The sequence below is a fragment of the Streptomyces sp. NPDC034111 genome (assembly GCF_055575375.1).
Window position 1 is genome coordinate 1 of the sequence record NZ_JBVIST010000027.1, and the last position, 55,246, is coordinate 55,246.

A 55,246-nucleotide genomic window follows, 5' to 3' on the forward strand; every position below is an offset into this window, starting at 1 on the left:
TGGCTCCGTAAGAAAGGCATCCGTCACCGCAGCGCCCGCAAGGGCATCGAGTCCTCCACCCGGCTGGGCCGCCACCGCTGGGTCGTCGAAAGGACGGTCTCCTGGCTCGCCGGATGCCGCCGCCTGCACCGCCGCTATGAACGCAAGGCCGAACACTTCCTCGCCTTCGTCGGCATAGCAGCGACCCTCATCGGCTACCGCCGCCTCACCAAGTGAAACGACGTCTTAGTCCCGCCGTGCAGGCCCGAGGGTAGGTGGCCTTTGGTCGTCCCCGGAGGGGCCGACGTCGCCGTTCTTCCACTTGGGGTCGTAGGCGCAAGGCACGCTGGCGCCGCCCCTGAAGTACTTCCGGTCCGCATACCAGGTGAAGGACATCCGCTCGGCCCCGTCGTCCCGCTGGACGAACAGGTCCCAGTCCTTACCCTTCGCGCCCTCACGGTAGGACGTGACCTCCCAGCCGTTGTCCTTGAGGTGTTGGTGCAGTCGGCGGAGGCCGGAGACGGCCTGGCTCGCGGGCACGTGGTTCAGCGCCCAGCTGTGGCTCATCCGGTAGGCGCCGTCGACGGTCTTGTCCTCCAGCCCCAGCAGGCCCCCGTCGTAGCAGAAGCTGGAGCTGAACGTGTTCTCCGTGCTGACGCCGAGGTCCTCGACTCCTGGTTCTACGGTGCGCCGGAACCCCACGAGGTCGTACGCCTCCTGGGAACGCTGGAAGGCGCGGCGCGCCATGTCCTCGGGCGCGACGCGGGGAAGGTCCGTCGACCCCCATGAGCCCCATGCGAGCTGGACGACCAGAACGAGTACGACGACGAGCGCGGCGCAGCCGCATCCGCGTGCTCCAGGGAAGGAAGAGGGGGACCTGGACTCGGTCGGGGCGGGGGTGGGGGTCGGTACGGTCTGCTCGGGCATACGGGGACGGTATGTCGGTGGGGAGCACGGGGGATGGGCGCGGTTACCCGGCAAGGAGTAGGTTCGCGTACTCAAGTGATCTGCGCTATTGATCTGCGCTCGTATGCTCGGCGATGACGACGTCCGAACCAAACAGGGCCCTGCGGAGTGTCTTATGGAAAACCTTGAAGAACCGCCCATGACCCTCTCGGTTCCGGACGAACTTATGGCGGGGTACCTCGACTTCTACCGCAGCACGGTGCTGCGCAAGCTCGACGGTCTGTCCGACGAGGAGTTGCGCCGCAGCAGAGTTCCCTCGGGCTGGGCACCGCTGGAACTGCTCAAGCATCTGGCCCATGTCGAGAGGCGTTGGCTCCAGTGGGGATTCTCCGGCGAAACCGTGAGCGAGCCATGGGGTGACCTGGAATGCCGCGGCGGCAGGTGGCGGGTCGGCCCGGAGGAGACGTTCGAAGACATCAGGGCCTTCTTCGCGGAACAGTGCGACCGCTCCCGAGCGATCGTTGCCGGAGCACGATGGGAGGACCGCGCCGCGACGCTCGGTGGGAAAGTACTGCCGGAAGAGGAACGGCCCGCGCTGGGCTGGATCCTGTTCCATCTTCTCCAGGAGTACGCGCGGCACACCGGACACCTCGACATCGCACGCGAACTCGCCGACGGCAACGTTGGCGAATAGGCGAATAGGTGAGTAGGCGGATGGGCGGATAGACGCGTGAAGGCTCCCGCTCGCCGGACGCGACGGCGACAGTGCGGAAGGGGAGCCACCTGTTGAGGAACGGGTGACTGCTTCGGTCAATGTGACGCCGCAGTCGCGTGCGGGTGGGCGGGCCCGAAGTAGCGGTTGAAGGCGAACGTGACGGGGAGCGGCGGATGAGGCGTATGAAACGTACTGCCGCGCCAGTGGCCTGATGCTCTGGTGGGGGGAATGGCGCAAACAGGAAGATCACCGCACCCTCGTCGAACACTCGATCCCTATGCTGACGGCATGATCGATGTACCCCTTTCAGCGCTGGAAGTCGCGATGGTCCAAACGGGCACCGGAGCCGTGGAGACCCTGCGCGACACCGCGGCCTTCGCACAGGGAGTGGAACAGCTGGGCTACCACCGGGTCTGGTACGCCGAGCATCACCACTCGCCCGCGATCGGCGCGTTCCCACCAGTCGTGTTGATCGCGCACGCAGCCGCCTCGACCTCGGCCATCCGTCTCGGATCGGGCGGAGTACTGGCCCCCAACCACGCCCCCATCACGCTGGCGGAGCAGTTCGGAACGCTGGCCGCCCTGCACCCGGAGCGCGTCGACCTGGGCATCGGCCGCGGCCCCGGCACGTTCGACGAGGCCACCGCACGGGCGCTGCGCCGTGGAGCCGGACCGACGACGGATGCGGAGTACCACGGCGACGTCGCCGCGATCCTGTCCTTTCTGGTCGATGAAGTCGCACTCGGCACGCTGCCGGAGCCATGGCTGCTGGCCTCCAGCACCGCCGGTGCCGCTCTCGCCGCGAAACTCGGCCTGCCGATCGCCATCGCGCACCACATCCGGCCGGACAACACCCTTGCGGCGCTGGAACGTTACCGGGCGGAGTTCACCCCGTCCCGTTGGTGCGAGCGGCCTCGGGTGCTGGTGTGCGTGGAGGCGGTGTGTGCCGAGACGGAGGAAGAAGCCGCGTGGCGCGCCGGACCGATGAACGTCGTCAAAGCCGGACTCCTCAAAGGCCTGAGTGAGATCCCCTTCCCCACACCCGCGGACGCGGCCACCCACCCCTTCACGGCAGAGGAGCGCCAGGCGCTGGCCGGCTTCCGTGCACAGCAAGCCGTCGGGACACCGGAGACCGTCGTGCACCGGCTTGCACAACTGGTGGGTGAGACCGGAGCAGACGAACTGATGCTGACCACACCCGTCTACGACCTCCGCGACCGCATGCGGTCCTACGAACTCATCAAGAAGTACTGCGAGGCCACGGCGACACCGTAGAACCACGCTGGGGGGAGGCGACGCCCCGCAGGGCGCCTGTCACCGAGACGCGCCTGTCACCGAGCGGCGGCCGTCACCGTGGCGCGTACGGGAGCAGGGCCATCTCCCGTGCGTTCTTGATCGCGCGGGCGAGCTGCCGCTGCTGCTGGGCAGTGACACGGGTGACGCGGCGGCTGCGGATCTTGCCGCGGTCCGAGATGAACTTCCGCAGCAGATCGGTGTCCTTGTAGTCGATGTAGGTGATGCCTGCCGTGTCCAGCGGATTGGGGCGGGACTTGACGGGCTTGCGGGGGTCGGGGCGGCGCGCCATGGCGGTGTCCTTTCGCGGGGCGGTCGGTGTCGGGATGTCGTGCGCGGAGCGATGGCCGGGGAAGGGGGCAGGGACGGGAGCAGGAGGGCGGTCAGGGATAGGGGGCAGGGATCAGGAGACGGGTTCGAGCAGTGCGTCGAACGCGGCCGGAAGGCGTTTCCAGGCCTCGCGGCCGCCGGCGAACTCGGCTTCGGTCAGCAGGCAGGAGTCGAGCAGCCGCTCCAGGCCTTCACGGTCGAGCCCGGGTGCGGTGAAGACCAAGTGCTGGCAGCAATCGCCGTGTTCGGGGTGCCAGTCGAGGGCGGCGGCCGCTCGGCGCATGGCCGGCACCATGTCCCAGGCGGCGTCCGGGAGCGCGGCGAGCCACGGGCCGGCGTTCTCCACACACAGGGCGCCGCCCGCGGCGTCCCAGGACAGCAGGGTGTCAGGGCGGTCGGCGAGCCAGAAGCGGCCCCGGCTGCGGGCCGCGGCACACGCCAGATCTTCCAGCGCCTGGTAGAGCCGCTCCGGATGGAAGGGGCGGCGGCGGTGCCACACCAGGGTGGAGACCCCCGACTCCTCCGCTTCCTGCGGCAGTAGCGCGCAGGCCGGGTGCTGGGCGGCGGCGGCCGCCTCGGCATCGAATCCGGCGAAGGCGGCCTCGGCGAGTTGCCGGGAGTCGGCGGACACCCGCAGCGCGGTCGGATGCAGCTGGGCGAGGAGTGCCCGGTCCTCGTCGTCCGCCTCCGGACTGTCGACGAGCGCGAGCACGGGGGCGTACTCCAGCTGGCGGGCCCAGGTGTCCCCGACGGTCCGCTGATCGGTGGTGGCCGCTGCGAGGCCCGCCTCGGACAGATCATCGCCATTGGCGAGGTAGGGCAGTACGAGTGCGGGGTCGACCGCGGTCATGACGTTGGTGAGCGTCAGGGCTTCGCCGCCGTGCGAGGTGATGACCTCGGCCATCGCCTTGGGCTCGACGGAGTCCCAGAGTTCGACGACCGCCAGCCGGTTCAGGCCGCTGCCGGCCAGCCGCTGGAGTTCGGGCACCAGGTCCTCGCGCAGGGCGCAGCACGCGCAGTCATTGATGAGCGGAGCCTCGCCGGAGGACAGCTCGCCCGAGGCGTCGCGCACCGTGCGCCGTACGGTTCCCTCCGCTGCCGTGGACAGGTCGTGGTGCAGTGCGACACTGCCGCGCACGGAGTGCAGTATCCGCTGCACGACCTCCTCGCGGGCTTCGGAGTGGAGTCCGCCGACGATGACGACGGGGAGGACGACGGGGAGGCTGTGGTTCTCCTCCATCACGCTGTCCCGCGCCGGGCGTACCGCCGCTCGAAGTGCTCGACGCGGCCGGCCGTGTCGAGGACACGAGCCGTGCCCGTGTAGAAGGGGCGGCTCTGCGACGAGATCTCCACGTCGATGACGGGGTAGGTCTTGATCCCGGGTTTCATGACGGTGTTCCTGTCTGTGAGTTCGGGTCGTGCGTCAGCGTTGTTCAGTGTTCTTGCGCGTCCTTGCGCGTCCTTGCGCGTCCTTGAGCGTTCTTCTCGGAAGTCGACGTGCCGGCCGATGACCGGGGCGCGACCCGCTGCCCGTGCGCGGGGCCAGGCGGTCGGGGGCGTTCCCACGGTTCTTGTCGGTGGCGTTGGGCGTTACTATATGGGAATGGTTTCCATTATCGATAACCAGACCGAGGAGAGGTAGCCCCCACCATGTCCGCCCATTGCCAACTGACCGGCGCCAAGCCGGGCTTCGGTAAGACCATCTCCCACTCGCACCGTCGTACGTCCCGCCGGTTCGACCCGAATATCCAGCGCAAGCGCTACTGGCTGGCGAGCGAGGGGCGTCACATCCGGCTCACCCTCAGCACCAAGGCGATCAAGACGGTCGATGCCATCGGCGTCGAGGCCGCAGTGGCACGTATCCGCGCACGAGGGGTGAAGGTCTGATGGCGAAGCAGAGCAAGATCGCGAAGAATGAGCAGCGCAAGGTGATCGTCGAGCGGTACGCCGCCCGGCGTGCCGAGCTGAAGGAGATCATCCGGCGGCCTTCGTCGACCGAGGACGAACGGGCCGCCGCCCAGGCCGAGTTGCGGCGCCAGCCGCGCGACGCCAGTGCGACCCGGGTGCGGAACCGCGACAGTGTGGACGGCCGGCCCCGCGGACATCTGCGGAAGTTCGGCATGTCCCGGGTGCGCATGCGGGAGCAGGCGCACGCCGGGTTCCTTCCCGGGGTCACCAAGTCGTCCTGGTGATGGTTTGCCGTTGATGCGTCCCTGGGGCTCATGTGGCGTCGGCCGGATTGCGGGCGCGGCGTGAGCTGTGTGTGACCGAGATGACGCTGCGGCCCGGGGGAGCCCCCGGGCCGCAGCGCGCCATCGTCGAGGTGGGCTGAACCCGCGTGACCGCACCGGCCTTGCCGCGGACGGCCTGATCGTGCCGACGCTCGATCGCGTCGCGCCGAGTGGCGACCGCATTGCGCCGACGCTCGACCGCCCGGTCCCCGACGACACGGATCACGGCCGACGCGCACGGTCACCCGACGCCGGTGGCGGGTGCGAGGATGAGGGCCGTGATGGATGGGGTGCTGACGGCAGCTAGCCTGGGTGCGGTCGGTCGGTGGCTCCGGGTCGGTGCTGGCCCGTGGGCTCTCGGAGGGGGAAACGTGCAGGTCGGAGTAGCTGGGTGAGATTTCTGCACACCTCCGACTGGCATCTGGGGCGGTCCTTCCACCGTGTGAACATGCTCACCGCCCAGCGGGCCTTTCTCGATCATCTCGTCGAGACGGTGCGCGCCCGGGAGATCGACGCGGTGCTGGTCGCGGGCGATGTCTACGACCGGGCCGTGCCGCCGCTCGCCGCCGTCGAGCTCTTCGACGACGCCCTGCACCGGCTCGCCGAGCTGGGCGTCCCCACCGTCATGATCTCCGGCAACCATGACTCCGCCCGCCGCCTGGGCGTCGGTGCCGGACTGATGGAGCGGGCCGGTATCCATCTGCGGACCGACCCGGCCGGCTGCGGCACCCCCGTGGTGCTCACCGATGCGCACGGACCGGTGGCGCTCTACGGGCTGCCGTACCTGGAGCCCGCCATGGTGCGCGAGTCCCTCGGCGCGTCGCGTGCCGACCATGCGGCGGTGCTCGGGGCGGCGATGGACCGGGTACGGGCCGACCTGGCGGAGCGTCCGGCCGGGACGCGTTCGGTGGTGCTGGCGCATGCCTTTGTCACCGGCGGCGCGGTCAGTGACAGTGAGCGCGATATCACCGTCGGCGGGGTCGCCTCCGTCCCCGCGGAGGTGTTCGACGGGGTGGACTACGCCGCCCTCGGTCATCTGCACGGCTGCCAGACCCTCACCGAGCGGGTCCGCTACTCCGGATCGCCGCTCGCCTACTCCTTCTCCGAGGCCGCACACCGCAAGTCGTCGTGGGTCGTCGAGCTGGACGCGGGCGGCGCCGTGCGGGCCGAGCGGGTGGACTGCCCGGTGCCGCGTCCGCTGGCCCGTATCCGCGGGCCGCTGGAGCAGCTGCTGGACGATCCGTCGCTGGCCCGGCACGAGGACTCCTGGGTGGAGGCGACGCTCACCGACTCCGCCCGTCCGCACGAGCCGATGGCTCGGCTCGCGAAGCGCTATCCGCACATCCTCAGCCTGGTCTTCGACCCGGACGAGGGGCCCGCTCACTCACTGGCCTCGTACGCCCAGCGGCTGCGCGGGCGCAGCGACCAGGAGATCGCCGAGGACTTCGTGGAACACGTACGGGCCGGCCGCGCGGCCGATGAGCAGGAGCGGGCCGCACTGCGCTCGGCGCTCGACGAGGTACGCGTCCAGGACATGGCCGCCGAGGTGGCGCGATGAGGCTGCACCGGCTCACCCTCACCGCCTTCGGGCCGTTCGGCGCCACCCAGACCATCGACTTCGACCGGCTCACCCGCGACGGACTGTTCCTGCTGCACGGCCCGACCGGCGCGGGCAAGACCTCGGTCCTGGACGCGGTGTGCTTCGCGCTGTACGGCTCGGTGCCCGGGGCCCGGCAGAGCGGCCAGGCGCTGCGCAGCGATCTGGCGGACCCGCAGACCCTCACCGAGGTCGTACTCGAACTGACCGTGGGGGAGCGGCGGTTGGAGATCACCCGGCTGCCCGAGCAGCCGCGCCCGAAGAAGCGCGGCAGCGGGACGACGAAGGAGAAGGCACAGAGCCGACTGCGGGAGTTCGTGCCGGGCGAGGACGGTGCGGCGGGCCGGTGGAAGGCGCTGAGCCGGTCGCACCAGGAGATCGGCGAGGAGATCGCGACGCTGCTCGGTATGAGCAAGGACCAGTTCTGCCAGGTCGTGCTGCTGCCCCAGGGCGACTTCGCGCGCTTCCTGCGGGCCGATGCCGAGGCCCGCGCCCGGCTGCTGGGCCGGCTCTTCGACACCCGGCGGTTCGCCGCGCTCGAGGAGCAGTTGCACGCCCGCCGTAAGGCCGCCGCCGAGCAGGTCGCCGCGGGCGACGAACGGTTGCTGGCACTGGCGCACCGGATGGCGCAGGCGGCGGGGGAGAGCGCGGACTTCGACGGGCTCGCGGATCTCGCCGGCCCGTCGGCCGCGGCGGCGGGCCGGACGGGGCGGGCGGCGCAGGGTACGGCCGTGCGCGGTGGCGCGGCGGCCGGCGGGCGTGGTCGTACGGCGGCCGCGAGGACGGGGACGGTGACGGCGACCGTTCCGGGGCAGGCCGGGGCCGGGGACCGGCGGGGCCGGACGGCCGTGGCGGACCGTACTGCCGCTGCCGAGAGTGCGACCGCACCCGGGCCGGGCGATCCGGGGTTCGCCGAGGCGGTGCTGGCCCGGGCCGCCGTCGCCCGGGCGGGTGCACGGGAGCGGCTGGCGATCGCCCGGGCCGCGGTGCGCGCCGCCGAGGAGGCGGAGCAGACCGCCGCCGGGCGGCTTGCCGAGGCCCGCGAGCGGGACCGGCTTCAGCAGCGGTATGCGGATGCCCGCCGCCGGGCCGACCGGCTCGATGCGTACGCCGAGGAGCGGGCGCGCACCAAGGAGCGGCTGGCGCGGGCCCGCGCGGCCGCGGAGGTCGCGCCCGCGCTCGCCCTGCGGGACGCCGCATGGCGCGAACTGGACGCCGCGCAGCGCGCCGAGCGGGACCACCGCAGCCCGCTGCCGCCCGACCTCGCGGCCGCCGGTGCCGATCAACTCGGCGCGGCAGAGCGGAAGCTGAGGGAGGACCTGGGGTCGCTTGCCGCGGCCCGGCGGTCCGAGCGGCGGGCCGCCGACATCGGCCTGGAGCGCGCCGCCCTCGACCGCGAGGCGCGCGCCGACGAGCAGACACTGCTGGACGCCGCGGAGTGGCTCGCCGCCTGGGACGGCGTCCGCCGCGCCCACCAGCAGCGCATCGAGACCGCGCAGGAGGCCGCGATCCGGGCCGAGCAACTCGGGAGCCGGATCGGACCGGCCGAGGAACGGCTCGCGGCGGCCCGCCGACGCGACCGGCTGGACGGTGAAGTACGGTCCGCAGAAGGGGAGTTGCTGACCGCCAGGGAGCGGTCCACCGCCGCCCATGAGCACTGGCTCGACCTCAAGGAGCGGCGGCTGCGCGGGATCGCCGCCGAGCTCGCCGACGGGCTGCGCGACGGCCAGGCGTGCGCGGTGTGCGGGGCGACCGAGCACCCGGAGCCGGCCAGGGCCGGGGCCGGGCACGTGGACCGGGCGGCCGAGGAGACCGCGCTCGCTGCCTACCGCCGGGCCGAGGAGGCGCGACAGCGGGCGGAGGCCGACCGCCAGTCGGTCAAGGAGTCCCTGGCCGCCGCGACGGCCGCGGCCGGGGACACCCCGACCGCCGAACTCGCCGCGCACGTCGATGAGTTGCGTGTCGACCTCGCCCGCGACCATCGGCTCGGCGCCGACCTGCACGCCGCCCGCGAGGCGCTGGGGCGGGCCGAGCGGGAGTACGAACAGCGGCGCGCCGAGCAGCAGCAGGCCGAACGCCGGGCCGCCGCCCGTACCTCGCACCGCGAGGCGCTGGAGCGTGAACGGGACGCACTGGACGAGGAGCTGAACCGGGCCCGCGGCGACTGCGCCAGCGTGGCCGAGCGGGCCGGACGACTGGAGCGGCAGGTGGCGCTGCTCGCCTCGGCGGCCGAGGCGTCCCGTACCGCCGACTCCTGCGCCCAGCGGCTCAAGGAGGCCGACGCCCAGGCCTCCGACGCCGCCTACCGGGCCGGTTTCGACACCCCGCAGGCCGCCGCCGACGCGCAGCTGCGGGACGAGGAGTGGCGGGCGTTGCAGCAGCGGCTCGACGACTGGCAGCGCGAAGCGGCCGCGGTCGAGGCGGAGCTGGCCGACCCCGAGGCGTGCGCCGCGGCCGCGCTGCCGCCCGCCGATCCGGATGCCGCGTACGCCGCGCACCAGTCGGCCGCGGCGCGGCTGCGCACCGCCGCGACGGCACAGGACGCGGCCCGGGAACGCTGCGCCGCGCTCGACCGGCTCTCCGCCCGCGCCGAGGACGACGCCCGCCAACTGGCCCCGCTGCGCGCCGACCACGACCGCATCGCCCGGCTCGCCGCGCTGGCCGCCGGCACCTCCCCCGAGAACGAGCGCCGGATGCGCCTGGAGTCGTACGTCCTCGCCGCCCGGCTGGAACAGGTCGCGGCCGCCGCCAGCACCCGGCTCCAGCGGATGTCGGCCGGCCGCTACACGCTCGTGCACTCCGACGAACGGTCCGGCGGCGCCCGGCGCTCCGGCCTCGGTCTGCATGTCATCGACGCCTGGACCGGCCACGAACGGGACACCGCCAGCCTCTCCGGCGGGGAGACCTTCTTCGCTTCCCTCGCGCTCGCCCTCGGCCTCGCCGATGTCGTCACCGACGAGGCAGGCGGCACCCGGCTGGACACCCTCTTCATCGACGAGGGCTTCGGCAGCCTGGACGAACAGACCCTCGACGAGGTGCTGGACGTCCTGGACTCGCTGCGCGAACGCGACCGCAGCGTCGGGATCGTCAGCCATGTCGCCGACCTCAAGGCGCGGATCCCGTCCCAACTGGAGGTCGTCAAGGACCGGTCGGGCTCGACGGTGCGGCACCGCGTACCGAGCTGAGCGTGGCGGTACCCCGGGGCGGCGGGCCGCCGCGGGTCACCGGCCGACCGGGCGGCGGGGGAGCGGTGAGGAGTAGACGACGCTGGTCGTCACCGAGCCGAGCGCGCCGATCCGGCCGGACACCTCCTCCAGATGCTTCATCGACCGCGCCGCGACCTTGAGGACGAAGCAGTCGTCGCCGGTGACGTGGTGCGCCTCCAGGACCTCCGGAGTGCTCTCCAGCAGGTCGTGGAACGGCTTGTAGTTGCCGTTCGGATACCGCAGCCGTACGAAGGCCAGGACCGGCAGCCCGATCCGCTCGGGGTCGATCACCGCCGCGTAGCCCGAGATCACCCCGGCCTCCTCCAGCCGGCGGACGCGTTCGGTGACGGCGCTGGCGGACATGTTGACGGCGCGGGCCAGCTCGGCGTAGCCCGCGCGGCCGTTGTGCTGGAGGACGTCGAGGATGCGCCAGTCGGTGGCGTCAGGGGAATAACCGGTCATCTCCGCTGTCTAGCAGTGAAATCACCGGAGGATCAAGGGTTTTACCGGTGATCGTCACTTCTCGGCCCGGGTGGCAAACCGTAAATTATCGACCATGATCACACAGAAGGCGCAGCCCGCAGCCGTCCCCGGTTCCGTACCGGCCACCGGGCTCGCCGCGCCCGCCGACGCCGCCGCGTACTTCGCCGCCCGTCTCGCCTTCCACACCGACGTCGCCGATGTACACACCGCCCTCGCGGCCGGCGCGAAGGACTTCGTCCTCGTGGACTCCCGCAGCACGGCGGCCTGGGACCAGGGGCATGTCCCCGGCGCCGTACATCTGCCCACCGCCCGGATCCCCGAGGACGCCGCGGAGCTCCTGGACCCTGCGGTCCCGGTCGTCGTCCACTGCTGGGGCCCCGGCTGTGACGGCGCCACCCGCGCCGCCCTGGCACTGGCCCGGCTCGGCTACCGCGTCAAGGAGATGCTCGGCGGCATCGAGTACTGGATCCGGGAGGGGTACGAGGTCGAGACCTGGGAAGGCACCCAACGCCGCCCCGCCGACCCGCTGACGGCGCCCGTCGGCGCCGGGGACTGCGGCTGCTGAACCGCCCAGGGCCGGGGCGGCCGGGTCGAAAACCGGGTGACGACGGACCAGGGCCGAGGGGACGCTGGTGCGTCATGACCCACCACAGCAACCCGCCCACCGACGACCGCCCGCCCACCGTAAGCCCGCCGCCCGTTCCACCCGCCGCGGACGCCGACGCGCTGCGCCGCGATCCGCTGCCCCTGCTCGGCCGTACCGCGCTCGTCACCGGAGCCAGCCGGCGCAGTGGCATCGGCTACGCCGTCGCCCGGCGGCTCGCCGCGTACGGCGCGAGCGTCTATCTGCACCACCATGTGCCGCACGATGCCGGGCAGCCCTGGGGTGCCGACCCGGGCGGTCCGGAAGCGGTCGCCGCGGGGGTGCGCGAAGCCGCCGTCCCCACCGCGGTGGTGGCCCACGGGCCGGCCGATCTGGCCCGGCCCGACACCCCCGCCCGGCTCCTGGACACCGCAGCCGGCGCGCTCGGCGGCCGGCTGGACATCCTCGTCGCCAACCATGCGCTCAGCGGAAGCGACGGCACCCTTGACGCGATCGATACGGCGATGCTCGACGCCCACTGGGCGACCGACGCCCGCTCGGTGATCCTCCTCGTCCAGGCCTACGCCCGCCGGCGCGCCGAGGGACTGGACGGCGGGCGGATCGTGTTGCTGACCTCCGGCCAGGACCTGGGCGGCGGCATGCCGGACGAGATCGCCTACGGCCTCGCCAAGGGCGCGCTGGCCTCGGCGACCCGTAGCCTCGCCACCGCCCTCGCCGGCCTCGGGGTGACCGTCAACACCGTCAACCCGGGCCCCGTGGACACCGGTTACGCGGACGGCGAGCTGCACGAGCGGGTCGCCCGGTGCTTCCCCGGCGGACGGTGGGGAGCGCCGGACGACCCGGCCCGGCTGATCGCCTGGCTCGCCACCGACGAGGCGGCCTGGATCACCGGTGAGGTCATCAACTCCGAGGGCGGCTTCCGGCGTTGACCCCGATGACGGGCGGGGCGCCGGCGGTGCCGTCGATCTCGTAGGCGCGCAGGCCCTCGCGCTCCTCGACGAAACGGAAGCCGGCCCGTGCCAGCACCCGCTGCGAGGCGACATTCTCCGGCTCGGTGAGCGCGCACACCGTCCGTACCTCGGGGCGGGACGCCGCCCAGCCGGCCAGCAGCCGGGTCGCGTCGGTGGCCCATCCGGCGCCGCGGGCGGACGGCGAGAGGTCATAGCCGAGCTCCACGAAGCCGGTGTCGTCCGGCGGGCCGTGGAAACCGATGCTGCCCAGGGCCCGGCCGGTGGCCGCATCGGTCAGCACGAAGACGCCCCAGCCGGGTCGGTAGGTGCCGGCCGCGGCGGCGCGCACGGCGATCCCCGCGCCGCCCTTGGTCGTCTCGGGCGGCCCGCCGTCGATCCAGTCGTAGCCGGCGGCCTCACCGTCGGCGACCCGGGCGGCGGTGGCCGGCAGCAGGGCGCGCAGCACCACCCGGCCGGCGGTGAGCGTCAGCGGATAGCCTGCGCCCGCCGTGACCAGCGCCTCGAACAGCGGACGGTGGTCCCCGCCCGCGGGCAGCCCGCTGACCTGACCGTCACCGGCCTCCACCACCCGCCACACGCCGTCCCGGCGCAGCGCCAGATCCGTGGTGACGAAGCGCGCCCCCAACTCCCTTACGGCAGGCGCCACATGAGTGAGGTCGGGGCGGGGGCGCAGGCCCGGGGTGTCGGGGTGCGGGCCGGTCAGCACCGGCTCACCGTCCACCCACCACACCCGCGCCTCGCCCACCGTCCGGTCGAAGTCCTCGAAGGCGCGCAGCACCACCCCACCGGTCAGGAACTCCTCCTGGAGCGCGACGAAGCGGCCGACGACGGAGGCCAGCCGTCCGGTGTCGGAGGCGTCCGGGACATAGGCCGCCTCCTCCCATTCGTGCTTACGGGACTTCACCCAGTCCTTGACGACAAGCGGGCAGCGCCGCCCGGGCCCGGCGAACGGAGCCGCTAGCCGGGCGAGCGCCGCGCGCCCCGGGGGCCGGCCTGGTGCGCAGGGCAGCCAGGCGCTGCGCGGGGTGAGCGCGCGGAAGGTCTCGTACCAGCCGGGGAGTTCATGGGCGGTGCGGTAGGCGGCGGGCGAGGTCAGCAGCCGGCAGCCGCGGGCGGCCAGCGCGCCGGCGAGGGCGGCATAGCGGTCGGCGGGCAGCATCCAGCCGCGGTACCAGACCGGTCCGGCCTCGCGCGGCACCCGTACGACCGCCGCCGGCGCGTCGCCGGACAGCAGCGCCTCGTGGTCGAGCACCGCGGTCGCGGCACCGGCCGACCGGGCCGCCGCGGCCTCGCCCGCGAAGTGCGGATCGGCACGCCGGGGGCGCAGCGGATCGCCGGAGAACAGCAGGAGCGGCCGGCCGGCCGCAAGGTCCACGGTCATGTCGCGGACCCTACGGACGGCGGCGGCCTGCCACAACACCATGCCGGACCGCCCGGCCGCCGCCCCAGGAGCCCTGGTCAGAGCGCCGACAGCTCGCTCAGCAGATCGTCCAGGCCGAGCGAGCCCTGCGAGAGGGCGGCCATGTGCCAGGCCTTGAGGTCGAAGTCCGCGCCGTGCCGGGCGCGGGCTGCCTCCCGGCCCTTGAGCCACACCCGCTCGCCGAGCTTGTAGCCGATCGCCTGCCCGGCCATGCCCTGATAGCGGATGATCTCGCTCTCGACGAAGTCGGCCGGGCGACTGCAATGGCTCGCCAGGAACGCGTGCGCCAGCCGCGGGGTCCAGCGTTCACCCGGGTGGAAGGGGGAGTCCGCCGGGATCTCCAGCTCCAGGTGCATACCGATGTCGATGATGACCCGGATGGCCCGCATCATCTGCGCGTCCAGATAGCCCAGCCGCCGCTCGGCGTTCGTCAGGAAGCCCAGTTCGTCCATCAGGCGCTCGGCGTACAGCGCCCAGCCCTCGGCGTTGGCGCTGACGATGCCCACCGTCGTCTGGTACCGCGAGAGCCGGTCGGCGACATGGACCCACTGCGCCAGCTGGAGGTGATGGCCGGGCACCCCCTCGTGGTACCAGGTCGAGACCAGGTCGTACGCCGGGAAGCGGGTCTCGCCCATGGTCGGCAGCCAGGTGCGGCCGGGCCGGGAGAAGTCCAGCGACGGCTGGGTGTAGTACGGCGCGGCGGCGCTGCCGGGCGGCGCGATCCGCGACTCCACCCGGCGCACCCGCTCGGCCAGCTCGAAGTGGGTGCCGTCCAGCGCCTCGATGGCCTCGTCCATGAGGGACTGGAGCCACTGACGGGTCTCCTCGACGCCCTCGACCGCCTCACCGTGCTCATCGCACCAGGCCAGCGCCTCCCACGGGGTCTTCGCACCGGGCAGGACCTTCTGCGCCTCGGTCTCCATCTCGGCCAGCAGCCGGTGGAATTCGGACCAGCCGTACGCATACGCCTCGTCCGCGTCGAGGTCGGCGCCGTTGTAGTAGCGGGAGAGGCGGGCGTAGCGCTCCCGGCCCACCACGTCAGGGGCGCCCTCGATGGCCGGGGCGTAGCTGTCCCGGAACCAGTCGCGCAGCTCCACCAGGGCGCCGGTGGCCACCTCGGCGGCCTCGGTCAGCTCGGCGCGCAGCGCCTCGGGGCCCGGGTCGGTGAACTCCGCGAACCAGCTGCGGTCGGTACCGATCCACTCGCCCAACTGACCGATGACGGTCGCGACTTGGAGCGGGCCGGCGGGCAGGTCGCGCTTGCGGCCGGCGTCCAGCGCGGCACGGTAGCCCTCCAGCGCGGCCGGTACGGCCCGCAGCCGCTGGGCGATCGCCGCCCAGTCCGCCTCGGTCTCGGCGGGGGTGACCGTGAAGACCTCCCGGACCTGGTGCAGCGGCGAGCTGAGGTTGCTGACCGTGCGCAGGCCCTCGCCCGCCTCGTGCACCGCGAGCTCGGCGGTCAGCCGCTCGCGCAGCAGCCGTGCACAGATCTTCTCGGCGGGGCTGTCCGCGCCCGGCCGGGTCTCGGCCTCGGTGAGCTTCTCCAGTGTCGTACGGGCGAGCTGGGCCACGGCTTCCTGGCCCGTCGGTGAGAAGTCGGGGAGCTTGCCGGAGCTCTCGGGGATGCCGAGGAAGGTGCCGGTGATGGGGTCCAGGTCGACGAGGGCGTCGACATAGGCGTCAGCGACCTGGCGGGGCAGTGGACCGCCCGCGGGAGTAGTGGTGTTGGGCATACCGGCCATCCTCCAACGGATCATCCGCCGCGTCACCATCAATAGGCCGGACGTTCCTGTCGCTTTACGACGCCATTGCCAACTGGGGCGGGCCAACCAGGGCGGTTCCAACGGGCGCGGCCGGCCGGGCGATGTTGCGCCCGGCCGGCCGTGGGTCTCGCTCCCCGATGGGGTTTCGGGTGGGTGTGCGGTCCGGTGCTCAGCGGCGGCCGGTGCCGTCCTGGATGCGCACGCTCTCCCGGGGCTCGGGGCGGGCGGACAGACCCGTCGGGCGGGCCGTGATCACCAGCGTGCCCTCCTCTATCTGGTAGTCGAGCGGCAGCCCGAGGCCGCGCATCGCCGCCACCATCCCCGTGTTGGAGGCCTGGGTGATGGCGTAGATGCTCTCGCAGCCGGCCTCGTCCGCCATCGCCACCAGGCGACGCAGCAGCTCCGCGCCGATGCCGCGCTGCTGCCAGGCGTCCTCGACCAGCAGCGCCACCTCGGTCTCCTCGCCGTCCCACAGCAGATGGCCGAGCGCCACCAGCCGGCCGGACGCGGTCTCCACCGCCAGGGTGCGGCCGAAGCGCGGGCTGAGCAGATGCCCCAGGTAGCGGTCCGCGTCACCGACCGGGCCGTGGTAGCGCAGGGCGAGGGTCTTCGACGAGCAGCGGTCGTGCATCTCGCGGGCCGCGGCCAGGTCGGAGGTGTCGGCCCGGCGGACGGTGATCTCGTTGCCCTCCGGCAGCGTCAGGACGTCACGCCGCGGCGGCACCCGCTGACCGAGCCGGGCGTCCAGCTCGACCAGCGCGCGGACCCGCGCGAACTCGGTGGGGGTGAACGGCAACTGCGGCCTTTCGATGGTGAGCGAGCCCCCGGAGGGGTCGCGGAACTTCATCACATGGTCCTCCAGCACGCCCTCGCCGGGCACCTTCTCAGCGAGCGGCTGACCGGTCAGCGAGCGGGCCGGTACCGAGTGGATCGTGCAGCGGCCCAGCAACTGACGCAGGGCCAGGGGTAGTTCGGCGGAATCGAGGGCCGTGCGGGTGGCCAGGCCCAGCATGCGGGTCGGCGCATCGACGAGGTCGTGTGCATCGGCGCGCTCCAGCCAGCTGTGCCGGCCGCCCGCGCCGGCCACCGTACGGGTGACGTCCCCGGGCGTCAGCGAGGCGGGGGCGCGCAGCAGGAACTCGTCGACCGTGCCGTTGGACAGCGGGTGGGTCTGGAGGCTGAGTATGTCCACACGCCGGGCGGCCAGCGCCGTGCACAGCGCGGCCAGGCTGCCCGGTTCGTCCCGGACCGTGGTCCGCATCCGCCACAGCGTCGTCTCCTGACCGCCGGGCCCGGAGGCCCGCTCGGCGAGGGACGCCGCCGTGGCGCCGGTATCGGTCGGCGGCGGGGCGTTTTCGTGGCGCCTTGACCACCAGACGTGGAAGACCGCCGTGGCCAGCAGGGCCACCGCCGCGGCGCACAGCAGCACCGGCCCGGAGGGGCCGTGGGCGACGGTGTTGGCGACCGCGTCGGCCACCGCGACGGCCGTGAACAGCGCGGCCAGCTCGACAACGTCCCGCCGCCAGTGGTGGCGGCGGGCGGAGTTGGCAGAGGATGCTTCAGTCATGCATCCAGCCTCGCCGACAGGTGTTGCCTGATCGCCAACACATTGTGTCCGACGGGTAAAAGGTGCAATCGATGCATTGGCCCCTACTGTCCTACCCGTCCCGGTTGGAGCACCTTGCTGAACAACACCTTGCCCCCTTCCTGACGCAGCCGCACCGTCAGCTCCCCGCTGCCCCCGTCGATGTCGATCTCGCCGAAGTTCTGCGGACTCTCCGCGGGGGAGGTGTTCGCACGGTCCGGCGCCTTGATGAACGGCTGCGCGGGCCCGAACGTTCCATCGAGCTTCAGCGCCTGGAACCCGCCCGCGTTCAGCGGCCCCGACACGAACTCCCAGAACGGCTCGAAGTCCTTGAACGCGGCCCGCTCCGGTGCGTAGTGCTGCGCCGAGGTGTAGTGAACGTCCGTCGTCAGCCATACGGTGCCGGTGATCCGGGCGTGCTTGATGTGCCGTAGCAGCTCGGCCAGTTGTAGCTCGCGCCCCAGGGGAGCACCCGGATCGCCCTGTGCCACCGCCTCGAAATTCGTCTTGCCGTCCGGTACGACCAGCCCCAGCGGCATGTCGGAGGCGATCACCTTCCACACCGCACGCGAGCGGGACAGCTCTCGCTTGAGCCAGCGCAGCTGCTCGGCCCCGAGGATGCCCTGCGGGTCGTCGGTCTGCCGGCCGGGTGAATTCGCGTCGCGGTAGCGGCGCATGTCCAGCACGAACACATCGAGCAGCGGACCGTGGTGCACCACGCGGTAGACCCGGCCGCCCCGGTCCGGCCGCAGCGTGCGGATCGGGAAGTACTCGCTGAAGGCGCGCAGCGACCGCGCCGACAGCACATCCGCGTCCTTCTCCGTGTACCTGTCGTCGTCGAGCAGCTGCCCCGGGTACCAGTTGTTGTGCACCTCGTGGTCGTCCCACTGCGTGATCGTCGGCACCTGGGCGTTGAACCGGCGCAGATTCTCGTCCAGCAGGTTGTACCGGAACGCGCCACGGAACTCCGCCAGCGTCTCGGCGACCTTCGCCTTCTCCTCGGTCGTCACATTCCGCCAGATCCGGCCGTCCGGCAACGTCACCTTGTCCGGGATCGGGTTGTCCGCGTAGATGTTGTCGCCGCTGCACAGGAAGAAGTCCGGATTGCGGCGCCGCATGTCCTCGTAGATGCGGTAGCCGCCGTGGTCCGGATTGATGCCCCAGCCCTGGCCCGCGAGGTCGCCGGACCAGTGGAACCGGATGTCCGCGTGCCGCCCCTCGGGGGCCGTACGGAAGGTCCCCGCGACCGGCTCGCCGGTGCGCCGGGGGTCGTCCGGGTCGGCCAGCAGCACCCGGTAGTGGATCTGCTCACCGGCCGGCAGTCCGTGCAGCGAGGTGACGCCGGTGAAGTCGGTGCCCGCGCCGAGCACCGGACCGCGCCAGGTTCTGGCGTTACGGAACGACTCGGTCGCCGCGGTCTGCACCACCATCCGGGCCGGCCGGTCGGACCGCACCCACACCAGCCCCGAGGACGTGGTCACATCCCCGACCTGCACGCCCCAGTCCGCGCTCGGCCGGCCGCTGCGGGCCTGCGCCGGTGCGGCGCAGGAGAGCGCGGGCAGCGCCATGGCCGCGGAACCCGCCGCCGCGCCCCGAAGCAACGACCGTCGTCCGAAGCCGCCGGATCCCTGCGCCATCTGAAACCTCCATGCCTCGACCGAGTTCGGTACTGACTTGTTCGTATCGGTGTGCGGTGCCGCGTGGTGGAACGGACGGTGAACACAGGCCCGTTCGGCCGGCGCGGGACCCGGGTCACGGTCCCAGCGGCCCACCGGGCCCGAGCCATGATCGCAAGACCACCGGCCGATCGCCAGGACGCGGCCGGGACGCCTACGGTCCTGGTTCCGGCATGCTCCGTCGCCTCATGACCCGGCCAGCAGCCGTACCCCGCGGACGAGGTCCGCCGGCGGCAGATGCGCGTACCCGAGCACGAGACGTACGCGCCCGTCCCCGTCGCCCGCGCGGTCCGCGCTCCCGTAGGCGGACAGCGGCCGCAGCGCCACCCCCGCGCGCCGGGCCCGGGCCAGGAAGGCGCTCTCGGGGCCGTAGCGCGCGGGCAGCGTCACGATGGCGTGCAGCCCGGCGGCGATCCCGTTCACCTCCGCGCCGGGGCAGTACGCGGCCAGCGCCGTGGTCAGCGCGTCCCGTCGCTCCCGGTAGACGCGCTGGCAGCGGCGCAGCTGACGGTCGTAGTCGCCGCGGGCGATGAAGGCGGCCAACAGCGCCTGGTCCAGCACCGGATTGCCCAGATCCATCGTGCGCTTACGGGCCACCACGTCCGCCGCCAGCCACCCTGGCACCACCAGCCACCCCAGCCGCAGCCCCGGCGCCAGCGACTTGCTCACCGATCCGGTGTAGGCCACCCGGTCCGGATCCAGGCCCTGGAGGGCACCGACCGGTGCCCGGTCGTAGCGGAAGTCGCCGTCGTAGTCGTCCTCGATCAGCAGACCGTCAGCCGCCCGCGCCCAGCGCAGCAACTCGGCCCTGCGGGCGGCCGAGACGGCCGTGCCTGACGGGAATTGATGGGAGGGGGTCAGCACCAGGGCCCTGGCCCCGGTGGTGGCCAGGGCGGCGAGGTCGGGCCCCTCGTCGTCCAGCGGCACCGGTGCGGTCGCCAGTCCGGTGGCGGCGAACAGCTCACCGTGCTCGGGGCTGCCCGGATCCTCCACGGCCACCGCCCGGTGCCCGGCCGCACGCAGCGCGAACCCCAGCAGGGTCAGCGCCTGGGCCACCCCCGAACACACCACCACCCGGGCGGGGTCGGCCGCCACACCACGGCGCCGGGCAAGCAACTGCGCCAGCTCCGCACGGAGTTCGGGCAGCCCGCACGGATCGGGGTAGCCGAGGGCGCGGTGCGGCAGCCCGCCCAGGGCCCGGCGGTGGGCGGCCGACCAGGCCGCGCGCGGGAACAGCGACAGATCGGGCGTGCCGGGGGTGAAATCGACGAGCGGCGTGCCGGCCGGGGGCACGGCGGCGGCCGGCGGGGACGGCGTGGCGCGTACGGCCCCGCCGACCCAGGTGCCCGAGCCGCGCCGGCTGCGCAGATAGCCCTCGGCGGTCAACTGCTCGTACGCCTCGGTCACCAGACCCCGTGACACCCCGAGGTCGGCCGCCAGCGCCCGGCCCGACGGCAGCCGGGTGCCGGGTACGAGGCGTCCCGAGCGGACCGCGTCGCGCAGCGCCTCCTGGAGGGCACGGCCGCGCTGACGGGGCGGGGCCGAGGCCGTCGGCAGGAGCAGTTCCCAGGCGGCCGTCCACTGTCCGGTGCCGTCTCCGGCGCCGTCGTTCGGCATGGATGGGACTCCCCCCGGTCGGAACTAGGGTCTGTCCGATGGGTCAGGGCCGGGCCTGGCCCTGACCCATCTGACAGACCCTAGCTGTCGATCCTGACCGCGATGCCGTCGAGTACGCAGTCGAGTCCCGTCTCGAACTGCCAGGCCGCGTCGTCCTTGCGCCCGGCCCCGAGGGCGTAGCGCCGGTAGGTCGGATAGCGGCCGGTCTCCATCAGATAGGTCATCTGGGGTGCGAGCGCGCGGCGTGTTTCGTCGCCGCTGGCCCAGCCGTTGTCCTCCATGTACTGGCGTAGCGCCACCTCGGACTGCGCCGCGCCGTGCACATAGGCGTTGACCGCGCGGAAGGCGGCCATCATCGAGTCGGTGTCCATGCCGTGGCCGTCGAGCGCGGCAAGCTGGCGTTCCGCGACCGCCATCCGGTTCGGCGTCAGCACGAAGTGCGGTGTGGGCAGCTGGGCCAGCCAGGGATGCCGCAGCATCATGGCGCGACTGGCCAGTGCGTAGGCGCGCAGGATGTCGCGCCAGCCGGTCACCTCGTCGGGTACGGCGAGTTCGGCCGTGACCTGGTCGACCATCAGCGCCCACAGGTCGTCCTTGCCCGAGACATGGCGGTACGCGGCCATGGGTGCGACGCCCAGTTCGATGGCGAGGCGGCGCATGGTGACGGCGGCGAAGCCCTCGGCGTCGGCGACCTGCACCGCCACAGCGGCGATCTTCTGCGGCGTCAGTGAGGCGCGAGGCGCGGCGGCGGGGCGCTCCATGCGCTCCCACAGCACGGGCACATCCGCATCTCTGCTCTTCTTCTTGGCTGCCACGAGTGGGCTCCTCTCCGGCTGACCGTTCGTGTACAGCGTATCGCCAGTAGACGGCGTACACAGTGACGTGTACGTTGTACGCATCCCAATACGTCGTACACATCAGGGGGATTTCCCATGAGCGAGCAGCCGCAGCAGCTCCGCGTAGCGGTCGTCGTCGGCAGCACCCGGGAGGGCCGCTTCGCACCTGTCGTCGCACGGTGGATCAAGAGCCACCTCGACCAGCGCGACGACATGAGCGTCGACGTCGTCGACCTGGCCGAGACCCCGCTGCCCACCGTCTTCCCGGCCTTCGGCCAGCCGCCCGCGCCCGGCACCGAAGAGGCCCTCGCCGAGGTCTCACCGCGCCTGGCGGCCGCCGACGCGTTCGTGTTCGTCACGCCGGAGTACAACCACAGCTTCCCCGCGTCCCTGAAGAACGCCATCGACTGGCACAACGAGCAGTGGCACGCCAAGCCGATCGGCTTCGTCTCCTACGGCGGCATCTCGGGCGGCCTGCGCGCGGTCGAGCAACTCCGGCTCGTCATGGCGGAGTTGCATGCGACCACCATCCGCAACACGGTCAGCCTGCACAACGCCTGGGGCCTGTTCGACGAGGAGTACGCGATGAAGGACACGCAGAGCGACGCCGCGGCCAAGACGATGCTCGACCAACTCGCCTGGTGGGCCCAGGCGCTGCGGGACGCCAGGAACGCCCGCCCCTACTCCGCCTGATGCAGCGTCAACAACACTGGGGGAAACCATGAATCAGCGTATGGGAGAAGCCGCGCACAAGACAGCGGAGCCCGGTGCCGACCAGTCGCCGACCGCGGCGCCGGCCATGGCGCCACCGTCGCGCCTCGCCATCCTGGGACTGCTGCTCGGCATCATCCTGGCGACACTCGACGGCACGATCGTCGGTACCGCCCTGCCCACGATCGTCGGCGACCTGGGCGGCCTGGACCACTTCTCCTGGGTGGTGACTGCCTATCTGCTCACCACCGCCGCCTCCACCCCGATCTGGGGAAAGGCCGGCGACCTGTACGGCCGCAAGGGCAGCTACCTGACCTCGATCGCGGTCTTCCTCGTCGGGTCGGTGCTCTGTGGACTCGCCCAGGACATGGGGCAGTTGATCGCTTTCCGGGCACTCCAGGGGCTCGGCGCGGGCGGCCTCTTCGTGGGTGCGCTCTCCCTCCTCGGGACGCTCCTGCCGCCCGCGCAGGCGGGGCGCTCCCAGTCGATGATCGGCGTACTGCTGCCGGTCGCCATGATCGGCGGCCCGCTGCTCGGCGGCTTCCTCACCGACCAGCTGGACTGGCGCTGGGTCTTCTACGTCAACGTGCCCGTCGGCGCCGCCGCACTCCTGATCGTCGGGCTCTGCATCCGACTGCGCGGCGAGCGCGGCCCGGCCCGCATCGACTTCCTGGGCGCCGCACTCCTCACGGCGGGCGTTCTGGCGCTCTCCCTGATCGGGACCTGGGCCGGCGCGGCGTACGACTGGATCTCACCGCAGATCGCGGGGCTCGCCGCACTCTCGGTGGGCGCCCTGGGCTGGTTCGTCCACGTGGAGCGACGAGCACCCGAACCCATCATCCCGCCGCGCCTGTTCCGCGACCGCAACTTCACGCTCGCCCAGGTGCTGAGCTTCCTGGTGGGCGCGGCGATGCTGGCCGCGGCGAGCTATCTGCCGCAGTACATGCAGTTCGTACGGGGCATGTCGTCGACGGAAAGTGGGCTGCTGCTGCTCCCACTGATGCTCGGCATGATGGGCGCGCAGCTGTTCATCGGGCGGGCGGTGGCCAACGGCGGCGGGTACCGCGGGTACCCCATCGCGGGCGGCGCGGTCGCCACGGCAGGCGCCCTGGCCCTGCTCATGGTCGGCGCGGACACCGCCACGGCGGTGGCCTCCGCGCTGACGCTCGTCCTCGGCCTGGGCCTCGGCTGTCTGATGCAGCCCGCGATGCTCATCACCATGAACAGCGCGGAGCCCCGCGACATGGGCGCGGCCAGCGGCACCACCACGCTGCTACGGACCATCGGTGGCTCGCTCGGCGTCGCCGTGCTCGGCTCCGTCTACACCGGCCGCATGGCCGCCACCCTCACGGACCGGCTCGGCCGGGACGGGGAGCGGCTCGCCGGCGGGCACGAAGTGACCCCCGCGGTGCTGCTCGGGCTGCCCGACGGCGTGCGGGACGCCTTCCGTGCCGGGGTCACCGGCGGACTGCACAGCGTCATGATCGGCACGGCCGCGCTGTGTGCCGTCGCCTTCGCGGCCGCCTGGCTGATCCGCGAGGTGCCGCTGCGGACGGCCCCGGGGGCGGCGGACTAGGCACTGTCTGGCGGGTCAGGGGCGAAGCCACAGTCAGATCGCGGCGACGGTCACAGTGCCATGGAAGATGTAGGCCCTCTTGTCGTAACCCGTCGCCACAGCCCGGAAGTTCTTGAGTCGATTGATGGTTCGTTCAACTTCGTTGCGACGCTTGTAGAGCATCTTGTCGAAGCCGGCGGGCCGGCCGCTCCTGCTGCCTCTGCGTTGACGGTTGGCACGCTGGTCCTTTGGCTCCGGGATGGTGTGCTTGATCTGCCGCCGCCGGAGGTAGCGGCGGTTGCGGCGGGACGAATACGCCTTGTCGCCGCCGAGGTGGTCAGGCCGGGTGCGGGGTGTCCGCCTCCCCGGCGAGGAACGCGGATGCGGTCCAGCACTGGGATCAGCTGCGGGCATCACCCCACTGACCCGGCGTGATCAGCAACGCAAGTGGACGGCGTCCGCCCTCACAGGCCAGGTGGATCTTGCAGGTCAGGCCGCCCCGGGAGCGGCCCAGAGCTTCGTCTGGGCGGTGGTGGACGGGCCGACCGCGTCTGCCCCGGATGCGTGGGTTGTGCCTTCGGGCACCTGCGGAGTGCTGATGGGCACGGCAGGACGTCGAATCCATGCTGACGATGCTCCAGTCGATCCGGCCTTCTGCATCGGCGTCGGCCTGGACGGCCCGCAGGATCTTTTCCCACGTGACGTCCGCTGACCATCTGCGGTGCCGGTCATGGCAGGTCTTCCACCTCCCGAACCGTGCCGGCAGGTCCCGCCATGGAAGGCCGGTCCGCTGCCGGAAGAGGATGCCGTTGATCACTCTGCGGTGACTCTTCCAACGGCCACCTCGCCCCACGTTCTTGGGTAAGTGCGGCTCCAAGCGAGCCCATTCCACATCGGATAAATCACCCCGCCCCATGCTGACCGGAACGATCAGCTGACAGGTCAGTCACACCGACCCATCGGACAGGCCCTAGGCGCCAAGTGGTCCTCCACAGCGCCGCAGAAGTGGACCTTAAGACGGGCAGCCCGCCTGCCTAGCGTCCGTCTCATGAACCGGACCTCTCTGCACGGCGTGCTGCTCGCCGCCTTCGCCTGCTTCCTTGTCGGCGGCTCGTTCACCGCCAACAGCCTGCTCGGTGACTACCCCTACGCGGACGGCCAGGCCCTGCGCTACGCCCTGGCCGCCGCGATCCTGTTCGCGCTCACCGGCCGCCGCGCCGTCGCCCCGCTGCGCGCCCTGACCGCGCGCCGGTGGGCACGGCTGGCCCTGCTCGCCGCCGTTGGCATGCTCGGCTTCAACCTGGCGATCCTCGCGGCGGAACGCACCGCGGAACCGGCCGTTCCAGGAGTGTTCGTCGGCTGCGCCCCCGTCGTCGTCGCGGTGCTGGTGCCCGCCTTGGAAGGGCGTCGCCCCCGCCCGGCCGTGGTGCGGGGCGCGCTGCTGGTCGCCGCCGGGGCCTTCGTCGTACAGGGCTGGGGGCGTACGGACGGGACGGGACTGCTCTGGTCGGTGGCGGCATTGTGCGGCGAGGTCGGCTTCGCGGTGCTGGCGGTGCCCGTCCTCGCGCCGCTCGGGCCCCGACTGCTGTCGGCGGTGGTCTGCGCGCTCGCGGCCGCCGAGGCCGCCGCGCTCGGCGTGCTGACCGGCGGGGGAGGGCCGCGGATGCCGGATGCGGTGGAGGCGGTGGCACTCGGCTGGCAGGCCGTGGTCGTCACCGTCGTCGGCTTTGTGTGCTGGTACGCGGGCATCGCACGCGTCGGGCCCGAACGGGCCACGCTCTTCTCCGGGCTGATCCCCGTCTTCGCCGCGGTCACCGCCCCGTTGGCCGGAACCGGCGGCTACGGCCCCGCCCAGGCGGGCGGCAGCGCCCTGGTCGGCGCGGGCGTGCTCCTCGGCTCCGGCGTGCCGCTGCGGCCGCCCGCCCGCCGCCGTCGTGGCGCGCGTCGCATCGCGCCGTTTCCGCTGGACAACGCGGGGACGGCCCGGTGGGATGGCAGAGTGCTGAAGGAAACCGCGACCGACGTCTTCGAAGAACACCGGCCCGTCCTGTTCGGGGTGGCCTACCGCATGCTCGGCCGGGTGGCCGATGCCGAGGACGTCGTCCAGGACGCCTGGCTGCGCTGGACCGGTGCGGACCGTTCGCAGGTGCGTGAGCCGCGGGCCTTCCTCGTACGGATCACCACCCGGCTCGCCATCGACCGGCTGCGGCAGGTCCAGACGCGCCGCGAGTCGTATGTGGGACCCTGGCTGCCCGAGCCGCTGGCCACCGACGTCGCCGGTACGGTGCCGGACAGCGCGGAGCGCACGGTGTTCACGGAGTCCGTCACCCTCGCCGTGCTCGTCGTCATGGAGTCGCTCTCGCCTCTGGAGCGCGCCGTGTTCGTGCTGCGCGAAGCCTTCGGCTATCCCTACGCGGAGATCGCCACCGTCCTGGAGCGCAGTGAGGCCGCGGTGCGCCAACTGGCGGGCCGTGCACGGCGGCACGTCGAGGAGCGCAGACCGCGCTTCGAGGTCGATCCGGAGCGGCAGCGCGATCTGACGGAGCGGTTCATGGCCGCGGCGGCCGGCGACGATCTGGCGGGCCTGCTGAACCTGCTGGCGGCGGACGCGCGGCTGGTCGGCGACAGCGGCGGCAAGGCCAAGGCGCCGCTGCGGATCATCGAGTCCGCGGACAAGGTCGCCCGCTTCCTCGTCGGTGTCGCCAGGTCCGCGCCGGCCGGCCTGGACTACCGTGTCCTCGAACTCAACGGCGGCATCGGCCTGTTGGTGCACACCGACGGCGTACCGGACTCCGTCATCCAGCTCGGCATCCAGGACGGCAGGATCCAGACCGTCTACATCGTGCGCAACCCGGACAAGCTCGGGGCGCTGGCGGCCAGTTGAGCCGCGGCCCGCAGACCGGGCCGCGGGCTGGACAGTACCGGCACCCCGCCGCGCAGCCGCTCCGCGGCGGGTGCCATGGAGGCCTGCGCCAGGACGAGCACATCGGCGTCCCGCACCCCTCGCGCCGCGGCGGTCACCGCGGCGAGGTACCCCTCGCCGTCGCCCGCCTCGAACCGCTCCCAGGCGCCCGGCACCAGCACCGTCCGCACCTCGGTCGCGCGACCGGCCCGGTCCGCCTCCTCGGCGAGCAGCGCCTCGGTGGGCGCAAGGGTGCTCTCCACGGTGGCGAGCACGGTGACGCGGGGGCCCGCGGCGACCGCGGCAGCGGCCATCGGCCGGTCCCCCCGCAGGACGGGCAGACCGAGCGCGGCGCCGGCCCGCTCGGCGACCGCGCCGAGCGAGGAGCAGGTGCACAGCGCCGCCCGGGCCCCGTCGCGCACCGCCGCCGCGAGCGCCGCCGACACACCCTCCGCCACCACATCGTGTTCCAACACCCGTGCCGCTTCCAGGAGTTCGGGTCGTACGAGGTGATGCAGCGCCAGGCCGGGTGCCTCCTCGTCGCGCAGCGCGTCGAAGACCGGGACGTGGACGGGGGAGGTGTGCAGCAAAGCGAGCATGGCGGTGAGCATAACCAACCGGATACGGGATTGGTCTTGACCAAGGGTGGGGCCGGCCATATCGTCGGGATACTGCAACAACCTTTAATAAAGAAGCGCTCATAAACGGGCGCGTACGCGCGGCCCCGTCCGAAGGGCCCTGTGTGCGGGCCCGGGTTCCAGCGGCGCTGCCCCGCGGGGCAAGGCCAGTGCGGAGGACAGGGTGGGGACCACGCAACTCGAAACGGTGCCGGAGCCGAAGTACTGGCACCTCAAGAACGTGCTCAGCGAGGCGCTGGACTCGGAGTTCGCGGTCGGCGAGATTCTGCCCAACGAACGTGAGCTGGCAGCGCGGTTCGGCGTCGCCCGGGCCACGCTGCGGCAGGCGCTCGAACAGCTGGAGCTGGAAGGCAGACTCCAGCGCCGCCGCGGAGTGGGCACCACGGTCGCTCCGCCGCGCGTCGGCGTCGCCGTCGACCCCGTCCGGCACACCTGGCCCGGCGCCCCCGGGGACGACTGGCAGCCGGCCGACGCCGTCGAGAGCGACACCGTGCCCGCGGCGGTGGGCCATCTGCTGGAGACCGCCCAAGGCGAGCGGGTGCACATCGTGCGCCGCAGCCGGGTCACCCACGGCCAGCCGGTCGCCGCCGAGCTGCTGTACGTGCCGTCGGCCGTGATCCCCGGCTGCGCCGTGCCGGCCTCGCTCGGCGAACCGGACCGAGCCCGGGCCGTACTCCGCGCGCTGCACGAGCTGACGCTGGACAGCCAGGACCGCACCGTCGAGCTCGGCTCGGCCCGCGCGGAGGACGCCAAGCAACTGGACCGGCTGCCCGGCGCGCCCGTGCTCGTGGTGACGACCCGCTATGTCTCGGCCGGACGCCCGGCCGCGGTTGCGGTCTCGACGTACCGCGCGGACACCTGCCGGCTGACCTTCGGCGCGACCGACACGGTGGCGCTGCTGGCAGGCTGAGCCGCCGAAGAGCCGTCAACGGGCCCGCCGGGGCAGCGTCTCCGGGCGGGCCCGCTGCGCCGTGGTCACCGGCCGGTTCACCGGCGGGCCGTCACCGTGCCCTCCACCGCGAAGAGTTCACCCTCCACATGGTCCAGCGCCAGCCGCAGCGCGCCGGTCGCGACCGCCGCCTCGCCCAGCTGCGAGAGCGCGACCTGCGGGGGCCGCAGGCAGTAGCGCGCCAACTCCTCGCGCAGCGGCGCAAGGACGCCGGCCAGTCCCGCCGCCCAGCCGCCGATCACCACCAGTTCGGGGTCGAGCGCCAGCACCAGCGCCGCCACATCGTGCACCAGCCGCCGGATGAAGCGGTCCACCGCCTCCCGGGCGCGGGCGTCGCCGTCCCGCGCCGCCGCGAAGACCGCGGCGACCTGTGCCTCGTCCAGGGGCTGAAGCGGCTCCCCGGTCGTCGACAGCAGCTTCTCGGGGGTCGCCTCGCGGCCGAGCAGATGCAGCGCGCCGATCTCACCGGCCGCCCCGCCGAAACCACGGTGCAGCCGGCCGCCGATCAGCGAGCCGGCTCCCGGGCTCAGCCCGGCGAGGACGAACACGATGTCGTCGGAGCCGGCCGCCGCCCCCTGCCAGTGCTCGGCCACCGCAGCGGCGTTGGCGTCGTTCTCCACCAGCACCGGGCAGCGGAACGAGCGCCGCAGCCGCTCACCGAGCCGGAGCCCCGTCCAGCCGGGCAGCGCGGTGCCCAGCCGTACCGTGCCGTCCGCCTCCACGATGCCGGGGGTGGCCACCCCGACGGCCCGCAGGGAACTGCGCGGGACGCCGGTGCGGCGCAGCAGATCGGCCACCACGGCACGGACCCGCTCCAGCCGCTCATCCGCCGGCGCGGTCTCCTCCACGGTGCGCTGCCCGGTGTCCCGCACCCGCCCGCTCAGATCGGACAGCAGCGCCGTGACGCGGTGCGGGCCGATCTCGATGCCCAGCAGATGCCCGGCCTCGGTACGGAACCGGAAGCGGCGGGCCGGCCGTCCCTGGCGGCGGGCCTCCCCCTCCTCGGCAGGCGCCTCGACCACCAGACCCGTTTCGATGAGCCCCTCGACCACGCCCTCGACCGTCGGCCTGGACAGCCCCGTCACCTGGACGAGCTGGGTCAGCGTGGGGCAGTCCGCGGCGCGCAGTGCATGCAGCACCACCGCGGAGTTGATCCGTCGCAGCAGGGACGGATCCCCGCCGGTGAGCCGCCCCAACGTCCGTCTCCCTAGCTTTCCGTGTGTGGCGGATCGTAGCCGGTCAGGGGGTGGGCGGCGAGTCCCGCGGGCGGCTACCCCGGCACGACATCGGCGGCTAAGGAAGCGCCCCAGTTCCTGCCGGACCGTGCAGGGCAGCAGATCCTGCCCCTCGCGCCCGAGGGGTCACCGGGGGCACGACCCGGCATCACGGTCATGGCCGGCCGGGCGCTGCTCGACGCGGCGGCGGGGCTGCGGTCGCTTCTGAGCAGGGACGTCCGAGCGCCGGCACGGGAGGAGCCGATCGAGAGTCAATTGTCAGACCCTGGCGGTTTACTGAGGACATGACGCTTGACGAGCAGCTGACCGCCATCGACCTGATGCGCCTGCGGGACTTCCCGGCGCAGCGGGACCGCTCCGCCCTGACCGAGAGCGGGCCGGGCTTCCACATAGCCGGTCTGCGGATCAGCGGCGAATTCTGGGACGCGGACGTCGCCGAGGTGGCGGAGGCCGAGGAGGAGTTCGAGGCCGGGCTGACGGCACTGGTGCAGGCGCTGTCCTTACGGTGGGGCGATCCCGAAGTCCTCGATCTCACCCCCTCATTGGAGCGGATGGCGAGGGGGGAGCCGGTCCGGCCGCCGCTGGACTCGCTGTGCGGCCATGTCCCGCGGATGTACGGCTGGCGGGTACAGGGCCGCTGGATCGGTGTGGGAGTGGGGCAGGGCGGCCGCGAGCTGCCGCTTCAGCTGCTGGTGGCGGTCGGCGAGGGAGATATCGCGCAGGACGGTGGCGGCGGCACAAGATGAGCGGCCCGGGCCCGCCCCGACGGGGTGCACGCAAGCACAGCGGCCGCCGATGCCCAGCCACATCGGTATGTGGACGAGCCTGGAGCGAATGGTCCGCTCTCTGTTTGTATGACCCCCGGAAAGCAATTCAGGAGGTGACGGACACATGGTGTCCACCCACAGCATTCTCGCCTTCGCGGCGATGTCCCTACTGGTGATCGTGATTCCGGGCCCGAGCGTGCTGTTCGTGATCGGCAGAGCCCTCGCGCACGGCCGCCGCACGGCCCTCGCGACGGTCCTCGGCAACCTCGTCGGTTCGTACGCCCTGGTGATCGCCGTGGCCTGGGGCCTAGGCGCCCTGGTGGAGAGCTCGGCGGCGATATTCATGGGCGTGAAGCTGGCCGGCGCCGCGTACCTCGTCTACCTCGGCGTGCAGGCGTTCCGGCACCGCAAGGAGATGCGCGCGGCCGACATGCAGGCCCCCGTGGGCGAGCGGCGCGGCGATCTGCGCACGATCCTGGACGGCATTTTCGTGGGCGTCACCAACCCGAAGGGCATCGTCTTCTTCGCGGCGGTGCTGCCACAGTTCGTGGACCAGGCGGCGGGCCATGTCCCCCTCCAGATGATGGTGCTGGGCCTGGTCCCCGTCGCCATTGGCCTGATCACGGACACCCTGTGGGGCCTGGGCGCCTCGGCGGCCCGTACCTGGTTCGCCCGCTCGGACCGCCGCCTGTCGATGATCGGCGGGGCGGGCGGCTTCGCGATGATCGGCCTCGGCGTGACGGTGGCGGCGACGGGGCGCGCCGACTAGGGGCCTGCACGGAGTCGTGATCAATGGTGGGGGATCCGGTTCCGGCTGCTCTGCGTACTGGTAGAGCGCCTGGAGGGCGCGACATGAACTCCGTGACAATGAGTGGGAGTTGACCAGGCAGGATCGGGCCTTTTCTGCCGATCGGACGTGGTCCACCTCGCGGGGCCATCCGCTGCCACCTGCTGGCGTTCGTACTCACCCCCGAGCAGGCCGCCGACAGCCCGCCCCAGTTCATCCCGGTACTGGAGAAGATCAACGTTCGCGACCCCGTCGGGCACCCCGATACCCGCCCGACGCCGTCGCCGCCGACAAGGTGTACTCCTCGCGAGCCAACCGCGCTTACCTGCGCAAACGGAAGATCAGGGAGGTCGGGCGGGGCTTCATCTGCGCGGCTCGACCATCTGGCTCCACAGCCTCCACCCCGCCACATGATCACGACTCCCTACAGGCCCTTGACCCGGCGGCCCATTGCCGAGGCGAAGCCCAACCAGGTGTGCCGGTCGCCCGCCCAGCACCAGCCGACCTTGGGGGCGTTGCGACGCTCGCGGGCGTCCAGGGTTCCGTTGGCCTTGCGCAGCCGAGAGCCGATGGTCGTGAAGCAGTGGTTGCGCTCCAGAACGACGGGCTGTCCCGCCGTGGGCGGCGAAGCGAGTAAGCCTTCGAGTGGGCTGCCGGTGGCGCCGTGGTGCGGCATCCGGTCGCGGTTATCCGTCCTGACCGGGGCGGTCTGCTGGGCGTGCCAGGGGGGTGGTGGCCCAGCCTCGTTCCAGCAGGGTGAACAGGTCGCGTATGGCCCGGGCCGGGTCGTCGCTTGCGCGGGCGAGGCTGGGGGCCTCCAGGGCGAAGCGTGCCAGGCCGGTGATGGCCAGGTCGTCCGGGGCCAGCCCGGTTGCATCGGCGAGAGTGGCGGCCAGTGCCTTCTCGTGGCGCGACCACATGCGCCGGGCGTAATCCCGCAACGCGGGGGTGGATTCAACGAGGACGAAAGTGGGGTCGTCGGTCCGCACGCCGGTACGGGTATGCACGAGGTGGTCACGCAGGGCGTGCAGGACGGGCTGACCGGGGGCCCGGTCGCGAACGGCGGCGACCAGGGCGCTTTCGACGTCCGCGTCCAGGTCGAAGACGAGGGCTTCCTTGCTGGGGAAGTGCTTGAAGAGCGTGCTCAGTGAGACGTCGGCCGCCTCCGCCACGTCGCGGACGCCGACGTTGTCGAAGCCGCGTTCGCTGAACAGTCGCATTGCGGCATCTGCCAGGGCCTGTCTGGTCTGAGCCTTCTTGCGCTCGCGGCGCCCTGTCGTCGTCTCGGCCATGCCCCCACCCTACCCCACTTGAGACGATCCGATCGCAAAGGCAATCGGATGGAAAGTCGAATTAGTTGTACTTTTGGAGCTGCTGTGTTTCTGTGGGTGAAGTGAGCCCCACGGGGGCTCGCTGCCGAAACCCGGGGCGCGTCCCCGCACCCGAACGACTGATCTGCCATGCCCGATGGACCGTTGCCCTGACCGACCTGCCTGTCGCCGTGGACCCCCTCCAGCCCAAGGCCGAAGAGGAGTCAGCTCCTCACGGAGCGGCCGGCCTGCCACCACCATCTCGTCGGCCTCCCCGCGCGATTCCCCGGGCAGCACCACAAGACACCAGCACTCTCTCGATCCGTAGAACGGAGCGTGACTCTTATGTCCACCACCCCTCGCATCGCGATCGTCGGCGCCGGCCCCGGCGGCCTCGTCTGCGCGCGCGTCCTACAGCAGCACGGCGTGCCGGTCACGGTCTTCGAGCGGGAGAGCGCCCCCAACTCCCGCTCGCAGGGCGGCACTCTCGACATCCACGAAGACACCGGTCAGGAAGCCCTGCGCGCGGCCGGACTGTTCGACCAGTTCCTCGCCCTCTCCCGCCCCGAAGCCCAGGAGTGGCGCCTGTACGACCGCCACGCGACCCTGATACGCCATGACCAGGCCGACGAGGACGATCTGAGCAGGCCCGAGATCGACCGCGGCCAGCTGCGCGCGCTCCTGCTGGAGTCCCTCGCCCCCGGCACGGTCCGCTGGAGCCACTCCGTAAAGGCCGTCACCCCGCTGCCCCACGGCACCGCACGGCTGCACCACCACGACCGCGCCAGCGAGGACTTCGACCTGATTATCGGCGCCGATGGCGCCTGGTCCCGAGTACGCCCCGCGCTCTCCGACGCTCAACCCTCCTACGCCGGTGTCACGTTGGTGGAAGCCCACTTCGACGATGTCGACCACCGTCACCCCGGCATCGCGCGCCTGGTCGGTCGCGGCACCATGTCGGCCAAGGCGGGCCGCCGCAGCCTGGTGTTGCAGCGCAACAGCAACGGACACGTCCGCGCCTACATCAACTTCCGCGGCCCCCAGGACTGGCACGCCGGCCTCGACCTCGCCGATACCGAAGCAGTACGCGCGCGCCTCCTTGCCCAGTACCAGGGCTGGCACGAGACCCTGCTGGACATCCTGCGCGAGAACGAGGGCGGTTTCATCAACCGGCCCATGTTCGTCCTTCCCGTTCCCCACTCGTGGCAGCGCGTCCCCGGCATCACCCTGCTCGGCGACGCCGCCCACCTGATGCCACCCGTCGGCGTCGGCGCCAACCTCGCCCTGCTCGACGGCGCCGAACTCGCCCAAGCCGTCATCGGCCACTCCACCCTCGACGAGGCGCTCGACGCCTACGAAAGCGTCATGCTGCCCCGCGCCACCGACAACGCGAAGACCGCCCAGCAGATGCTCACCACCCTCATGCCTGACACCGACTCCGACGACGCCGCCTTCCCCGACACCCTCTGGCGGGCCAGCGCCGTCCCTGACTCGCGCACTGCTCACACCAGCTGAGCCCGGCCCCAGTGCACCTGCACGTCTCCAACCGCCGCTCCGGCCGACCGGACACCACCGCGTCCACCACGAGCGTCGCCCCGACGCACTGCGGGCCGGCCGTCGCGCGCTGACCGGTCACTGCCGCAGCGCACCAGGTGGCGGACCAACTCAACCGCCAAGGGATCAACTCAACCTGGGTGCTCCCCCTCTTCGTCACGGTCGGGCGAATGACGTAGGTGTCGCCGGGAGCGCCTCAACAACAAGGCACTCCCGAAAGGCAACAACCTATGCATTCTGTGGATTTCACTGCGGAGTCATCGTCCAACGGTGTCGTCGAACGCGACTTCACCGTGGGCGAGGTCCCCGGCGTGCGGAAGGCACCGGCGATGGTGGGCCGTGCACAGCGCCTGGTGACCGGCGACAGGCCTAATCGTTGAAGGCAGGCGCGAGGGCCGCGCTGAGCAGGCGGTGTGGGGTGCCGGTGCCGTCGGCGGGGACGGTCCACAGGTCGGAGCCGTAGTCGCCCGGCAGGGAGTAGACCAGCGTGTGGCGGTTGCGCCAGACGGCCTGGTCGTCGATGTTGCGGTGTTCTCCGGTCGCGGTCTCGTGGCGGGTGCGCAGATCGAGGACGTACAGACGCCAGGGGGCGTCCGGATCAGCGCCCGCGACCCGCTTTTTGTAGGCGAGACGGGTGCCGTCGGGGGAGAGCGAGGGGCATTCGACGTTTCGGTGCAGCGCCCGGAGGGTTCTGGCGGTGCGGTCGCCGTGGACGAGGTAAGTTTCGCCGCCGGTCGCGGCGGTGGCGTAGAAGTGGGTGTCATCGGCGAAGGTGACGCCCCAGACGTTGATGTCGGCCGCGTGCACCTGGCGCCCGTCGACGATCAGCGCATAGCGCTCCAGGTTGGCGTCCAGATGCCAGGTGCGGGTGTCGAGGACGGCGGTACGCGTGGAGAAGGCGGTTCCGGCGTAGGAGTCGCCGCTGACGAACACGGTCCAGGCGACGGTGCGGCCGCTCGGCGAGACCCGGGCGCGGGTGGGGGTGCCGGCCAGGTCGTAGTGGCGCAGCTCGTGCAGCCGGTTGTCGAGGACGACGGCGCGGTAGGTGTCGCGGAGTTCACCGTGCACGGCCTGGAGACAGATACCGGTGCCGGCGGCTGCGTGGAAGCGCAGACAGCGGACGCCGGACGCGGTGCGCGGACCGGCGGGCCGGCCGGCCGGAACGGCGGTGATCTCGTCGCGGTGCGGGCCCCAGGCCATATTGCGGAACAGGGCGCGGTGCGGGGCGTTGAGGCGTACCGGCCCGGAGGCCACCGGGGGCCCGCCGGCCTGGGTCTGGTCCTTCCGGGCGGCGCGCCCGGCGGCGTGCAGGGTCGCGCCGATGGCGATCCCGCCGAGGACGAGGACGGTGACGACCAGGACCGCGAAGCGGTGGGTGCGGTTCATACGACGGGCTCCGGAGGGGTCGCGTGGCCCGCCGGGAGGCGGCCGAGCAGCCGGACGCTGAGGGCGGCGGCGAGCGCGAGGCCGGCGGCGGCCAGGCCCAGTGCCCAGCGGTCGCCCCAGGCGGTCCAGGCCGCGCCGAAGGCGAGCGAGCACGCGAAGCGGGCCGCGGCCTGGCCGGTCTGTACGACCGCCAGCCCGCTGCCGCGCAGCTCCTCGGGCACGGCGTCGGCGGTGGCCGCGGCCAGCACACCGTCCGTGGACGCGTAGAACGCGCCGTGCAGGGCCAGCACGAGGCAGGTGAGCGCCAGGGACGCGCCGAGCGGGGCGAGCAGCAGGCCGTAGGCGCACAGCAGCGCGAGGTGGCCGAGCAGGAACAGCCGACGGCGGCCGACCCGGTCGGCGAGCACGCCCAGCGGCACGGCCAGCAGCAGGAAGGCCGCGGCGGTGCCCAGCGGCAACAGCGGGAACCACGCCTCGGACAGGTCGAGTCGGCGTTGCAGGGTGAGGTAGAGGAAGGAGTCGCTGACGGTGGTCAGGCCGAGCAGGACGGCGCAGCAGGTGAGGCGGCGCACCGCGGGGCGATGGAGCAGGGTCCGTAGTCCGGCACCGGACTCCGTGCCCCGCGGCGGAGCAGAGGTCCGCGCTCGGCCGGGGACGAAGAGCAGCAGGACGACCACGCCGAGCGTGGCCACACAGCCGCTGACGGTGAACACCGCGTCATAGCCGTCGGCCGCGGCACGCAGCACGAGGAAGGCGACCAGCGGGCCGAGCAGCGCGCCCGCGGTGTCCATCGCCCGGTGCACCCCGAACGCCCGCCCACGGGTGGCCGGTTCGCAGGCGAGCGAGATCATCGCGTCACGCGGTGCGGTGCGCAGCCCCTTGCCGGTGCGGTCCGCGGCCAGCACCGCACCGATCAGCGGCAGGGTGTGGACCATCAGCAGCAGCGGCTTGCACAGGGCGGACAGCCCGTAGCCGAGGGCGGCGACCGTCTTGTGGCCACCGCCCCGGCCGCGGTCCGAGGCCCGCCCGCCGATCAGCCGTACCAGCGCGCTCACGCCGTTGTACACGCCGTCCAGCAGCCCGAACCCGAGTGGTGACAGCCCGAGTTCGGCGACGAGGTACAGCGGCAGGACGGCGGTGACCATCTCCGAGGAGACGTCGGTGATCAGGCTGACGGTGCCCAGCACGAGGACGGTGCCGGGCACGGCGCCCCGGACCGGCCGGCCCGGGCGCGCGCCCGGACCGGCGGCCGCGGGGGTGGCGCGGCTGTCTGCGAGGTACACGTCAGCTCGCCCAGATGCCGCTGATGTCCTTGGCGTTGGCGGCCTTGCCGGCGTGTGCGGTGCCGTACATGTCCTCGAGGGTGCGCAGCACGTCGTAGTGGTTGTAGGTGGTGTCCGAGGTGGAGCCGGGCTGCACCGGCTGGCCGTAGAGCACGGTCGGGATGCGGTTGCCGCTGAGCCGGTTGTCCTCGTCGAAGGTGAGCAGCAGCAGGCTGTTGTGGGTCTTGGCCCAGTCCGCGTAGTCCTTGAGGTGGTCCTTCAGCCAGGTGTCGCCGGTCGAGACCGAGCAGTCGTGCATATCGCTGCAGAGGTTCGGTACGACGAAGGAGACGGTGGGCAGCTTGGTGAAGTCGGTGGGGAAGACGTCGAGGGTGTGCGCCGTGTCGGTGGGCACGTTGCTGAAGCCGAACCATGGGTTGTGCTTCTGCGCGTAGTCGCCGCTCTTGCAGGTGGTGGAGCCCTCGGCGGGCAGCGACTCGTTGTAGCTGGCCCAGGACTTGCCGGCCGCCGTCAGCTCGGAGGCGAGGTTGGGGGCGTCGCTGAAGCCCGGCGTGACACAGCTGTCGTCGGTGACGCCCTGGGTGTCGCCGGAGAAGAAGGCGTAGTAGTTGGGCTGGCTGGGGTGGGTCTCGGCGTACGAGGCGGTGAGGTTCGCGCCGTCGGAGGCCAGGGAGTTGATGTACGGGGCGCTGGAGCTGCCGATCACCTGGCTGTAGGCGTGGTTCTCGAAGACCACCACGACCACATGGTCGGGGGTGGGCACGGCGGCCGCGGTCGCCTCGGCGCCGAAGCCGTTGCCGGCCCAGATGCCCAGGCCGGTCACGGCGAGGCCGAACGCCCCGGCGAGCGCGGTGAGTTGACGGCGGCGCGAGCGTCGCTCACGGTGGGAGGAGGGGGCGGAGTCGGCCGGCGGGGTCGCGGCGGGCTCGGAGGAGGGGGAGGGGGAGGGCGCAGCAGGCACGGGGGCCTCCGTACGGTGTGTGGGGGTGCACGGGCGGCGCCAGAGTAGAGCCCCGGCGGTGGCATGTACACGCCTTCAAGGTGACGTATTGCCAAACGGGTGGTGAGCCTGGGAATACCACTTGCCCCCGCCCCCGTTATGGCCCCACAGGGGGCGCAGTCATCCCCTACGGGATCTGTTCCCACGCTCCCTAGGTCTCCCCGGCCCAGCCCCTAGGTCGCCCGCGGCCCAGCCCCCGGAGGCCCATCCGGCCCCGCCCCTGGGAAGTCCCGCCCCTACCGCTATCGCCTCGGCGGACGGACAGGCAGCAACGGCGCCAGGCGTTCCCGCAGATCATCAGGCGCCAGGTCGGCAGGCACACGAAGAATCGTGCCGTCGCGACCCCAACTGCCAAGCTCCACAACGCAATTCCGAAGCGGTCCAGTGGGTCGCGATCGGGCCCAAGCAGCACCGGACCATCACACGAAACTGCGGGAGCAGACCCGGAATGAGCGTCAATTAGAAGTTGACGACCCCTCAATCGTCAACTTAAGATTGACGCATGAGCCCACTCGACATCAGTCTCGCGGACCTGATCGCCCGTCTCGACGAGGAACTCCCCGACGCAGGCGAACTGGCCCGCATCAGCGAGGCGCGACTGCGCGCCCAGACCCTGTCCGACCTCGGTGACCAGCTCATCGACCACTACGTCAGCAAGGCCAAGCAGAGCGGAGCGTCGTGGACCGAAATCGGCGACGCCATCGGGGTGTCCAAGCAGGCCGCCCAGCAACGCCACGCACCCGGCCCTTTCGAGCGGTACACCGACCTGAACCGGCACAGCATCGTGCTGGCGCAGGAGGCCGCCCGAACGCACAAGCATGACTTCATCGGCACCGAACACCTCCTGCTCGGCCTGCTCGGCGAACCGCGGGGCCTGGCATACGAGGTGCTGATCGCGAAAACCGGGTCGGAGCAACGCATCCGCGACGCAATCGAGGAAGCGATGCCGCCGGCCGGGGAGAAGGCGCTGCGGGGTCACATCGCGTTCCGGCCGGAGAGCAAGGAGGCCATCGAGCAGGCACGCCGCGCGTCGGCCGACCTCGGCCACGACTGGGTCGGCACGGAACACGCACTACTGGGCCTGATCCGCGCCGAGGAGAGCCCAGCCGCGCAGATCCTGCGCAACCTCGGCTTCACGTCGGACGGGCTGCGCGAGACGATCAAGACCGAGATCACCGAACGGTCCGCCGCGCGCGACAAGCAGTAGCGAAACGGTCAGTCGCCGCGGAGGACCGGGCGGCACAGCCTTCCTGCCCGACACGGGACGGCGCGCTCGTGCCGCCAACCCCCGCCCGACGTCGCCAAAAACCTTGTAGTGCACGGTGGGTGAGAGGCAGCCGTGCACTACGACTCATTGCGAAACCGTCAGTAAGAAGCCCGGCCCCCGCCGCCGATACCGTCATCCCCCGCGAACGCCGCCGCCCGCAGTCGCCCGTACTCCTCCGCCATCGTCTGGAGCGTCCAATGGGCGTTCAGACCGCTGGGATTGGGCAGCGCCCAGATGCGGGTGCCACCAAGGGTGCGCTCCTGGGGGCCGATCGTGGCGTGCTTGTCGTCGAAGGCGATGCGGTACGCCGTGACACCGGCGACGGCCAGCCAGCGGGGCCGCAGCCGGGCCACCTTCGCGGCCAGCAATCGGCCGCCCTCGCGGTACTCCGCCGCCGTCAGCTCATCGGCCTTGGCGGTCGCCCGGGCCACGACATTGGTGATGCCGACGCCATGGCTGAGCAGCTCCTCCTGCTCATCGGGACGGAACCGCCGCGGAGTGAAACCGGCCGCGTGCAGCACCGGCCAGAAGCGGTTGCCGGGCCGGGCGAAGTGGTGGCCGGTCGCCGCCGTCATCAGCCCGGGGTTGATCCCGCAGAAGAGCACGCGAAGGCCGCTCGCGGCCACGTCGGGGACGAGGCGGTCGCGAGCGGCTTCCAGCTCTTCGGGGGTGAAGCGCACGGCAGGCCGCGTCAGAGGATGGCGCCCGGGGTGTATGCCGCGGCCTCCGGGTGCTGCTTGGCGATCTCCTCGATCCGGGCGACGACGGACGCCACCTGGTCGGCCGCCGCACCCGTGAAGGACAGCTTGTCCGCCATCAGCGCGTCGAGCTGCGCCTTGCCCAGCGGGATCCGGGCATCGGCGGCCAGCTTGTCCAGCAGCTCGTTGCGCTCGGCACCCTGCTCGCGCATGGCCAGCGCCGAGGCGACCGCGTTCTCCTTGATCGCCTCGTGCGCCTCCTCCCGGCCCACACCGGCGCGTACGGCACCCATCAGCACCTTCGTCGTGGCGAGGAACGGCAGATAGCGGTCCAGCTCGCGAGCGACGACGGCCGGGAAGGCCCCGAACTCGTCGAGCACGGTCAGGAACGTCTCCAGCAGGCCGTCCAGCGCGAAGAAGGAGTCCGGCAGGGCGACCCGGCGCACCACGGAGCAGGACACATCGCCCTCGTTCCACTGGTCGCCGGAGAGCTCACCGGCCATCGAGGCGTAGCCGCGCAGAATCACCATCAGGCCGTTGACGCGCTCGCAGGAGCGGGTGTTCATCTTGTGCGGCATCGCCGAGGAGCCGACCTGGCCGGGCTTGAAGCCCTCGGTGACCAGCTCGTGCCCGGCCATCAGCCGGATCGTCTTGGCCAGCGAGGACGGGGCGGCGGCGATCTGCACCAGCGACGTCACCACGTCGTAGTCCAGCGAGCGCGGGTAGACCTGGCCGACGGAGGTGAAGGCCTGGCCGAAGCCGAGGTGCGCGGCGATCCGCTGCTCCAGCTCGGCGAGCTTGGCGGTGTCGCCGCCCAGCAGGTCGAGCATGTCCTGGGCGGTGCCGACGGGGCCCTTGATGCCGCGCAGCGGGTAACGGGAGAGCAGGTCTTCCAGGCGTGCGTACGCCACCAGCAGCTCGTCCGCCGCGGTCGCGAAGCGCTTGCCCAGCGTGGTGGCCTGCGCGGCGACGTTGTGCGAGCGGCCGGCCATCACCAGCTCGGCGTGCTGGGCGGCCAGCGAGCCCAGGCGGGCCAGCACGGCGACCGTACGGTCCCGCATCAGCTCCAGCGACAGCCGCACCTGGAGCTGCTCGACGTTCTCCGTCAGATCGCGGGAGGTCATGCCCTTGTGGACCTGCTCATGGCCGGCCAGCGCGTTGAACTCCTCGATACGCGCCTTGACGTCGTGCCGGGTGACCTTCTCGCGCTCGGCGATCGAGGCCAGGTCGACCGTGTCCAGGACCCGCTCGTAGTCGGCCAGCGCCTGCTCGGGGACCTCCACCCCCAGGTCCTTCTGTGCGCGCAGCACGGCGAGCCACAGCTTCCGCTCCAGCTTGACCTTGTACTCGGGGGACCACAGCACGGCCAGCTCCGAGGAGGCGTAGCGGCCGGCCAGAACATTGGGGATGCGAGGCTTCGCAGACACAGCAGTCACGTGGTCAGAGTCTACTGGCGGTTTGCGCAGGCCAGCGCCCCGCCCCGGGCTGTACTTTCCTACAGGCCGCCCAGCGGGCCCTCACGCCTCGTACGGCAGCAGCTCCGGGCGTTTGGCCGGGCGGCCGTCCCCCGAGGATCGGCCGGTCAGCCGCCGTCCTATCCAGGGCGCCAGATGTTCGCGCGCGAACCGGAGGTCCGCGGCGCGCCGTGCTCTCCAGCCCGGCGGTACGGCGGCCGGCAGCGGGGCGTCCCAGTCCGACGCGGCCGGCAGACCGAGCGCCTGCCAGACGGCCTCCGCCACCCGGCGGTGCCCGTCGGCGTTCAGATGCAGCCGGTCGTCCGCCCACAGCCGGGGATCGGACAGCGCCCGGGACGCGTAGAGATCCACCACCACCGCCCCGTGCCGCACGGCCAGCTCGTCGATCCGCGCGAACAGCTGCTCCATGCGCGGCCGGAAGCGCTCCAGCACCGGCCCCTCCCGCCCCGGACTGCGCATCAGCACCAGCTGACCGCCACCCCTGGCCAGCAGCCCGGCCGCGTCCTCCAGGGTGGCGCACACCTGCTCCACGTCGCACTTGGGGCGCAGTACGTCATTGAGCCCGCCGACCAGGGTCACCAGGTCGGCGCCCATGGACGCGGCCGGCCCGCACTGCTCGTCGGCGATCTGCCGGATGAGCTTGCCGCGCACCGCGAGGTTGGCGTACCGGAAGCCGGGCGAGCGAAGCGAGGTGGGGGTACCCCCGGCCGAAGGCTGGGGGAGGGCCGCCAGCCGGGCGGCGAGCAGATCCGCCCAGCCGCGGTACGAGCCGTCCGGGAGGCCGTCCGACATGCCTTCGGTGAAGCTGTCGCCGACCGCGACGAAACTGGTGTAATGGGCATTCATCTCCATGGCGCGGAGATCCTACCGCCCGCCATACCGGTCGGTACGTCCACCTCCGGTCCCCGCACCGCCGTGCCCTCGCGGTGTACGGTCTGATGTCGTTCGCAGGGCGAGGAAAGGTACAGGTGGCCGCGCGATGACTCCCCGCCGGGGCGACGGAGCCGACGAGCCGACCTTCACCGAACGGGCCCGCCGGCAACAGCTGATCGAGGCCACCATCGACCTGGTCTCCACCCGCGGCTACCCGGCGACCTCCCTGTCGGCGATCGCCGAGCGGGCCGGACTGTCCAAGGCCGCGGTGCTCTACCACTTCTCGTCGAAGGACAACCTGACCCGCGCGGCCCTGGAGCAGGTGCTGGAGCAGTTCAGCGCCTACGTCACCGAGCGGCTGGCGCAGGCGTCCGGCCCCCGGGACGCGTTGATCGCCTACGTACGGGCGATGATCGGCTATCAGCAGGCCAACCGCCGCCATGTCCGCGTGATCACCGAGATGCTGCTCGACGACGCGGGAGGCACCCGGCTCAAGACGCCGGGCTCGCACGACACCCACAACCGCTGGCAGACCCTCGCGGCCCTCCTGACGGAAGGTCAGAAGGTGGGGGACTTCCGGGAGTTCGACCCGCAGACGGTCGCCCTGGCGATCGGTGGGTCGATCGACGGGGTGATCTCGCACTGGCTGGCCCACCCGGACCTCGACCTGGACGCCGCGGCAGCGGAGCTGGAGCGCTTCACCCTCAACGCCATCGAGCGCCGGACCTGAACACCTACCGGGCCACGGCCGGCCGCCTCAGCCTGCCTTCGCCGACGGCGCCCGGCCGTCCAGCGCCTGCCGGATGCGCTGGACGAACATGCGGGTCACAGAGTTCAGGAGCTTGACATCGGCCGGGGCCGGGCCCTTCGTGTTGATGTTCACGTAGGCGTAAACGGACGCCACGCGCACATTGACCGAGCTGCTGCAATAGGCCTTACCGAGACAGTACGAGGCCGTGAAGGCCTCATCGGCGCCCGGGCCCTCACGCCGGCCCCCCGGTCACCCCTCTCGGAAACGCCCGCCGGTACTCGCCCGGCGACACCCCCACCTGCTTGACGAAGTGATGCCGCAGATTGTTCGCCGTGCCCAGTCCGCTCAGTTCCCCGATCTTGTCGATCGGCAGGTCGGTGGCTTCCAGAAGGCTCTGGGCGCGGCCCAGGCGCTGGTTGAGGAGCCACTGGAGGGGCGTGGTCCCGGTGGCCGCCTGGAGCCGACGGTAGAACGTGCGAGGGCTCATCGCCGCTCTCCGCGCCAGGTCGTCGACCGACAGCGGCTGATCCAGGTGCGCGCGAGCCCATTCCAGTACGGGACCAAGGCCCTGGTCGTCGGTAACGGGCACGGACAGATCGATGAACTGCGCCTGCCCGCCGGGACGGTGTGCGGGAACGACCATCCGCCGTGCCAGCTGGTTGGCGACATGTGCGCCCAGGTCGCGGCGTACGAGATGGAGGCAGAGGTCGAGGCCGGCGGTCAGTCCGGCGCTGGTCAGCACATCGCCGTCGTCCACATACAGAACCGAGTCGTCGACCTGCACCTTCGGGTAGCGCTCGGCCAGTTGGGCGGTGTGCATCCAGTGGGCGGTGGCACGGCGTCCGTCGAGCAGCCCCGCTTCGGCGAGCGCGAAGGCGCCCGTGCACAGGGAGACCATGCGGGCGCCCGCGTCGTAGGCGCGACGCAGCGCGCCGATCAGGTCCGGTGGTATCGGCCTGCCGTCCTCGACACAGGGGTCGGGCACCGACGGCACGATGACGGTGTCGGCACCCACGAGATCATCCAGCCCATAGCGGGTCCGCAGTTCCAGCCCCGTGCCGTCCGCGGCGTCCTGCTGCTCGCCCGTTCCGCACAACCGCAGGTCGTACCACGGGTTCGCCAGGTCGGGCTGGCGCTTGCCGAAGACGGTGCACGGGATGCTCAACTCGTAGAGGTCCCACGAGGGAACCCCGATATCGGTGGGCACCACCACGGCGACGGAACCAGCGCTCATGCCTGAAGGGTATGGCAGGAATTTGGTGCCGGCCGTCACCGCTGTCACTTCTTCCGGCTGCCGCCGGCTGCGAGCGTGGTCCGTACGTGATCGACAACCGCCGCGGGAGTCAACCGCAGGCGGCGGACAAGGAGTTGCGCCATGAACGCCCTGAGTACACGTCACCAGCCCGTCACCGTCCTCGGACTGGGTTCGATGGGTTCGGCGCTCGCCACCGCATTGCTGGAGCGCGGCCACCCGACCACCGTGTGGAACCGCTCGGCGCACAAGGCCGAGCCACTGGTCGCCCGGGGCGCCCACCTGGCCGCGACACCCGAAGAGGCCCTCGCCGCGGGCCCGCTCATCATCGCCTGCGTACTGGACTACGAGGCGCTGCGCTCCGTCCTCGACCCCGTCGCCGGATCCCTCGCCGGCAAGGTCCTGGTCAACCTCACCTCCGGCTCCCCGGAACAGGCCCACGAGGCGACCGCATGGGCCCGGTCGCACGGCGCCGACTACCTCGACGGCGCGATCATGACCACCCCGCCGGGCGTCGGAAACCCGGAGATGATGCTCCTCTACAGCGGTTCCGGCGCCGTCTTCGAGGACCACCGGCCGACCCTGGCAGCCCTGGGAGACCCCCTGTACCTGGGCACCGACCCCGGCCTGGCCTCCCTCTACGACTCCGCCCTGCTCGGCCTGATGTGGTCCACCATGACCGGCTGGCTGCACGGCACCGCCCTGGTCGGCGCGGAGCAGACACCGGCCACGGCCTTCACCCCCCTCGCCATCCGCTGGCTGACGGCCGTGGCCGGTTTCCTCACCACGTACGCACCCCAGGTCGACGCCGGTCACTACCCGGGCGATGACGCCACCGTCGACGTACAGATCGCGGCCATCGACCACCTCATCCACGCCGCATCGGCACGCGGCATCGACAACGCACTGCCGGAACTCCTGAAGGCCACCATGGAACGCGCCAAGGCCGCCGGCCACGGCCACGCCAGCTACGCGAGCGTGATCGAGGTGCTGAGAGGCGCCTGAGCAACGGGTCAGCGAGGGAGCAGCGAGCCCTCTTCCGTGACCGTCAGGCGCGCCTGGTGGCCGCCCGGCGAGCAGGCGCGGCCGTTGGGATAGGTGGGCTGCGGGGTGAGATCGATCTGTCGGTCGAGGACGGTGGTGCCCCGCCGGTTCTTGAACACCAGCGTGACGTGGACCGGCTTGCCCGGGAGGCCGCGTACGTCCACGAAGCCAGGCCGGCCAAGGGGCTTGGGGGTTCGGTGGGTGCTCGCTGCCGGGCTTTCTGCGGCGGTAGGGGACTCCGTGGTCATCACGGGGTTCCCTGGCGTTGCCGGTTGCTGTGACCAGGTCTCCCGCAGTTGCAGGGTGCGCTTGCGGCAGGTGCCGTTCCAGCAGGCCGTAAGGGTCGCGTCGGCCACCCTCTTCGCGAGTTCCGGGTGGACCGTGACCCGGATCCCGGCGGGCGCGTCCCTCAGGGTGCAGAGATGGGTGCCGTTCACGGAAGTCCCGCATGCGGTCAGCAGCGTCAGAGCCGCCAGGGGGATCGCCCATCCGACGTTCCGTCTCACACTGGCTCCTCGGCGACCGTCCGCGTCCTGATCATGGCCACTCATGCTCGCACGGCAGCCGCACCACGCTTGCCCTGGGCCGTCGCGTGCGAGCTGCACCCTCCCGCCTCCGGCCGGGTGGTCAACTCGGTTTCGCCACCCGGGGATGGCTCTGCCTGTCGTCGAGATTCCCGAAGACGCACTGCACCCACTGATCGAGCCGGATGCCGAAGTCCGTCGCTGAACCGATCTCTGATGCCGGAAGCGTTCCGGTGTCTTCGAGGCTCGCCATGTAGTCCACATCGGCCCAGCCGCCCCGGAACAGCACCACGGACAGTTCGGTGTCCGCCGGCCCTGAGACGATCACGCCGATCGAGTCCGGGTCACGCACCAGTGATCTGTCGGTTTCGAGCCGCTGTGGCCACGGCGCGGTCTCGTCGCGCCAGGTCACCTGCCCCACCGTGAGGCCGGCCGACAGCCAGCGCGGGACCCGCTCGGCCACCGCTTCCGCCGCCTGGTCAAGATCAACGACTCTTTCCATGGGTGGATCATCTCTTGGGGGATGCCGTCGCACCTGTGTGGGTATGTCGACGCCTGCTGAGACGGTTCAGCGAGGAAGGGCCCGGTCCCTCCGGGCGAACGACGGTGCGCGCTCCGGGCGGACGCCTATGCCGCCCAGGTAGCCGGCGACGGTCCGGAGAGGTGGCAGGTGCCGCAGCAGGCGTACGGGGATCGGGAGGCGGTTGCCGTCGAGGGTGCCGTCCAGTGCGGAGCGGATCATGCGGTGCTCGGCCTGCTGGGACTGCTGCACGAGGGTCATCGGCAGCTCCCGCCGCTTCTGCACCCGCGCCAGGTCCGCCTCCGTGACGGTGCCGTGGCGCAGCGGCCCGGCCAGGATGCGGGCCGCGGCGACCGCGTCCTGGAGCGCCAGGTTGACCCCGACGCCGCCGACCGGCGACATGGTGTGCGCCGAGTCGCCGATGCACAGCAGGCCCGGCCGGTACCAGCGCCGCAGCCGGCCGAACGTCACCTCCAGCAGTTTGACGTCGTCCCAGGACGCGATGGCGCCGGTCACTTGGTCGTCCCAGCCGAACAGCGCGCCGAGCCGGTCCCGCAGCCACTGGATGTCCCGGCCGCGCAGCTCCTGGTCCCGGCCCTTCCCGATCAGGTAGGAGGTCTGGTAGTACGTGCCGCGGTCCATGGTGACCGCGACCTGGCCGCCGTCGAAGCGGGCGAAGACCCGGCCGTCCTTGAGGTCGTCAGCGGGAGCTTCCACCCGCACCTGCCAGACGTCCATCGGCACCTCGAACTGCCGCTGGTGCAGCCCGGCCGCCTGCCGCACCACCGAGTCCCGGCCGTCGCAGGCGACCGTCAGATCGGCGGCCAGCTCGCCGGGCGTACCGTGCTCGTCCACATAGCGCACGCCCGTCACCCGGCCCGCCTCGGTGCGCAGCCCGGTGACCTCGGTCCGCATCCGCAGCGTGAAGCCCGGCTCTTGTGCGGCCGCGCCGGCCAGCAGATTGAGGAAGTCCCACTGCGGGACCATGGCGAAGTACTTGTGCCGGCCCGGGAGGCGCCGCATGTCGGCCAGTACGACCGTTGTGCCGCCGATCTGCGCCCGCATCTCCTTCAGCTCGGCGAACGGCAGCCGCGCGAACTCCTCCCCGAGGCCGAGCTCGTCCAGCAGGCGCAGCGTCGAGGGATGGACGGTGTCCCCGCGGAAGTCGCGCAGGAAGTCGCCGTGCTTCTCCAGGACGGTCACCTCGACACCGGCCCTCGCCAGCAGCAGCCCGAGCATCATCCCCGCGGGTCCGCCCCCGGCGATGCAGCACGTTGTGCGGTCCATGTCTCTGCCCCCTCAGACGTGTCTGACCGATCGGTCAGCAATCTAACCGATCGGTCATACGCCTGGGGCGGCGCCCCCTCGTCAGGCCGCGGGCCGCTGGAGCACCAGCTCCGTCAGTACGTCCTCCATCGTCACCAGCCCGGCCAGCCGGCCGTCGTCACCGATCGCCGCGGCCAGATGCGTACTCGATCCGCGCATCGCCGTCAGCACGTCGTCCAGCGGTGTGGCGGCCTTGACGCGGGCGATCGGGCGCAGCGCCGCCACCGGGAACGGCACCTGGCGCGGGGTGGCGTCCAGGGCGTCCTTGACGTGCAGATAGCCCAGGATGCGACGGGTTTCGTCGACGACGGGGAACCGGGAGAAGCCGGATTCGGCGGCCAGTTGCTCCAGCCCCTCGGGGGTGATCCCCATCCGCGCCGAGACGACGTTCTCGACCGGCAGCACCACATCCCGCACCGGGCGGCGGCCCAGCTCCAGGGCGTCCCGCAGCCGTTCCTGAGCCCGCTCGTCCAGCAGACCGGCCTCCCGGGAGTCCTCGACCATCTTCGCGAGCTGGGCGTGCGAGAAGGTCGAGGCCACCTCGTCCCTGGTCTCCACCCGCAGCAGCCTGAGCAGTCCGTTGGCGAAGGCATTGACCGTGAAGATCACCGGGCGCAGCGCCTTGGCCAGCGCGACCAGCGGCGGTCCGAGGACCAGGGCGGTGCGGACCGGCTCGGCGAGGGCGACGTTCTTCGGCACCATCTCGCCGAACAGCATGTGCAGATACGTGGCCAGGGACAGCGCGATCACGAACGAGATCGGGTGGATCAGCGCCTCCGAGATGCCTACCGCATGGAACACCGGCTCCAGGAGGTGCGCGATGGCCGGCTCGGCAACCGCGCCCAGCACCAGCGTGCACAGCGTGATGCCCAGCTGCGCGGCCGCCAGCAGGGCCGAGACATGTTGCAGACCCCACAGCACACTGCCCGCCCGGCGGTCCCCGCGCTCGGCGTACGGCTCGATCTGGCTGCGGCGCACCGAGATCAGCGCGAACTCGGCGCCGACGAAGAAGGCGTTGACGACCAGCGTCAGCAGGCCCACGAACAGCTGGAGAGCGATCATCGGCCGGCCCCCGTCTCCCGCTCGGCGGAGCTGCCCGGCAGCGGGGCGTGCAGCAGCACCCGCGCCGCACGATGGCCGGAGGCGTCCAGCACATCCATCGACCAGCCGGCCAGCTCCAGCCGGTCACCGGCGGCCGGTATTCGGCCCAGCTCGGTGGCGATCAGACCGGCAAGCGTCTCGTACGGGCCCTCCGGCAGCCGCAGGCCGATCCGCTCCAGCTGGTCGGTGCGCGCCGCGCCGTCGGCCTGATAGACCTCGCGGCCCTCGGCGTCCGCGCCGGCCGGCGCCAGGTCCGGGTTCTCCAGCGGATCGTGTTCGTCACGGACCTCGCCGACCACCTCCTCGACGATGTCCTCCAGCGTCGCGACACCGGCCGTACCGCCGTACTCGTCGATGACCACGGCCATGGTGCGCTTGCCGGACAGCCGGTCCAGCAGCCGGTCCACGGTCAGGGTGGTGGGGACCAGCAGCGGTTCGCGCAGCAGCTCGGAGACCGGGTGCCGGGGGCGGCGCTCGGCCGGGACGGTCAGCACGTCCTTGATATGGGCCACGCCGACGACGCTGTCCAGGCTGCCGCGGTAGACGGGGAAGCGGGACAGCCCGGTCGCCCGGGTGGCGTTGGCGACGTCCTCGGCGGTGGACTGCACCTCCAGCGCGATCACCTGCACCCGCGGCGTCATGACGTTCTCCGCGGTCAGATCGGCGAGGTTGAGGGTGCGGACGAACAGTTCGGCGGTGTCGGCCTCCAGCGCGCCCTCCTTGGCGGAGTGCCGGGCCAGCGCCACCAGCTCCTGGGGGCCGCGCGCCGAGGCCAGCTCCTCGGCGGGCTCCAGCCCCATCCGGCGGACCGTGTGGTTCGCGGTGTTGTTGAGATGCCGGATGAACGGCCTGAAGGCGGCACTGAAGCCGCGCTGGGCGGTGGCGACCTTCTTGGCGATGACCAGCGGGTTGGAGATGGCCCAGTTCTTCGGGACCAGCTCACCGACGACCATCAGGACGACCGTGGAGAGCACCGTACCGAGGACCAGGGCCAGCGACTCCGCCGCCGAATGCGGCAGGCCCATCGCCGTGAACGGTCCGGCCAGCAGGGTGGCGATGGCCGGCTTGGAGAGCATGCCGATGACCAGGCCGGTGACGGTGATGCCGAGCTGGGCGCCGGAGAGCTGGAAAGTGAGACCGCGGACCGCCTTGAGGGCGCTGTCCGCGCCCCGTTCGCCGCGCTCGGCGGCGCGTTCGAGGTCACTGCGCTCGACCGTCGTCAGCGAGAACTCCGCCGCGACGAAGACACCACAGGCCAGGGTCAGGAGGAGCGCCACGCCCAGGAAGAGCAGGTCGGTCATCGAGTCACCTCCGTCCCATGATCGAACAGGATCGGGAGGTTCGCGCTATGTCGTCGCACGGTTCGACAACTGGGAGGCTCGCCCATGGCTGGACGCTCACACACCTTTCACTTGGTTGGCGGAGACACCATGGTAAAGGATCAGCAAAGTTGCGGGTAAGGGAAGAGCCCGCCCAGTAAAGGGACGGGCTCTCGGGTTGCGGCGGGCGCCGCGCCGGCCAACGGCTGCCGCGCTCGGTTCAGCCGAGGTGCTTCACCCAGCGGCTCCACTGCGGCTCGGGCGCATAGCCCGCCGCCCGCCACGCATGGTGCGCAGGCTCATTGCGGTCCAGCACCATCGCATCACCGCGCCGGCCGCCCAGCCCGCGGAACCGCTCCTCGGCGGCGGCCAGCAGGGCGCTGCCGATGCCCTGCCGGCGGCGGTCGGGGTGGACCGCCAACCGGTAGAGATGGCAGCGCCAGCCGTCGAAGCCGGCGATCACCGTGCCCACCAGTTCCCCGTCCCGCTCGGCCAGCAGCAGTGAGGCGGGGTCGTGGGCCACGAGGCGCGCCACACCGTCGCTGTCATCGCTGATGCTGGTGCCCTCCGCGGCGGTCTTCCAGAAGGCGAGTACGGCATCGAGATCGGCCGGCGTCCCGGCCCGGACCTGAAGATCGCTCATGCCGCGATCCCACCACCGGGCCGAACGCCATGTCGAACGGTTTCCCGCCGGACGCCACCACGCCGCCGTCAGCTGCCCTTCAGCTCCTCCAGCACCGGCGCGAACGCCTCCAGGAACGGGTCCAGCACGGTGATGTACGAGAACCCGAACCGCTCACGGCGCTCCCGCAGCTGCTCGGCCATCTGCTGCGGCGTGCCGATCAGCAGCGTCGGCGCGTCCAGCACCTGCTCCTCGTCCAGCCCGATGCCCCGCGCGGCGAGTTCCGCGGCGACCGCCCGCCGGTCGTCGGTCACCAGCACCTGCTGGACCAGGATGTTCAGCTCGGCGGGCGCCGGGCGGTCGGCCGCGTACTCCTGGTACCTGGCCACCGAGGCCGCCAGCTCGTCGGCGGGCAGCAGCTCCAGGGTGCCCTCCGGCTTTCCGGGCACCTGCCGGCCGCCGGTGAACGCCGCGATCTCGGCGTGCCGGGCCGCCAACCGCAGCATCCGCGGGCCGTTGCCGCCGATCAACAGCGGTGGCCGCGGCCGCTGCGCAGGCTGCGGCAGATGACCGGGATCGCCCAGCAGCCGGTCCAACTCCTCGACGGTGCGGGCGAGATGGTCCACCCGCTCACCGGGCGAGCCCCAGGGGAGCCCGGCCGTCTCGTGTTCGGCACGGACGTAGCCCGTTCCCAGTCCGAGCTCCAGCCGTCCGCCGGTGAGCGCGTCGGTGGTGGCCACCTCGCGGGCCAGCAACGCCGGGTTGAAGAACCCGGCGTTGAGCACGAAGGTGCCCACCCGCGGGCGCTCGGTCGCCTCCGCCGCGGCGATCAGCGCGGGGAACGGCGCCGGCATCCCCAGATGGTCCGGGACCAGCAGGACGTCATAGCCCAGCGCCTCGGCGCGCCGGCACTTCTCGCGCCATGCGGCCCCCGTATCGATGGTGAGCATATTGATGCCGAAGCGGAACGGACGTGCCATGAGGCCCCCTTGAAGAACGCGAGGTCGGTGTCGATGCCGGCCGGTCTCGCACCGTGGCCGGTCTCCGCCCCCGCAACCATGATCCATCCGAACACCCGTGGCCGGCGCCGCATTCCCGCAACGGCCTTCTCCCCAGCGACTGTTCCGTGCGGACCGCTCCCGAGGGGCCGCTGTGGTGGCTGACTACAGGGGCGGCCCGGGCTGGTCGTGTGGTGGCTGGGTGCGCCTGCGCTGGGTCAGATATCCGGCGGCGGCGATCGCCAGCAGCAGGACGACCGTGCCCAGCGTGAACGTCTCGAAGGTGAACCGGGAGACGCCCCAGGTCGCCCGGAAGTCGTACGCGATGCCGACGGACTGCTCCAGCGTGCCGGGGAACAGCGCCACCCAGGAGCCGAGCAGGATCCACGCGTAGACGAGCAGGTTCGCGCAGATGAAACCCCAGGCGCCGAAGGGGACCCGGTAGGGGCGGGGCACCTCCCGGTGGCGCAGCCGCAGTGCCAGCAGCGAGGGGATCACGGCGATATAGGACAGCAGCAGCGTGGTGATTGCGACCGTCAGGACCACACCGAAGACGGCCGAGGCGTCACCGCTCGCCAGATTCATCGCGGCGGCCATGAAGACGGTCGCGGTGATGCCGGAGAGCAGATTCATCCGGACCGGTGTGCCCAGTCGCCGGTGGAAGACGCCCAGGCCCCGGCTGAAGAACCCGCCGTCGGCGGCCGCCATCGCCTGCATCCGGTCCGCGACGATCATCCAGGCGCTGCCCTGAGTCAGCAGCGCCACCGCGAACAGCACGGCGACGAAGGTCAGCAGCGGTCCGCGCCAGCTCCCGTAGATCCCGAAGACCAGCCGGGCGGCATCCATGAAACCGCCGACGCCGGTGATCCGCCCTCCCGGGGCGACCGAGAGGATGGCCGCCACCGGCAGCAGATAGCAACAGGTGGCGACGGCACCGGACACCGCGATCGCCACCGGCACATCGCGCTGCGGATCGAGCATCTCGTCGCCCGCGGCGTTGGGCGCCTCGAACCCGACGAACGCGAACAGCAGGACCGGCACCAGTGACAGGAACCCGGCGCCGGACGGTGCGAACGCGGCGCTCTCCAGGCCGCGGAAGCCGTGCTGGATGCCGTACGCCAGCGCCGTGGCGGTGAAGAAGGCCAGCGCCAGGACCTTCGCCCCGGCCCCTGCCGTGGTGATCCACTTGCCGCGCCGCAGCGAGACCACCGCGGTCAGGATCGCGGCCCAGATGAAGACCAGTTTGAAGGCGTAGTCGGCCACCGTCCCCGCACCGAGCGGGAAGACGAACCGGTCCCAGGCCTCCGCCGCCAGGAACACCAGCGAGCCACCGAGCCAGACCGGATTGGTGACCCAGTAGAACATCGTGGTCAGTGCCGCCGCCGGCCGGCCGAACGCCACCTCGACCCACACATACGGGCCGCCCTCCTGCGGGAACGCGGCTCCGGTCTCGGCGAACATCAGGGCGTACGGCAGCAGAAACGCCACCGCGAGGACCGCGATCCAGGTGACCGCCTGACCGCCGCCGGCGGCGATCTGCCCGATCACGTCGAAGGAGATCACGGCGGCGACGCCCATCGCCATGATGTCGAAGCGGCGCAGACTGCGCCTCAGATTCGGGACGGCGGCAGGAACGACGGCAGGGACGGACACCGCGGTGGTCCTCCTCTCAGGACGGATCACATCGTGCGGCATCCGCTCCGGCGGCACCGGCAGCGGCGCGCGGGCCCCGCGTCCGTGATCCGGACGGCGCTGCTTGCCGGTGCTAGCGGCCGCGCGCTAGCTTGGAGGGGTGGCGAAGACACAGCTGAACGTCCGGGTGGACGAGGCCACCGCCGAAGCGGCGCGGGAGCGCGCCCTCCAGCGGGGAGTGAGCATGAACCGCTATATCGAGGAGCTCGTCCTGAAGGACGCCGGCGAGGTCGGACAGACCTTCGTCGAGGCCGCCTCGGACTTCATGAAGCAGTACGAGCGGGTCTTCGCCGAGGAATTCGGCCTGGAAAAGGGCGGCACCCCCGCCCGTACCGCCCCCACCGGCAACCACGAAGGACTGCCGGGCGCGACGTGACGCTGCGTATCGACCTCGCCTGGCTCCTACTGATCGCCGAACAGCACACCCCAGGAGACCCCCAGGTCACCGACTGGGGTGCCCTGGTGGCCGCGGTCAGCCGCCATGAAGCCGAGATATTCGGCGTCCCCGTCTACCCCGACCCCCAGGAGCGCGCCGCCGCCCTGCTCCAACTCCTGCTCCAGGTACCGGCGTTGGAGCGCTCGAACGCGATGTTCGCCACCGCCGTCGCCTACGGCTACCTCGTCGCCAGCGGCCTGAAGCTCGCCACCTCACCCGAACAGGTCCGCGACCTCGCCCGCCTCGTCAAGGAAGGCACGACGGACGTCCACGCGATCGCCGACGAACTGCGCACCTGGACGGTCTGACCGGCCGGGCGGCGCGGCGCCCCACCGCTCAGTCGGCCGGGCGCAGCGCCGTACCCAGCACCGCCGGGGACGTCGGCAGCGTCGGTCCGCGCTCCGGGACCTTCAGCCGCCGGACCCGCAGCACCTCGAACCCGGCCGTGCGGATCTCGCCCAGCGGATCCCGCCAGGTGTGACAGCCGCCCATCAGCAGCGGCCAGACCGTACGGTCCAGTGACCACTGCACCGCCGCCAGCCCGCGCCCCGCGGCCCGCCCGTGCTCGAAGAACAGCAGCTCACCGCCGGGGCGCAGGACCCGCCGCAGCTCCGCCAGCGCCCGCCGGGGATCGCGTACCGAACAGAGCACCAGCGAGGCCACCGCGGTATCGAACGCCTCACTCTTGACCGGCAGCGCCTCGGCCACCCCCGGCACCACATCCACCGGCACCCCGGCGTGCGCCCCCGCGGACCGGGCCACCTCCCGCAGCGTGGCCTCCGGTTCGATCGCCACCACCTCCGACACCGAGCCCGGATAGTGCCGGAAGTTCAGCCCGGTGCCCGCACCGACCTCGATGACCCGGCCGGAGGCGCCGGTCAGCAACTCCTTGCGCAGCCGCGCGACCCCCGCCCGCGCGTCCGCGGCCGGCCCGCAGCAGTTCGCATAGAAGCGGGCGAACACGGGGTGGTGCACGGTGTCCTGCGGAACTCCTCTGCGCCGCCACATGACGGACCCCTTTCGCCCTGCTGCCCGATGCCCCTGGTGCTGTCAGTCTCCCCACCGGGGAGGGCGCGCCACTCCCGCGAGGGTGATGATCTCCGGGCTGTCCGCCGTGAGCGGGCTGCGGTCCCAGTCGCCGTACTGCTCCTCGACCGTCAGACCGGCCTCGTGCAGCCGGCGGGCCAGCGACGGTGCGTCGAGGAACCGCAGACTGCTCCAGCTCACCTGCGGTCGCTCCCCGTCCGGCCCGCTGAAGGTCTCCGAGAAGCGGACGACGTCCCCACATACCGGCGGCGCGACCTGATGGGCGACGCGCACCGTGACCCCGGCCGCGTCGGTCACCTCGACCGCCCGGTCCGGCGTCCACCGCTCCCACGGCCGGACCAGCGGATTACGGGTCTCGAAGGCGAACCGGCCGCCGTCCGCCAGCGCCGAGCGGATCGCGGCGAGCGAGCCGCGCAGCACCTCGTCCCCGACGAGGCACTGGAAGGCATGACCGGTCATGACGACCAGGTCGAAGGCGGCCCGGAACCGCGCGTCGCCGTCGAGGGAGACGGCGTCGCCGCGCACCCACTCGATGTCGGTGCGCCGCCGGGCGCGGGCGAGCATCGGCCCCGCCGGATCGAGGCCGCACAGCCGTCCGCGGTGACCGCGCTCCCGGGCGCGGTGCAGCAACGCGCCCGTACCGCAGCCGACATCGAGGACGGAGTCCGCGGCCCTCACGAGTCCCAGCATGAAGTCGTCGCCCGGGCCCCAGGGGTTGAGGAGGTCGTACCACTTGGCGAGGCCGCGATTGCCGTACGCGTGATCCACCATCCCGGCAGTGTGTCAGCAACCACGACAGCTCAACCTCCGGATTTCCCCCGGAAGATCACGTATGATCGCCAGTCAAACCGAACAACTGTCGCAGTCACCGCGCATGCGGAGAAACCTCCGCCGTACCGACCAAGGTGACCGCACAGGGGGGAAGGAACACTCGATGAAGTCCACCCATCTCCGGCGCCGTCTCGCCGGCACCGCCGCTGCCGCTCTCCTCGTGGGTGCCGGAGCGCTGGCC

The 55,246-nt window shown here is 71.8% G+C and carries 54 protein-coding genes and 4 pseudogenes (1 of these 58 cut by a window edge); 24 read left to right on the forward strand and 34 right to left on the reverse strand.

Annotated elements, in window-relative coordinates; translation table 11 throughout:
* Positions 1-216 (forward strand): transposase (locus ACZ55A_RS34815; protein ID WP_468848802.1); only part of this gene is annotated, 216 nt, incomplete at its 5' end.
* A gap of 9 nt (positions 217-225) precedes the next feature.
* Here ACZ55A_RS34815 and ACZ55A_RS34820 read toward each other — a convergent pair.
* Entirely contained in the window at positions 226-906 is a 681-nt protein-coding gene (locus ACZ55A_RS34820; protein WP_468848804.1) for a hypothetical protein, read from the reverse strand.
* A gap of 178 nt (positions 907-1,084) precedes the next feature.
* Between ACZ55A_RS34820 and ACZ55A_RS34825 the strand changes: the two genes are divergently transcribed.
* On the forward strand, positions 1,085-1,579 hold the full coding sequence (locus tag ACZ55A_RS34825) for a DinB family protein (RefSeq protein ID WP_468848805.1): 495 nt from the start codon (positions 1,085-1,087) through the stop codon (positions 1,577-1,579).
* 309 nt (positions 1,580-1,888) lie between these two features.
* A complete protein-coding gene (locus ACZ55A_RS34830; RefSeq protein ID WP_468848807.1) occupies positions 1,889-2,875 on the forward strand; it encodes an LLM class flavin-dependent oxidoreductase in 987 nt (328 codons plus the stop codon).
* Between the two features lie 73 nt (positions 2,876-2,948).
* Here ACZ55A_RS34830 and rpsR read toward each other — a convergent pair whose 3' ends face one another.
* The 3 genes from rpsR to rpmE all read right to left on the reverse strand — a co-directional run bounded on the left by rpsR (position 2,949) and on the right by rpmE (position 4,660).
* Complete coding sequence (rpsR, locus tag ACZ55A_RS34835; protein WP_468848809.1) at positions 2,949-3,185, reverse strand: 30S ribosomal protein S18; 237 nt, start codon at positions 3,183-3,185, stop codon at positions 2,949-2,951.
* Between the two features lie 111 nt (positions 3,186-3,296).
* Complete coding sequence (locus tag ACZ55A_RS34840) at positions 3,297-4,463, reverse strand: CobW family GTP-binding protein (protein ID WP_468848811.1); 1,167 nt, start codon at positions 4,461-4,463, stop codon at positions 3,297-3,299.
* Positions 4,463-4,660, reverse strand: coding sequence for a 50S ribosomal protein L31 (rpmE, locus tag ACZ55A_RS34845; protein WP_468848949.1), 198 nt, complete (start codon positions 4,658-4,660; stop codon positions 4,463-4,465). Before rpmE ends, ACZ55A_RS34840 begins: the two co-directional genes overlap by 1 nt.
* 213 nt (positions 4,661-4,873) lie before the next feature.
* On the opposite strand from rpmE, the gene rpmB reads away from it, so the two are divergent.
* The 4 genes from rpmB (at position 4,874) to ACZ55A_RS34865 (ending at position 10,236) form a co-directional block, all read left to right on the forward strand.
* Positions 4,874-5,110: a 50S ribosomal protein L28 gene (gene rpmB, locus ACZ55A_RS34850; protein ID WP_457692315.1), complete on the forward strand. Its 237-nt coding sequence runs from the start codon at positions 4,874-4,876 to the stop codon at positions 5,108-5,110.
* The gene (gene rpsN, locus ACZ55A_RS34855; RefSeq protein ID WP_444478148.1) at positions 5,110-5,415 is read left to right on the forward strand and encodes a 30S ribosomal protein S14; all 306 of its coding nucleotides are present in this window, start codon (positions 5,110-5,112) and stop codon (positions 5,413-5,415) included. The genes rpmB and rpsN overlap by 1 nt, the downstream gene beginning before the upstream one ends.
* Positions 5,416-5,845: 430 nt before the next feature.
* A complete protein-coding gene (locus ACZ55A_RS34860) occupies positions 5,846-7,012 on the forward strand; it encodes an exonuclease SbcCD subunit D (RefSeq protein ID WP_468848813.1) in 1,167 nt (388 codons plus the stop codon).
* Positions 7,009-10,236, forward strand: a complete 3,228-nt coding sequence (locus tag ACZ55A_RS34865; RefSeq protein ID WP_468848815.1) for an AAA family ATPase — start codon at positions 7,009-7,011, stop codon at positions 10,234-10,236. The genes ACZ55A_RS34860 and ACZ55A_RS34865 overlap by 4 nt, the downstream gene beginning before the upstream one ends.
* A 36-nt stretch (positions 10,237-10,272) precedes the next feature.
* Here the strand turns inward: ACZ55A_RS34865 and ACZ55A_RS34870 are convergent, their stop codons facing one another.
* Entirely contained in the window at positions 10,273-10,719 is a 447-nt protein-coding gene (locus ACZ55A_RS34870; protein ID WP_468848817.1) for an Lrp/AsnC family transcriptional regulator, read from the reverse strand.
* Between the two features lie 94 nt (positions 10,720-10,813).
* On the opposite strand from ACZ55A_RS34870, the gene ACZ55A_RS34875 reads away from it, so the two are divergent.
* Both ACZ55A_RS34875 and ACZ55A_RS34880 read left to right on the forward strand, forming a co-directional pair.
* A complete protein-coding gene (locus ACZ55A_RS34875; protein ID WP_468848818.1) occupies positions 10,814-11,305 on the forward strand; it encodes a rhodanese-like domain-containing protein in 492 nt (163 codons plus the stop codon).
* 74 nt (positions 11,306-11,379) lie between these two features.
* A complete protein-coding gene (locus ACZ55A_RS34880) occupies positions 11,380-12,273 on the forward strand; it encodes an SDR family oxidoreductase (protein WP_468848820.1) in 894 nt (297 codons plus the stop codon).
* Here the strand turns inward: ACZ55A_RS34880 and ACZ55A_RS34885 are convergent.
* The 6 genes from ACZ55A_RS34885 to ACZ55A_RS34910 form a co-directional block, all read right to left on the reverse strand.
* A complete protein-coding gene (locus tag ACZ55A_RS34885) occupies positions 12,245-13,696 on the reverse strand; it encodes a GNAT family N-acetyltransferase (protein ID WP_468848822.1) in 1,452 nt (483 codons plus the stop codon). The two genes, ACZ55A_RS34880 and ACZ55A_RS34885, sit on opposite strands and share 29 nt — an antisense overlap.
* A 77-nt stretch (positions 13,697-13,773) precedes the next feature.
* Complete coding sequence (locus tag ACZ55A_RS34890; RefSeq protein ID WP_468848824.1) at positions 13,774-15,468, reverse strand: DUF885 domain-containing protein; 1,695 nt, start codon at positions 15,466-15,468, stop codon at positions 13,774-13,776.
* Between the two features lie 199 nt (positions 15,469-15,667).
* Complete coding sequence (locus ACZ55A_RS34895) at positions 15,668-17,065, reverse strand: GNAT family N-acetyltransferase (protein ID WP_468848826.1); 1,398 nt, start codon at positions 17,063-17,065, stop codon at positions 15,668-15,670.
* 83 nt (positions 17,066-17,148) lie between these two features.
* A complete protein-coding gene (locus ACZ55A_RS34900; RefSeq protein WP_468848827.1) occupies positions 17,149-18,720 on the reverse strand; it encodes an alkaline phosphatase D family protein in 1,572 nt (523 codons plus the stop codon).
* 225 nt (positions 18,721-18,945) lie between these two features.
* On the reverse strand, positions 18,946-20,376 hold the full coding sequence (pdxR, locus tag ACZ55A_RS34905; protein WP_468848829.1) for a MocR-like pyridoxine biosynthesis transcription factor PdxR: 1,431 nt from the start codon (positions 20,374-20,376) through the stop codon (positions 18,946-18,948).
* Positions 20,377-20,456: 80 nt separating this feature from the next.
* Positions 20,457-21,191, reverse strand: coding sequence for a TetR/AcrR family transcriptional regulator (locus tag ACZ55A_RS34910; protein ID WP_468848831.1), 735 nt, complete (start codon positions 21,189-21,191; stop codon positions 20,457-20,459).
* A 117-nt stretch (positions 21,192-21,308) separates the two neighbouring features.
* On the opposite strand from ACZ55A_RS34910, the gene ACZ55A_RS34915 reads away from it, so the two are divergent.
* Positions 21,309-21,905: an NADPH-dependent FMN reductase gene (locus tag ACZ55A_RS34915; RefSeq protein ID WP_468848833.1), complete on the forward strand. Its 597-nt coding sequence runs from the start codon at positions 21,309-21,311 to the stop codon at positions 21,903-21,905.
* A gap of 28 nt (positions 21,906-21,933) precedes the next feature.
* Positions 21,934-23,499: a DHA2 family efflux MFS transporter permease subunit gene (locus tag ACZ55A_RS34920; protein ID WP_468848835.1), complete on the forward strand. Its 1,566-nt coding sequence runs from the start codon at positions 21,934-21,936 to the stop codon at positions 23,497-23,499.
* Between the two features lie 33 nt (positions 23,500-23,532).
* Here ACZ55A_RS34920 and ACZ55A_RS34925 read toward each other — a convergent pair.
* Positions 23,533-24,394 (reverse strand): annotated as a pseudogene (locus tag ACZ55A_RS34925) (IS5 family transposase).
* A 132-nt stretch (positions 24,395-24,526) separates the two neighbouring features.
* Here ACZ55A_RS34925 and ACZ55A_RS34930 point away from each other — a divergent pair.
* Positions 24,527-25,435 (forward strand): annotated as a pseudogene (locus ACZ55A_RS34930) (EamA family transporter); the annotation flags it as partial.
* 42 nt (positions 25,436-25,477) lie between these two features.
* The gene (locus ACZ55A_RS34935) at positions 25,478-26,362 is read left to right on the forward strand and encodes an RNA polymerase sigma-70 factor (protein WP_468848950.1); all 885 of its coding nucleotides are present in this window, start codon (positions 25,478-25,480) and stop codon (positions 26,360-26,362) included.
* Here the strand turns inward: ACZ55A_RS34935 and ACZ55A_RS34940 are convergent.
* A complete protein-coding gene (locus ACZ55A_RS34940) occupies positions 26,314-26,979 on the reverse strand; it encodes an aspartate/glutamate racemase family protein (RefSeq protein ID WP_468848837.1) in 666 nt (221 codons plus the stop codon). The two genes, ACZ55A_RS34935 and ACZ55A_RS34940, sit on opposite strands and share 49 nt — an antisense overlap.
* Positions 26,980-27,181: 202 nt before the next feature.
* Here ACZ55A_RS34940 and ACZ55A_RS34945 point away from each other — a divergent pair, with 202 nt between their 5' ends.
* Positions 27,182-27,928: a GntR family transcriptional regulator gene (locus ACZ55A_RS34945; protein ID WP_468848838.1), complete on the forward strand. Its 747-nt coding sequence runs from the start codon at positions 27,182-27,184 to the stop codon at positions 27,926-27,928.
* A gap of 77 nt (positions 27,929-28,005) precedes the next feature.
* Here the strand turns inward: ACZ55A_RS34945 and ACZ55A_RS34950 are convergent, their stop codons facing one another.
* Complete coding sequence (locus ACZ55A_RS34950; protein ID WP_468848840.1) at positions 28,006-29,163, reverse strand: ROK family transcriptional regulator; 1,158 nt, start codon at positions 29,161-29,163, stop codon at positions 28,006-28,008.
* Between the two features lie 323 nt (positions 29,164-29,486).
* Between ACZ55A_RS34950 and ACZ55A_RS34955 the strand changes: the two genes are divergently transcribed.
* The 3 genes and pseudogenes from ACZ55A_RS34955 to ACZ55A_RS34965 all read left to right on the forward strand — a co-directional run.
* Complete coding sequence (locus ACZ55A_RS34955; RefSeq protein ID WP_468848841.1) at positions 29,487-29,948, forward strand: hypothetical protein; 462 nt, start codon at positions 29,487-29,489, stop codon at positions 29,946-29,948.
* Positions 29,949-30,093: 145 nt separating this feature from the next.
* The gene (locus tag ACZ55A_RS34960) at positions 30,094-30,738 is read left to right on the forward strand and encodes a LysE family translocator (protein WP_468848844.1); all 645 of its coding nucleotides are present in this window, start codon (positions 30,094-30,096) and stop codon (positions 30,736-30,738) included.
* Between the two features lie 170 nt (positions 30,739-30,908).
* Positions 30,909-31,108: pseudogene (locus tag ACZ55A_RS34965) on the forward strand (IS5/IS1182 family transposase); the annotation flags it as partial.
* Positions 31,109-31,180: 72 nt separating this feature from the next.
* Here ACZ55A_RS34965 and ACZ55A_RS34970 read toward each other — a convergent pair.
* A pseudogene (locus tag ACZ55A_RS34970) lies at positions 31,181-31,366 on the reverse strand (DUF5701 family protein); the annotation flags it as partial.
* Between the two features lie 76 nt (positions 31,367-31,442).
* Positions 31,443-32,048, reverse strand: coding sequence for a TetR/AcrR family transcriptional regulator (locus ACZ55A_RS34975; RefSeq protein WP_468848847.1), 606 nt, complete (start codon positions 32,046-32,048; stop codon positions 31,443-31,445).
* A gap of 363 nt (positions 32,049-32,411) precedes the next feature.
* On the opposite strand from ACZ55A_RS34975, the gene ACZ55A_RS34980 reads away from it, so the two are divergent.
* Entirely contained in the window at positions 32,412-33,581 is a 1,170-nt protein-coding gene (locus ACZ55A_RS34980; protein ID WP_468848849.1) for an FAD-dependent oxidoreductase, read from the forward strand.
* Positions 33,582-33,989: 408 nt separating this feature from the next.
* On the opposite strand, the gene ACZ55A_RS34985 is transcribed toward ACZ55A_RS34980, so the two are convergent.
* Genes ACZ55A_RS34985 through ACZ55A_RS34995 form a run of 3 tightly spaced genes read right to left on the reverse strand, consistent with a single transcriptional unit; the run spans position 33,990 to position 37,112 of the window.
* Positions 33,990-35,006 (reverse strand): TolB family protein, encoded by a 1,017-nt coding sequence (locus tag ACZ55A_RS34985; RefSeq protein ID WP_468848850.1) that lies wholly within the window; start codon positions 35,004-35,006, stop codon positions 33,990-33,992.
* The gene (locus ACZ55A_RS34990) at positions 35,003-36,289 is read right to left on the reverse strand and encodes an MFS transporter (RefSeq protein WP_468848852.1); all 1,287 of its coding nucleotides are present in this window, start codon (positions 36,287-36,289) and stop codon (positions 35,003-35,005) included. Before ACZ55A_RS34990 ends, ACZ55A_RS34985 begins: the two co-directional genes overlap by 4 nt.
* Position 36,290: 1 nt before the next feature.
* Complete coding sequence (locus tag ACZ55A_RS34995) at positions 36,291-37,112, reverse strand: alkaline phosphatase family protein (RefSeq protein WP_468848951.1); 822 nt, start codon at positions 37,110-37,112, stop codon at positions 36,291-36,293.
* 679 nt (positions 37,113-37,791) lie between these two features.
* Here ACZ55A_RS34995 and ACZ55A_RS35000 point away from each other — a divergent pair.
* On the forward strand, positions 37,792-38,496 hold the full coding sequence (locus ACZ55A_RS35000) for a Clp protease N-terminal domain-containing protein (protein WP_468848854.1): 705 nt from the start codon (positions 37,792-37,794) through the stop codon (positions 38,494-38,496).
* A gap of 158 nt (positions 38,497-38,654) precedes the next feature.
* On the opposite strand, the gene mug is transcribed toward ACZ55A_RS35000, so the two are convergent.
* The 3 genes from mug to ACZ55A_RS35015 form a co-directional block, all read right to left on the reverse strand.
* Complete coding sequence (gene mug / locus ACZ55A_RS35005; RefSeq protein ID WP_468848855.1) at positions 38,655-39,236, reverse strand: G/U mismatch-specific DNA glycosylase; 582 nt, start codon at positions 39,234-39,236, stop codon at positions 38,655-38,657.
* A gap of 11 nt (positions 39,237-39,247) precedes the next feature.
* Positions 39,248-40,681, reverse strand: coding sequence for an adenylosuccinate lyase (gene purB, locus ACZ55A_RS35010; protein ID WP_468848952.1), 1,434 nt, complete (start codon positions 40,679-40,681; stop codon positions 39,248-39,250).
* 90 nt (positions 40,682-40,771) lie between these two features.
* Positions 40,772-41,581, reverse strand: coding sequence for an SGNH/GDSL hydrolase family protein (locus tag ACZ55A_RS35015; protein WP_468848857.1), 810 nt, complete (start codon positions 41,579-41,581; stop codon positions 40,772-40,774).
* 127 nt (positions 41,582-41,708) lie between these two features.
* On the opposite strand from ACZ55A_RS35015, the gene ACZ55A_RS35020 reads away from it, so the two are divergent.
* The gene (locus ACZ55A_RS35020; RefSeq protein WP_468848859.1) at positions 41,709-42,332 is read left to right on the forward strand and encodes a TetR/AcrR family transcriptional regulator; all 624 of its coding nucleotides are present in this window, start codon (positions 41,709-41,711) and stop codon (positions 42,330-42,332) included.
* Positions 42,333-42,359: 27 nt separating this feature from the next.
* Here ACZ55A_RS35020 and ACZ55A_RS35025 read toward each other — a convergent pair whose 3' ends face one another.
* Together ACZ55A_RS35025 and ACZ55A_RS35030 are read right to left on the reverse strand one after the other, a co-directional pair.
* Positions 42,360-42,506 (reverse strand): hypothetical protein, encoded by a 147-nt coding sequence (locus tag ACZ55A_RS35025; RefSeq protein WP_468848860.1) that lies wholly within the window; start codon positions 42,504-42,506, stop codon positions 42,360-42,362.
* 79 nt (positions 42,507-42,585) lie between these two features.
* Entirely contained in the window at positions 42,586-43,587 is a 1,002-nt protein-coding gene (locus ACZ55A_RS35030; protein ID WP_468848861.1) for a GlxA family transcriptional regulator, read from the reverse strand.
* A 141-nt stretch (positions 43,588-43,728) separates the two neighbouring features.
* Between ACZ55A_RS35030 and ACZ55A_RS35035 the strand changes: the two genes are divergently transcribed.
* Positions 43,729-44,610 (forward strand): NAD(P)-dependent oxidoreductase, encoded by an 882-nt coding sequence (locus ACZ55A_RS35035; protein WP_468848863.1) that lies wholly within the window; start codon positions 43,729-43,731, stop codon positions 44,608-44,610.
* An 8-nt stretch (positions 44,611-44,618) separates the two neighbouring features.
* Here the strand turns inward: ACZ55A_RS35035 and ACZ55A_RS35040 are convergent, their stop codons facing one another.
* The 8 genes from ACZ55A_RS35040 to ACZ55A_RS35075 all read right to left on the reverse strand — a co-directional run bounded on the left by ACZ55A_RS35040 (position 44,619) and on the right by ACZ55A_RS35075 (position 52,712).
* A complete protein-coding gene (locus ACZ55A_RS35040; protein ID WP_468848865.1) occupies positions 44,619-45,155 on the reverse strand; it encodes a hypothetical protein in 537 nt (178 codons plus the stop codon).
* Positions 45,156-45,276: 121 nt separating this feature from the next.
* Positions 45,277-45,675 (reverse strand): hypothetical protein, encoded by a 399-nt coding sequence (locus ACZ55A_RS35045; RefSeq protein ID WP_468848866.1) that lies wholly within the window; start codon positions 45,673-45,675, stop codon positions 45,277-45,279.
* 66 nt (positions 45,676-45,741) lie between these two features.
* Positions 45,742-46,980, reverse strand: coding sequence for an FAD-dependent oxidoreductase (locus ACZ55A_RS35050; protein ID WP_468848868.1), 1,239 nt, complete (start codon positions 46,978-46,980; stop codon positions 45,742-45,744).
* An 81-nt stretch (positions 46,981-47,061) separates the two neighbouring features.
* Positions 47,062-48,081: a hemolysin family protein gene (locus ACZ55A_RS35055; protein WP_468848869.1), complete on the reverse strand. Its 1,020-nt coding sequence runs from the start codon at positions 48,079-48,081 to the stop codon at positions 47,062-47,064.
* A complete protein-coding gene (locus tag ACZ55A_RS35060; RefSeq protein WP_468848871.1) occupies positions 48,078-49,421 on the reverse strand; it encodes a hemolysin family protein in 1,344 nt (447 codons plus the stop codon). The genes ACZ55A_RS35055 and ACZ55A_RS35060 overlap by 4 nt, the downstream gene beginning before the upstream one ends.
* Positions 49,422-49,659: 238 nt before the next feature.
* On the reverse strand, positions 49,660-50,154 hold the full coding sequence (locus ACZ55A_RS35065) for a GNAT family N-acetyltransferase (RefSeq protein ID WP_468848954.1): 495 nt from the start codon (positions 50,152-50,154) through the stop codon (positions 49,660-49,662).
* The gene (locus ACZ55A_RS35070; protein WP_468848873.1) at positions 50,151-51,041 is read right to left on the reverse strand and encodes an LLM class F420-dependent oxidoreductase; all 891 of its coding nucleotides are present in this window, start codon (positions 51,039-51,041) and stop codon (positions 50,151-50,153) included. Before ACZ55A_RS35070 ends, ACZ55A_RS35065 begins: the two co-directional genes overlap by 4 nt.
* Before the next feature lie 183 nt (positions 51,042-51,224).
* Positions 51,225-52,712 (reverse strand): APC family permease, encoded by a 1,488-nt coding sequence (locus ACZ55A_RS35075; RefSeq protein ID WP_468848875.1) that lies wholly within the window; start codon positions 52,710-52,712, stop codon positions 51,225-51,227.
* A gap of 139 nt (positions 52,713-52,851) precedes the next feature.
* On the opposite strand from ACZ55A_RS35075, the gene ACZ55A_RS35080 reads away from it, so the two are divergent.
* Both ACZ55A_RS35080 and ACZ55A_RS35085 read left to right on the forward strand, forming a co-directional pair.
* On the forward strand, positions 52,852-53,127 hold the full coding sequence (locus ACZ55A_RS35080; protein WP_468848877.1) for a toxin-antitoxin system HicB family antitoxin: 276 nt from the start codon (positions 52,852-52,854) through the stop codon (positions 53,125-53,127).
* The gene (locus tag ACZ55A_RS35085) at positions 53,124-53,495 is read left to right on the forward strand and encodes a fic family toxin-antitoxin system, toxin component (RefSeq protein ID WP_468848879.1); all 372 of its coding nucleotides are present in this window, start codon (positions 53,124-53,126) and stop codon (positions 53,493-53,495) included. Before ACZ55A_RS35080 ends, ACZ55A_RS35085 begins: the two co-directional genes overlap by 4 nt.
* A 28-nt stretch (positions 53,496-53,523) precedes the next feature.
* On the opposite strand, the gene ACZ55A_RS35090 is transcribed toward ACZ55A_RS35085, so the two are convergent.
* Positions 53,524-54,195 carry a class I SAM-dependent methyltransferase gene (locus tag ACZ55A_RS35090; protein ID WP_468848880.1) on the reverse strand — a complete coding sequence of 224 codons (672 nt, stop codon included), beginning with the start codon at positions 54,193-54,195 and terminating at the stop codon, positions 53,524-53,526.
* Between the two features lie 42 nt (positions 54,196-54,237).
* A complete protein-coding gene (locus ACZ55A_RS35095) occupies positions 54,238-55,005 on the reverse strand; it encodes a class I SAM-dependent methyltransferase (protein WP_468848881.1) in 768 nt (255 codons plus the stop codon).
* A gap of 163 nt (positions 55,006-55,168) precedes the next feature.
* Here ACZ55A_RS35095 and ACZ55A_RS35100 point away from each other — a divergent pair, with 163 nt between their 5' ends.
* Positions 55,169-55,246, forward strand: partial view of a hypothetical protein gene (locus ACZ55A_RS35100; RefSeq protein ID WP_468848882.1) — the 5' end (the start) only. The gene runs 351 nt beyond the window's last position; 78 of the gene's 429 nt are visible here — the first part of the coding sequence; it begins with the start codon at positions 55,169-55,171; its stop codon lies off the right edge, out of view.

What these genes read in the sequence shown, in the direction of transcription:
- ACZ55A_RS34920 (WP_468848835.1), top strand. Translation starts at nt 21,934, where the DNA reads ATGAATCAGCGTATGGGAGAAGCCGCGCACAAGACAGCGGAGCCCGGT.
- ACZ55A_RS35030 (WP_468848861.1), bottom strand. Translation starts at nt 43,587, where the DNA reads ATGAGCGCTGGTTCCGTCGCCGTGGTGGTGCCCACCGATATCGGGGTT.
- ACZ55A_RS34980 (WP_468848849.1), top strand. Translation starts at nt 32,412, where the DNA reads ATGTCCACCACCCCTCGCATCGCGATCGTCGGCGCCGGCCCCGGCGGC.
- ACZ55A_RS35000 (WP_468848854.1), top strand. Translation starts at nt 37,792, where the DNA reads ATGAGCCCACTCGACATCAGTCTCGCGGACCTGATCGCCCGTCTCGAC.
- ACZ55A_RS34955 (WP_468848841.1), top strand. Translation starts at nt 29,487, where the DNA reads ATGACGCTTGACGAGCAGCTGACCGCCATCGACCTGATGCGCCTGCGG.
- ACZ55A_RS35020 (WP_468848859.1), top strand. Translation starts at nt 41,709, where the DNA reads ATGACTCCCCGCCGGGGCGACGGAGCCGACGAGCCGACCTTCACCGAA.
- ACZ55A_RS35070 (WP_468848873.1), bottom strand. Translation starts at nt 51,041, where the DNA reads ATGGCACGTCCGTTCCGCTTCGGCATCAATATGCTCACCATCGATACG.
- ACZ55A_RS34890 (WP_468848824.1), bottom strand. Translation starts at nt 15,468, where the DNA reads ATGCCCAACACCACTACTCCCGCGGGCGGTCCACTGCCCCGCCAGGTC.
- pdxR (WP_468848829.1), bottom strand. Translation starts at nt 20,376, where the DNA reads ATGCCGAACGACGGCGCCGGAGACGGCACCGGACAGTGGACGGCCGCC.
- rpsR (WP_468848809.1), bottom strand. Translation starts at nt 3,185, where the DNA reads ATGGCGCGCCGCCCCGACCCCCGCAAGCCCGTCAAGTCCCGCCCCAAT.
- ACZ55A_RS34940 (WP_468848837.1), bottom strand. Translation starts at nt 26,979, where the DNA reads ATGCTCGCTTTGCTGCACACCTCCCCCGTCCACGTCCCGGTCTTCGAC.
- rpmB (WP_457692315.1), top strand. Translation starts at nt 4,874, where the DNA reads ATGTCCGCCCATTGCCAACTGACCGGCGCCAAGCCGGGCTTCGGTAAG.
- ACZ55A_RS35055 (WP_468848869.1), bottom strand. Translation starts at nt 48,081, where the DNA reads ATGATCGCTCTCCAGCTGTTCGTGGGCCTGCTGACGCTGGTCGTCAAC.
- ACZ55A_RS34975 (WP_468848847.1), bottom strand. Translation starts at nt 32,048, where the DNA reads ATGGCCGAGACGACGACAGGGCGCCGCGAGCGCAAGAAGGCTCAGACC.
- ACZ55A_RS35035 (WP_468848863.1), top strand. Translation starts at nt 43,729, where the DNA reads ATGAACGCCCTGAGTACACGTCACCAGCCCGTCACCGTCCTCGGACTG.
- ACZ55A_RS34875 (WP_468848818.1), top strand. Translation starts at nt 10,814, where the DNA reads ATGATCACACAGAAGGCGCAGCCCGCAGCCGTCCCCGGTTCCGTACCG.
- ACZ55A_RS34865 (WP_468848815.1), top strand. Translation starts at nt 7,009, where the DNA reads ATGAGGCTGCACCGGCTCACCCTCACCGCCTTCGGGCCGTTCGGCGCC.
- ACZ55A_RS34960 (WP_468848844.1), top strand. Translation starts at nt 30,094, where the DNA reads ATGGTGTCCACCCACAGCATTCTCGCCTTCGCGGCGATGTCCCTACTG.
- ACZ55A_RS34870 (WP_468848817.1), bottom strand. Translation starts at nt 10,719, where the DNA reads ATGACCGGTTATTCCCCTGACGCCACCGACTGGCGCATCCTCGACGTC.
- ACZ55A_RS34825 (WP_468848805.1), top strand. Translation starts at nt 1,085, where the DNA reads ATGACCCTCTCGGTTCCGGACGAACTTATGGCGGGGTACCTCGACTTC.
- ACZ55A_RS34830 (WP_468848807.1), top strand. Translation starts at nt 1,889, where the DNA reads ATGATCGATGTACCCCTTTCAGCGCTGGAAGTCGCGATGGTCCAAACG.
- ACZ55A_RS35050 (WP_468848868.1), bottom strand. Translation starts at nt 46,980, where the DNA reads ATGGACCGCACAACGTGCTGCATCGCCGGGGGCGGACCCGCGGGGATG.
- ACZ55A_RS35090 (WP_468848880.1), bottom strand. Translation starts at nt 54,195, where the DNA reads ATGTGGCGGCGCAGAGGAGTTCCGCAGGACACCGTGCACCACCCCGTG.
- ACZ55A_RS34915 (WP_468848833.1), top strand. Translation starts at nt 21,309, where the DNA reads ATGAGCGAGCAGCCGCAGCAGCTCCGCGTAGCGGTCGTCGTCGGCAGC.
- ACZ55A_RS34900 (WP_468848827.1), bottom strand. Translation starts at nt 18,720, where the DNA reads ATGGCGCAGGGATCCGGCGGCTTCGGACGACGGTCGTTGCTTCGGGGC.
- ACZ55A_RS35045 (WP_468848866.1), bottom strand. Translation starts at nt 45,675, where the DNA reads ATGGAAAGAGTCGTTGATCTTGACCAGGCGGCGGAAGCGGTGGCCGAG.
- ACZ55A_RS34820 (WP_468848804.1), bottom strand. Translation starts at nt 906, where the DNA reads ATGCCCGAGCAGACCGTACCGACCCCCACCCCCGCCCCGACCGAGTCC.
- ACZ55A_RS34885 (WP_468848822.1), bottom strand. Translation starts at nt 13,696, where the DNA reads ATGACCGTGGACCTTGCGGCCGGCCGGCCGCTCCTGCTGTTCTCCGGC.
- ACZ55A_RS34895 (WP_468848826.1), bottom strand. Translation starts at nt 17,065, where the DNA reads ATGACTGAAGCATCCTCTGCCAACTCCGCCCGCCGCCACCACTGGCGG.
- ACZ55A_RS35060 (WP_468848871.1), bottom strand. Translation starts at nt 49,421, where the DNA reads ATGACCGACCTGCTCTTCCTGGGCGTGGCGCTCCTCCTGACCCTGGCC.
- ACZ55A_RS34880 (WP_468848820.1), top strand. Translation starts at nt 11,380, where the DNA reads ATGACCCACCACAGCAACCCGCCCACCGACGACCGCCCGCCCACCGTA.
- rpsN (WP_444478148.1), top strand. Translation starts at nt 5,110, where the DNA reads ATGGCGAAGCAGAGCAAGATCGCGAAGAATGAGCAGCGCAAGGTGATC.
- ACZ55A_RS34840 (WP_468848811.1), bottom strand. Translation starts at nt 4,463, where the DNA reads ATGGAGGAGAACCACAGCCTCCCCGTCGTCCTCCCCGTCGTCATCGTC.
- ACZ55A_RS35095 (WP_468848881.1), bottom strand. Translation starts at nt 55,005, where the DNA reads ATGGTGGATCACGCGTACGGCAATCGCGGCCTCGCCAAGTGGTACGAC.
- ACZ55A_RS34985 (WP_468848850.1), bottom strand. Translation starts at nt 35,006, where the DNA reads ATGAACCGCACCCACCGCTTCGCGGTCCTGGTCGTCACCGTCCTCGTC.
- ACZ55A_RS35015 (WP_468848857.1), bottom strand. Translation starts at nt 41,581, where the DNA reads ATGGAGATGAATGCCCATTACACCAGTTTCGTCGCGGTCGGCGACAGC.